Raw genomic sequence first — 57,671 nt, 5'->3', positions numbered from 1 at the left:
CTGACCCCTCCGAAAAGGAAAATACGTGCAGATTCCCATCATCGTCCTCAGCGTCATCCTGGCCACCGTCTTCGCCGCGCTGGCCTACCCCAAGCTCACCGGCCAGGCGCAGATGCGCGAGCGGATGGCCCACCTCGGCGTCTCCCCCGGGCTCACCAAGGTGATCGGCAACCTGGAGCTGGCCGCGGTCGTCGGCCTGATCTTCGGCCTGTACTGGTCGCCGGCCGGGATCGCGGCGGCGATCGGCCTCACCCTCCAGATGATCGGCGCGGTGATCTTCCACCTCCGCGCCCGGGACCCGATCTCGGTGGCGGCGATGCCGGCCGTGTTCGGGCTGGCGGCAGCCGCGGTCGCGGTGCTGCACGTGCTGCGGGGCTGACCGCCGGTGCCGGAGCGGACCGACACCGCCGTGCTCGGGGTCGACATCGGGGGCACCAAGGTCGCGCTGCGGGCCGAGCGGGGCGCGTCCGCGCCGGGCGACGGCCCGGGGGCGTACGAGCAGCTCGGAACCGCCGCATCGCGGGCGTACGAGCGGACGCTGACCTGGCCCGCCGACGGCGGCGCCGAGGCCGACATGGCGGCGCTGGCGGACGCGGTCGACGCGCTGCGCGCGGAGTCCGGCTGGCGGCTGGTGGCCGTCGGGGTGGCGATGCCCGGCACCACCGACCCGACCGGCCGGGTGACGGTCTGGCCGGGCCGGCCGAGCTGGGCCGGGCTGCGGCTCGACAAGGCGCTGCGCCGGCTCTTTCCCGGCAGCCGGACCGCCTGGGCCGACGACGGTGACCTCGCGGCGCTCGCCGAGGCCCGGCACGTCGGCGCGGACGACGTCGTCTACCTCGGGGTGGGCACCGGGGTGGGCGGGGGCGTGGTGCTCGGCGGACGCCCGCTGCCCGGGGCCGGCCGGGGCTCGCCCGAGGTCGGGCACATGGTCGTCGCAGTCGACGGCCCGCGCTGCGACTGCGGCCGGCACGGCTGCCTCCAGGCGATCGCCTCCGGGCCGGCCACCCTGCGCCGGGCCGCCGCCGGGCGGGGGGCCCCGGTGAGCTTCGCCGAGCTGCGCGACGGGCTGGCGCGGGACCGGCCGTGGGCCCACGACGCGGTCGGGCCGAGCGGTACGGCGCTCGCTGCGGCCGTGGTCAGCCTCGGCGAGCTGGTCGACCCGTCGGTGGCGGTGCTGGGCGGCGGGTTCGCCGCCGGGCTGCCGGGCTTCGTCGGGCTGGTCGAGCGGGAGGTGGCCCGGTTGGCCCGGCCAGGCCGAGCGGCGCCGGCCGTGCGGGCCGCCGCCCTGGGCGGGCTCTCCTCGCTGCACGGCGCCGTGGCGCTGGCCCGGAACCTGACCACGCCCTGCCGCTCCTGACCACCCCTGCCGCTCCCGACCACGCCGCTGCCGCCGTCGATGGCCCCGTAGATGGCCCCGTCGAACGGCCCGGCGCGATGCGCCCGTGGCGCGCTGCGCGCCCTGCGCAGGCACTGACCCGGCCCCGGCACCCCCTCCGCCGTTCACGAATCAACTTCGCAATCCCCGGGTGATTTGCCGGTCATTCATTCACGTCATCGCGGGAAGCGGGCGGGGGTGGCGGGCTCATACCGGGTGCGCTACGCTTCGTGCGCTCCGCGCCCGGCCATCCCGCGAGCGCGGCACCGAATCCGTCACCACCGCTCCACACACAACCGATACCGCACCGTCGGGCCGCGCATCGACGCACCCGCGCGGCACCGCGCCTGCGGCACAGACCGGCGGTGACCCGAGGTCAGGAGCCACGTCCGGCCGGCCGGGCCACGGCACGGCGCCGCCCCGAGGCCGTGCCGCGATGCCGCGCACTCCGAATACCAATTACCCGTACGCGTTTCTCGTTCGCGCCTGGGCGAACATCGCAGGAATTCCTTTCGCGCGATTCGGCAAGACCCCTTGTATCACACTTACGTAAATACCGGCGACAATGTTCCCCTCGATGAGCGAGAGGCGTATCGTCCCGCTTCGTGTCGTCGTCTGACCGATCATCCGAAGCCCCCGTGCCAGCCGATCCGGCGCCGCCGGGCCGGCCGGGCCGCCGCGCCGTCGCCACGGTGGCGGCACCGGAAGCCGCCCCGCCACCGGACGACACGCCGTCCCCCGACGGGGCGGCGACCCACCGGATCAGCGGCGACGGGGTCGCCCGGGCCGCCCGGGAGGCCCAGGAGCTGGCCGCCCAGTTCGAGGAGGAGAAGCCGGGCCGGCAGCTCACCGGAGCGGTCGCGGTGCTGCTCGGCACGGGCGCGCTGGCCGTTGCGCTGCTCAGCCTCTGGCAGGTCTTCCGGCCGCTGCCGCAGGGCAGCAAGTTCTACCTGATCATCTTCCTCGCCGGGGTGCTGCCGCTGGTCTTCCTGGCGTACCCCGCCGGGTTGCGGCTGCCGCGGGTGCTGCGCGGCGCGTCGGCCCGCCGCGCCGGCCGCCCCGACGACCCGGCCCTAAACGACCCGACGCGCGGTCCCGCCGACCCGGCGGCGCAGGGCCCCGGCGGGTCCCGGATGCCGGCGGCCGGGCGGCCCAGCGGGCTGGACTGGGTCCTCGCGGCGCTCGCCCTGCTGGTCTGCCTCTACCCGGTGCTGCCGGCGACGGTGGCCGGCGGGGGCGGCGGGTACGACGCGTTCCTCGACCGGCAGGGCCTGCTCGCGCCGCTGGACGTGGTGCTGGGCGCGCTGCTGCTGGTGCTGCTGCTGGAGGCGTGCCGGCGGGCGACCGGCTGGGTGCTGCCAGCGGTCTGCCTGGTCTTCCTCGGCTACGGCTACTACGGCGGGCTGCTCCCCCAGTCCTGGCCGGTGGCCCACGCCGGGCTGGACTTCGACCAGATCATCGACGCGTTCTACAACTCCGACAGCGGCTTCTACGGCACCCCGCTGGACGTCGCCGCCTCGTACATCGTGCTGTTCACCATCTACGGCGCGGTGCTGGACATCTCCGGCGCGGGCCGGTTCTTCGTCGAGCTGTCCGCCGCCGCGTTCCGCCGTTCCCGCACCGCCGCCGGGCGCACCGCGGTCGCCTCCGGGTTCCTGCTCGGCACCGTCTCCGGCTCGGGGGCGGCCACCACGGTCAGCATCGGCGCGGTGACCTGGCCGATCCTGCGCCGCGCCGGGTACCCGGCCGAGCGGGCCGGCGGGATGCTCGCCGCAGCGGGCGTCGGCGCGATCCTGTCCCCGCCGACGCTGGGGGCCGCCGCGTTCATCATCGCCGAGTACCTGGGCGTGTCGTACCTGCGGGTGCTGGCCTGGGCCACCATCCCGACGATCCTGTACTACCTGGGCATCCTGCTCTCCGTCGAGATCGACGCCCGGCGGTTCGGCACCCGGCCGATCACCATCGAGGTCACCTCGCCGTGGCGGCTGCTGGCCCGGTCCGGGTACCACTTCGCCTCGCTGTTCGTCATCGTCGGCTGCCTGGCGGTGGGCCTCTCGGCCATCCGCGCCGTGGTCTTCGCGACCCTGCTCGCGGCGGCGCTGTCCTTCCTGGACCGCGCACACCGGCTCACCCCGGCCCGGCTGGTCGCCGCCCTGGTGGCCGGGGTGCGCGGGGTGCTCGCGGTGGCCGCGGTCTGCGCGGCGGCCGGCATCATCACCGCCACCACCACCAAGACCGGCCTCGGGCCGCAGGCCGCCGCGCTGCTGGTCGGCGGCGCCAAGGCGGTCAGCACCGACCCGACCGTGGTCGTCCTGCTCACCGCCGTCCTCGCCGCGGTCGCGCTGACCCTGCTCGGCCTGGCCGTCCCGGTCACCGCCTCGTTCGTCATCGGCTGGGTGATCATCGGGCCGGCGCTGCTCGACCTCGGGGTGGCCGCGCCCGCCGCCGCGATGTTCGTCTTCTACTTCGCCGTGCTGTCGGAGGTGTCACCGCCGACCGCGCTCGCCGCGGTCGCCGCCGCCGCGGTCACCGGCGGCCGGCTGGTCCCCACCATGTGGCAGACCCTGCGGTACGCGCTGCCGGCGTACCTGGCGCCGATCGCGTTCGTGGTCACCCCGAACGGGCTGGGGCTGCTCGGCGCCGGCGGCCCGGGGCGGATCGCCTTCGCCACCGCCGCGTCCGCGCTCGGCGTGGCCGTCCTCGCCGTCGCCGCCGGCGGCTGGCTGCCCGGGGTCGGCCCGGCCGGCCCGGCGGAGCGCGTCCTCGGTGCGCTGGCCGGGCTGACGCTGCTCTGGCTCGAACCTGTCCCCGTCGCGATCGGTGCCGCGCTCGCCGCTGCCAGCGTGACGGGCTGTCTGATCCGACGCGGACTCACCGCCAGATCCGGCGGGCCGCGGGCCGGGAAACCGGCTGAGCTGAGGGAGGAACCCACGTGAGGCGCACCAGCGCACGACTCGCGGCCGTCGCGAGCACGCTCGCACTCGTCGCGGCCGGCACCGTCGGCTGTGGCGGCAAGCAGGACGGCGTGACCAAGGACGACGCGTCCAGCGAGATAACCTGCACCGTCGACAAGGACACCCGGATCGGCATCGCCACCGGCAACGCCACCGGCGTGTACTACGTGGTCGGCAACGCCCTGGCCAACCAGCTCCCCGGGGCCACCGGGGGCAAACTGAGCGGCACCGCCGCCGAGACCGGCGCATCGGTGCAGAACATCGAGCAACTCGTCGCCGGCAAGTACGACGTGGCGTTCTCGTTGTTCGACACCGCCGTCAACGCGGCGCAGGGCAAGGGCAGCTTCACCGCCCCGCAGCCGGTCGAGGCACTGGCCCGGATCTACGACAACTACACACAGGTCGTGGTGCGGGCCGACTCCGGGATCAAGTCGGTCGCCGACATGAAGGGCAAGCGGATCTCCACCGGCTCCCCCAAGTCCGGCACGGAGGTCATCGCCAACCGACTGCTCACCGCCGCCGGCCTCGACCCGGCCAAGGACGTCCAGGCGCAGCGGCTGGATCTGACCAAGACCGTGGACGGGATCAAGGACGGCAGCATCGACGGGCTGTTCTGGTCCGGTGGGCTGCCCACGGGCGGGCTAACCGACCTGTTCACGACCTCGGGAGACAAGGTACGGTTCATCGACATCAGCCCGCTGTTGCCGCAGCTGGCGGAGCTGAATCCGGCTTACCAGGCGGGGGCGATCGGCAAGGACACCTACCGGACGGGGACCGACACCCCGACCATCGTGGTGCCGAACGTGCTGCTGGTCCGCAAGGACCTCGACGCGAACGTCGCCTGCGCGGTGACGAAGGTGCTGTTCGAGAAGAAGGACGCCCTCGCCCAGGCCAGCCCCGCCGCCGCCGGGATCAGCCTGGACACCGCCCGCCGCACCGCCCCGGTGCCGCTGCACCGGGGCGCCTCCGGCGCGCTGACCGCCCTCGGCGCGAGCTGACCCCCGCCGCCGGGTCCGGCCACCGCGCCGGGCCCGGCGCGGTGGCCGGACCACCATCCCACCATCGCTGCCCCACCGCTGTCCCACCACCGCCCCGGAGGCCCGCGTGCCCCAGCCCGGCACCGCTGACGTACGCCGGCACAACCGCTCCACGGACCGGACCAGTCGGTTGTGGTCGGTGCGGACCCAACTGGTCGCGCCGATCCTCATCGCCACGGTCGGCCTGCTCGTGCTCGGCACCCTGCAGACCCGTACGGCACTGGCCGCCACGGCCGACGCCGAGCGCGCCCGGGTGCTCGCCGGCACCGCCACCGCGACCGTGCGGCTGGTGCACGAGCTGGAACGGGAACTGGCCGAGACGGTCGCGCTGCGCCAGCGCGGCGGCGACTCCGGCCGGCAGCTGGTCAACGCCCAGCGCCAGCGCGTCGACTCGGCGGCCGGGCGGTACCGGACGGCCCGGGACGACGCCCGGCGGGCCGCCCCGGCGCTGGCCGGCGCGCTGGACGGCGCGGACGGCCAGCTCGCCCAGCTCGACGACGCCCGGACGCTCGCGCTGGGCGTGCGCCCCGCCGACCAGCTCTACGTGAGCCTGGTCGACACGCTGCTCGGGGTCGCCGACGCGCTCCCCGCCCAGCTACGCGACACGGACCTGGCGAACTCGGCCCGCGAGGTGGCCGCCGTCGCCGCCCAGGAACACTTCGCCGCGCTGGAGCGGGACCTGCTCCGGGTGATCTTCTCCCGGGGCGCGCTGGAACCGGGCGAGTTGGCCCGGGTTGCCCAGTTGCGCGGGGCGCAGGAACAGCGGCAGGCCGAGTTCTCCCGGATCGCCAGCCCCGCCTCGTCGGCGACGTACAACCGGTTGCTGGACGGCCAGGACGTCGCGACCGCCCGCCGGATGCGCGACGGCGCACTGGGCGCGGACGCCGTGCCGGAGGCACTGAGGACCGACGGCGACGCCTGGTACGTGGCGCAGAGCGGGGTGATCCGCCGGTACAACCTGATCGGTCGGGACCTGTCCGAGCAGCTCGACCGGCAGGCGGCCGGGCTGGCCGCCGGGGCCCGGCGGGACGCCCTGGTCAGCGCCGGGATCACCCTGAGCGTGGCGGTGCTGTCCTTCGTCGCCGCCGGGCTGCTCGCGATGCACACCAGCCGCCGGCTGCGCCGGCTGCGGGTGGCCGCGCTGACCATGGCCCACCGGGAGCTGCCCGACCGGATCACCGCCATCGCGGCCGGCGGCCCGGCTGACGGGCGAGCCGGCGGGCCGGCCGACGGGGCGGGTTCCGCGCTGGACCGGACCGCCGGCATCGCCCGGGGGCGCGACGAGATCGCCCAGGTGGCGGACGCGTTCGACACGGTCAACCGGTCGGCGTTGCGGCTGGCCGGGCAGCAGGCGGAGCTGCGGGTCGACGTGACCCGGATGGCGGAGGCGTTGGCCCGGCGGATCCGTACGCTGATCACCCGGCAGTTGCGCCTGCTCGACGAGTTCGAGCGGGAGGAGACCGACCCGGACGCGCTGGCCCGGCTCTTCGCCCTCGACCACCTGGCGGCCCGGATGCGCCGCAACGGCGAGAACCTGCTGGTGCTGGCCGGCGGCGAGCCGGGGCGCGGCCAGCACGGCGCGCACCTGATCACCGACGTGGTGACGGCCGCCGCCGCCGAGATCGAGGAGTACACCCGGGTCGAGGCGGACCTGCCGTCGGTGGCCATCGACGCCTCGGTGGTCGGCAACCTGGTGCACCTGCTGGCCGAGCTGCTGGAGAACGCCACGGCCTACTCCCCGCCGCACGCGATGGTGCGGGTCGACGCGCGGCGCACCGTCGACGGCCTGGTCCTGCGGGTCCACGACCGGGGGATCGGGATCAGCGGCGGCCGGCTCGCCGAGATCAACGAACGGCTCGACAGGCCGGGCACCCTGTCCAGCGCCGCGGCGGGCAGCATGGGGCTGCACGTGGTCGCCCACCTGGCCGCCCGGCACCACATCCGGGTGTCGCTGCACAGCGCCGGCGGGGGCGCCACGGCCACCGTCGAGATCCCGGAGAGCGCCCTCACCCTGGTGGAGAAGGCGGTGGCCCGGTCGGGTCCGGCGCCGGCCGCCCGGCCGCCGGGGGCGCCGTCCTCGCCGGCCACCTGGTTCTCCAACGGCCGCACCCCCGCCGCGCCGCCGGCCTGGTCGCCGGCCCCGGCCGCCGCGCAGCTCACGGCGGTCTCGCTGCCGACGCGCTCCCAGCAGGCCCCGGCCGTCACGCTGCCGGTGCTCGGGGCGGGGCGCCAGCCCGGAACGGCGGCACCGGCCTGGCCCGCCGGGCCTCCGGTCGCCGGCACCGGGTCGGCCTGGGGAGGTACGACCGGCCACAGCGGGACCACGGGCCATGGCGGGACCACGGGCCATGGCGGGACGACCGGCCACAGCGGGACGACGGGCTACGGCGGGACCGTCACGCCTGGCGGCAAGCCGCTGCCCCGGCGCGCCCGTGGCGGCCGGCTCGCGCCCCCACTGCCCGACCCACCGCCCGCCCAACGCCGGCCGGACGACCTGCTGGACCCGGAACTGGTCCGGGCCCGGCTCTCCGCACTGGCCGAGGGCGTCGCGACCGCGATGCGCCACAGCCAACAGAACGACGCCACCAGGAGAACCACATGACACCGCAGCCGAGCACCGGCCTCGACTGGCTGTTGGCCAGCTTCGCCACACAGGTGCCGGACGTCGCCCACGCCCTCGCGGTCTCCGGCGACGGCCTCAAGCTGGCCGCCTCCCCCGGCCTCTCCACCGACCAGGTCGACCACCTGTCCGCCGTGATCAGCGGCCTGGCGAGCCTCACCGTGGGCGCCGCCCGGTTCATGAACGCCGGCCGGGTACGCCAGCAGATCGTCGACATGGACGGCGGGGTGCTGCTGGTGATGGCGGTCGGCGACCGGGCACTGATCGGCGTGCTGGCCGCGCCCGGCTGCGACCTCGGCCAGATCGGCTACGAGACGGCCATGCTGGTGCAGCGGGTGGCCGAGGCCCTCGAACCGGCGGCCCGGTCGTGACCGCCCGCCCGACCCCGCCGCGTCGCGGGCGGGCGGCGACGGCACGGGTCGGACGCGCCGAGACCATCGCGACCGTCCCGCCCGGCCCCGCGCCGGTGGTGCCGGCACGCCGCCCCCGCGGCCTCGGCGGACCCGGCCGGGTGGCAGCCGCCCTGGTCGCGCTGCTGTCCGTCCTGCTGGCGGCCGGCTGCGGTGACGACGCGGCGCCGGAGCCGGCGCCCTGGCACGGCGGGCGGATCTTCCTCGCCACCGGCAACACCACCGGCGTCTACTACCAGCTCGGCGGCGGGTACGCCGACCTGATCAGCCGGTATCTGCCCGGCTACGAGGCGCGCGCCGAGCCGACCGGCGCCTCGGGCGAGAACATCACCCGGGTCATCGGCGGCGACATGGAGATCGCGTTCAGCCTGGCGGACACCGCGGCCGACGCGAACGCCGGGCGGGGCGCGTTCCAGGGCCGGCCGCAGCAGGTGCGCGCGCTGGCCCGGGTCTACCGCAACTACACCCACGTGCTGGTGCGCGCCGACGCGAAGATCACCACCCTGTCCGACCTGCGGGGCAAACGGGTCTCCACGGGCTCCCCCCGGTCGGGCACCGACGTCATCGCCGGCCGGCTGCTCACCGCGGCCGGGCTCGACCCGGAGCGGGACGTCCGCCGGGCCCGGCTCTCCCTGCCGGACACCGCCGCCCGGATGCGGGCCGGCACCCTCGACGCGATGTTCTTCTCCGGCGGGCTGCCCACGCCCGGCATCGCCGACCTGCTGGCCGCCGCGCCCGGCAGGTTCCGGTTCCTGCCGATCGCCGACCTGATCGAGCCGCTGACCGCCACGTACGGGGCGGTCTACACCATCACCGACCTGCCGAAGGAGGCGTACGGGACGCCGGCGGCGGTGCCGACGGTGACGGTGGCGAACATGATCCTGGTAAGCGCCGACATGCCGGACAAACTGGCGTACGACCTGACCGCGCTGCTCTTCGCGCACCAGACCGAGCTGGGGATGGTGCACCCGGAGGGGCGCAACTTCGACCGGAGCAGCGCGGCCGACACCGACCCGGTCCCGCTGCACCCCGGGGCGTCCCGGTTCTACCAGGGCGGCTGACCGGAACAGCCGGGACCAGGGCTGCCTGCCGGCGCGGCACAGGCCGGGCGGCATGGGGCCGGGCGGCTGCACGTCGCGGCTGACCGGGGGCAACCCGCACCTCGCCGCAGGCGACCGCCCGGCCCGCCGGCTCACGGGATCGTCACCCCGTACGCGGCCAGGATCTCGTTGATCGGCTGGTAGTAGGTGGTGCCGCCGCTGGTGCAGTTGCCGCTGCCGCCCGAGAGGATGCCGAGGATCCGGCCGGTGGCGGCGACGTAGAGCGGGCCGCCGCTGTCGCCGGGCTCGGCGCAGATGTTGGTGCGGATCAGCCCGGAGACCGAGCCCTCGGAGTAGTTGACCGTAACGTTGAGGGCGGTGATCGTGCCGCACCGCACGCCCGTGGTGGAGCCACTGCGGCAGACAGCCATGCCGATGACCGGGGTGGCGGTGCCGGTGATGGTCAGCGTCCCGGGGTACGTGTAGACGGCGCTCGGGTGCGGGATCGTCGACGAGGTGTAGCGGACGATCCCGTAGTCGTTGCCGGGGAAGCTGGTGCCGGTGCGGGAGCCGAGGACCGTCGAGCTGCCGCTGTCGGCGTACCAGGTGGTGGCGGTCGACGTGCAGTGGCCGGCGGTGAGGAAGTAGTACGTGCTGCCGCTGCGGACGTTGGCGCCCAGCGAGCAGCGGCCCCCGCCGCCAGCGGCGTAGATGGCCTGCCCGCCGGCGATCAGGGTGCTGAGCCGGCCGGGCTCCCGGCGGACCACGGCGTCGGTGCCGGCCAGCCGGGTACGCAGCGCGGCCAGTTGGCGCTCGCTCACCGTGTCGTCCACGGCGACGGTGGTCCGGCCGGTGGCCGGGTCCACGGCCCACGCGGTGCCGGCCGGGGCGGTGGCGGCCATGGCGATCGACGCGGCGGCGACCGGCGCGGCGGCTGGCGCGGCGGCCTGGGCGACCGCCGGTGGTGCCGCCAGGGGGACGACGAGCAGGAGGGCGAGCAGGGGGAAGCGACGCATTCGGGCCTCCATACATCGGTGAGAATGGATGCCATACAGCATCCGCGCTCCGCCCGCCCGGTTCAATACCTCGAGCGATGTCGATGCTTCGGGTGGCTGGCGGCCGATGGCGGCGTACCGGGCCCCGTGCCGTGCCGTGACGCTAGTGTGCCGCGCCGGAAATTCGCCTTATAAGTCGGTGTAGGGTGGGGCGATGGCACGAACAGGGCGCCCCACTGCACCGCTGGTGTTGACCGACGAGGAACGCACGACATTGACCCACTGGGCGCGGCGGGCGAAGTCCGCGCAGATCCTCGCGATGCGGTCGAGGATTATCCTGGCGTGCGCCGAAGGCGCCTCGAACACTGATGTGGCAACAGATCTGCGTGTTCACTTGTCTACAGTGGGCAAATGGCGGCGGCGGTTCCTGGCCGATCGTCTCGACGGCCTGATCGACGAGCAACGTCCCGGCCGGCCACCCTCGATCGCCTTGGACAAGGTCGAAGAAGTCGTCGTGGCGACCCTCGAGCAGACCCCGCGCAACGCCACCCACTGGTCACGGACGTCGATGGCCGAGAAGTCGGGGCTGTCGAAGTCGACGATCGGCCGGATCTGGCGCGACTTCGGCCTCAAGCCACACCGGGCCGACACGTTCAAGCTGTCCACCGATCCGCAGTTCATCGAAAAGGTCGTCGATGTCGTCGGTCTGTACCACCACCCGCCGGAACGGGCTGTGGTGCTGTGCGTGGACGAGAAATCCCAGATCCAGGCCCTGGAACGCTCCCAGCCGGTCCTGCCGATGATGCCCGGCATGCCCGAGCGCCGCACCCACGACTACCACCGCAACGGCATCACCAGCCTGTTCGCCGCATTCGACATCGCCGACGGCTCGGTCATCAGCGAGCTGCACCGTCAGCACCGGGCGACCGAGTTCAAGAAATTCCTGATCACCATCGACAAGAGCGTCCCGGCCGAGCTCGACGTGCACCTGATCTGCGACAACTACGGCACCCACAAAACGCCGGCAGTACGTGCCTGGCTGGCGAAGCACCCACGGTTCCACATGCACTTCACCCCGACCGGATCATCATGGATCAACCAGGTCGAACGCTGGTTCGGCTTCCTCACCGACCAGAAAATCCGCCGAGGCACCCACAAAAGCGTCCAGGCCCTCGAAGCCGACATCCGATCCTGGATCGCCGACTGGAACAGCAACCCCCGACCGTTCATCTGGACCAAGACCGCCGAAGAGATCCTCGAATCACTCGCCCGATTTTGTAGGCGAATTTCCGGCGCGGCACACTAGTGCTCTGACCATGAACGTTCACGGTGTTGATGACACGCCGTCTGGCCTGTCGGCTGGGCGGCGTCGTGACGGTCAGGCTGTGGCGGTGGCAGAACCTGTTCGCGTTCGGCGGCTCAGTGACCAGGAGGGTCAGCAGCTGCTGAGGATCACTCGTAGAGGTACCGGCTCGCCGATCCGGTTACGGCGGGCGATGGTCGTGCTCGCCTCGGCCGGCGGGAACACGGTGCCGGCGATCGCTCGCCTCGTCCAAGCCGACGAGGACACGATCCGGCAGGTCATCCACCGCTTCAACGAGATGGGGATGGCCAGCCTGGACCCTCAGTGGGCGGGTGGCCGTCCCCGCCAGATCAGTCCTGACGAAGAACAGCTCATCGTCGAGACGGCCAACACCCGCCCCGAGAAACTGGGGCGGCCGTTCACCCGCTGGAGCATCCGCAAGCTCGTCGACCACCTGCGCGTTCACTCCACTCGACGGGTCGGGGTGGGCCGGGAACGGCTGCGGCAGATCCTGCACCGACACCGGATCACCTTCCAGCGGACCAAGACGTGGAAGGAGTCCACCGACCCTGACCGGGACGCCAAGCTCGCCCGGATCGAGCACGTGAGCAACCACCTCCCGCAGCGGGTGTTCGCCTTCGACGAGTTCGGGCCCTTGGTGATCCGTCCGCAGGCTGGCACGGGCTGGGCGCCGGCCGGGCACCCACACCGGTTGCCCGCGAACTACCACAAGCTGCACGGCGTCCGACAGTTCCACGGCTGCTACTCCGTCGGTGACGACCAACTCTGGGGCGTCGTCCGTCGCCGCAAGAGCGCCGGGAACACCCTCGCCGCCTTGAAGTCAATCCGGGCCGCGCGTCCGGACGGGGCACCGATCTACGTCATTCTCGACAACCTGTCCGCGCACAAGGGCCGAAAGATCCGGGCGTGGGCGGCCCGGAACAAGGTCGAACTCTGTTTCACCCCGACCTACGCCTCCTGGGCCAACCCGATCGAGGCCCAGTTCGGGCCGCTACGCACCTTCGTCATCGCCGGCTCGAACCACCCCAACCACCCCACGCTGACCCGGCGGCTGCATGCCTACCTGCGCTGGCGCAACGCCAACGCCCGCCACCCCGACGTCCTAGCCGCCCAACGCCGCGAACGCGCCCGCATCCGCAGCGAACGCCAACGACGCTGGGGCCAACCCGCCACCCGCGCAGCCTGACCCCAACACCGTGAACGTTCATGGTCAGAGCACTAGTGTGCCGCGCCGGAAATTCGCCTACAAAATCGGGCGAGTGATTCGAGGATCTCTTCGGCGGTCTTGGTCCAGATGAACGGTCGGGGGTTGCTGTTCCAGTCGGCGATCCAGGATCGGATGTCGGCTTCGAGGGCCTGGACGCTTTTGTGGGTGCCTCGGCGGATTTTCTGGTCGGTGAGGAAGCCGAACCAGCGTTCGACCTGGTTGATCCATGATGATCCGGTCGGGGTGAAGTGCATGTGGAACCGTGGGTGCTTCGCCAGCCAGGCACGTACTGCCGGCGTTTTGTGGGTGCCGTAGTTGTCGCAGATCAGGTGCACGTCGAGCTCGGCCGGGACGCTCTTGTCGATGGTGATCAGGAATTTCTTGAACTCGGTCGCCCGGTGCTGACGGTGCAGCTCGCTGATGACCGAGCCGTCGGCGATGTCGAATGCGGCGAACAGGCTGGTGATGCCGTTGCGGTGGTAGTCGTGGGTGCGGCGCTCGGGCATGCCGGGCATCATCGGCAGGACCGGCTGGGAGCGTTCCAGGGCCTGGATCTGGGATTTCTCGTCCACGCACAGCACCACAGCCCGTTCCGGCGGGTGGTGGTACAGACCGACGACATCGACGACCTTTTCGATGAACTGCGGATCGGTGGACAGCTTGAACGTGTCGGCCCGGTGTGGCTTGAGGCCGAAGTCGCGCCAGATCCGGCCGATCGTCGACTTCGACAGCCCCGACTTCTCGGCCATCGACGTCCGTGACCAGTGGGTGGCGTTGCGCGGGGTCTGCTCGAGGGTCGCCACGACGACTTCTTCGACCTTGTCCAAGGCGATCGAGGGTGGCCGGCCGGGACGTTGCTCGTCGATCAGGCCGTCGAGACGATCGGCCAGGAACCGCCGCCGCCATTTGCCCACTGTAGACAAGTGAACACGCAGATCTGTTGCCACATCAGTGTTCGAGGCGCCTTCGGCGCACGCCAGGATAATCCTCGACCGCATCGCGAGGATCTGCGCGGACTTCGCCCGCCGCGCCCAGTGGGTCAATGTCGTGCGTTCCTCGTCGGTCAACACCAGCGGTGCAGTGGGGCGCCCTGTTCGTGCCATCGCCCCACCCTACACCGACTTATAAGGCGAATTTCCGGCGCGGCACACTAGCCCACGCCCCGCCCCGACGGCGGCGGTCACCGACCTGGGCCGACACGAACCACCGGCGCCGGCTCACGCGGCGCTGGCCGGCTGCTGACGCCGGGTGGCGAAGAAGAGCGCGGCGGCCCGCCGGACGACGGTGGGCCGGCGCGGGTCGACGGCGACCTCGCGGAGCAGTTCCCGATTCACCGTGGCGGCGGTCAGCGTGGTGAGCAGCGCGAAGCACTCCTGCCGCACGTCACGCGCCGGCGGCGGGCCGGCGACGTCGACCGCCGGGCCCGGGCGGGGCGACCAGTGGGCCAGCAGCGCCGCCAGCACGTCCGAGCGGACCACCGGGTCCGCGGCGCCGCCCGCGGCCAGGTAGTGCCCGGCGGCGACCGCCCCGGCCGGGTCCCGAGCCACGTCCCGGAGGAACCCCGGCGCGACCGTGGCCCGGCTCATCGCCCACAGCCCGACGCCCCGCTGGGGGGTGCTGGTCATCGCCGTGATCCAGCGCTGCGCGCTCCAGTCCCGGGCGAGCGGGCCCGCCGCCAGGTGCTCGACCAGGCCGGGCCAGGTCGCGGCCAGCGCGCCGGGAGCCGGGGCCGACCCGCCCGCCGCGCCTGACCGGGCGGTCGGAGCGCGGCCAGCCCCGGCGTCGGAGAACAGGCCGGTGGCGAGCAGGACCAGCCGCACGTGCCGGTCCCAGTCCGGCAGCACCCGGTCCGGCCGGTAGGGCGCCTGCCCCGCCGACCAGTCGACCACCGCCACGACCGGGTCGGCGCCGGTCACCGCGGCGGCTGCCGCCACCTCGACCAGCTCGGTGTGGCGCTCGGTCAGCCAGTCGGCGACCGGCCCGCCGCGCACCGCCCGGCGCAGCGCGTCGCACGTCGCGTCGAAGCTGGCCCGCCCGCCGCCGAGCAGGGCGCCGACGAACCGGTCCAGCAGCACCGCCGGGTCGGCCACCGGGTCCGGGCCGGCCAGCCCGGCCTGCCAGACCGCGGCGGCGATGGTGGCGGTGAGCGGGTTGCGCAGCGCGGGGCGGGCCCGCTGGTGGTCGGCCCAGCTCAGGAAACGCCGCGCGGCCACCGCGTTCGGGAACCAACGGTGCGCGAACCGCCCGACGTCCGGGTCGGTGAACGGTGCCAGGTGGTACGCGGCGTACCCGGGGCCCAGGACCGCCAGCTCGTTCTCCGCGAGCTGACGGGTCGTCACCAGGACCCGCCACGGCCCGGCCCCCGGCGCGGCGCGGGCCAGGGCGGCGAGGCGGTTGAGCACCTCCGCCCGGTCGTCCGGGTCCGCCACCGCGTCGACCCCGTCGACGCAGACCAGCCACGTCCGGCCCGGCGCGGGCTCCCGCGCGAAGTCCAGGCCGGGCACCAGGTCGCGGTACGCCTCGGCGAGCGCGGCGGGCAGCGGCTGGTGCACCAGCGCGGTCGCCGGCAGGCCCACCACCACCGGCCCGGGAGGGGTTTGGCGCAACCGCCCCCGCCCGGCGAGCCACCACCGCGCCGAGCTCGCGCACGCCTGCCGGACCAGCGCCGACTTCCCGCTGCCCGGCTCGCCGATCAGCAGCACGTGCCCGGGGCCGGTGAGCAGCGACTCGACGGCGACGGGGCCGGCGGCGGGGTCGAGCCGGGAGACGACCCGGCGGGCGACGTACACCTCCGACAGGGGGCGGACGTACCCGCCGGCGATCCGGTGCGGGTGGACGATCGCCTCCTCCGACTGGGCCCTCCACAGCGGGTTCAGGGCGGCCCACCAGCCGCGCCCGCGCCGGCCGCTCAGGTGGCGGCGGACCGTCAGGATCGCGGCGGCCAGCGCCAGCGAACCGCTGACCACGCTGGCCACCTTGTCGAAGTAGTCCCAGGTCACGCGCCCACCCGGGCCGGCCCGCCCGGCGACTCGTGGTGGGCGCCGCACCCACCGCAGTACGGGCGGGTGTGCAGTTCGCCGCAGTGCTCCCACGGCGGCACCCGCTGCTCGGGGGCCGGGTACGGCTGCGGGTCCGACCGGCCCGGGCCGCCCGCCGGCTCACCGGACACCCAGGAGGACGTCTGCGGCGCGACCGCCGCGGAGTACTGCCAGCGCCGCAGGTCGACGTGGGGCTTGAGGCGTACGTCGCCGACCGCTGCGTCCCGCACGTCCACGATCCGGTCGAGCTGCCGCAGCTTGTCCTCGTGGCCGCCGGCGTGGGCGAGCGCCACGGCCCGCCCGAGGTGCTGCTCCGCGTCGGTGAGCCGACCGACGCCGGCCGCCGCCAGCGCCAGCCGCACCTGTTCGGCGTACCCCTGCTGGTGGGTGTAGTGGGCGACGGTCTCGTGCACCCGGGAGAACAGCTCGATCTCGTCGGTCCACTCCACGTCGACGGGCACCTCGGCGGCGTCCGGGGCCGCGTCGACCCGTACGGCCAGCCAGCCGATCCGCCGCCGCGCCTGCGGGGTCATCGGGTCCACCTCCAGGGCGACGTGGTAGTCGCGCCGGTCGGCCGGGCTCCACGCCCCGACGGGGAAGTCGGTGGTGAGGTCGCCGGCGGCCACGCCCCGGCCGGTGAGGTCGGCGATGGTCGGGTACACCTGCTTGACGAAGCGGATCCGGGCCAGCGCGCTGGTGCGCACCCGCAGCCGGGCGTCGGCGGTCCGGCGGTTCAGCGCGCGGTCCAGCACCGCCGCGAACTCGGCGGCGAGGCCGTCGAGGTCCTCCACCGGCACGACGGGGTTGGCGCCCAGCGCGTCCGCGATGCCGAGCAGCTCCGGGCCGTCCCAGTCGTGCATCCCGTCCGCCGAGCCGATGGCCCGGCAGTCCACGGTGAACCGGCCCGCGCAGGCGTCCACCGCCGCCTTCAGCTCTGCGGGCCGCTGGGACTCGTTGCGGCCGTCGGTCAGCAGGATGGCGTGCCCGATCGCGTCGGGCCGGGTTCCGAGCAGGTCCCGGGCCAGCAGCAGCCACTTGCCGATGGCGGTGCCGCCGTGCGGCGACGCCCTGCGTACCGCGCGCCGGGCCGCAGCCCGGGTGCCCTCGTCAGCGACCGCGAGCCGCCGCTCGCCGGGGTAGATCATCGCGGCCCCGCTGGTGCCCTCCACCACGGCGAACGCCACCCCGTCGGGCAGCGCGTCGACGGCCGCGAGGGTGGCCGCGCGGGCGGCCCGCATCTTGGCCTGCGGCGCACCCATCGAGCCGGAGCAGTCGAGCAGGATCACCTCGGCGAGCTCGTCGTGACGCGTGTCGCCCCCGGCCGGTCCGGCCCGCACCGCGGCGACGATGTCGACGGTCCCGCCGTCGGTCGGCAGGTACTCGCTGTGGTGGGCGGTCAGGTCGAGCCGCAGCCCGTCCGGTGCCGTCACGCGGGGCTCCTTTCGTCAGGTCCGCCGGCCGAGGGCTGACCGGCCCCCGGCTCGGCGCGCCTGCCGGGGATCACCACCAGGTCACCGGCCGGTGCGCGTTGGCGAGGTCCACCAGCGCGATCCGCTCCCGCCGGTCGCCGGTGTGTCCGGCCAGGGACCGGCAGGTGCGTTCGAAGACGCGGCGCAGGGTGTCCGGGTCGATCCGGTGGCCGAACAGGCGCCGGTCGGCGTACCGCCCGTCGGCCAGGTCGCTGCCGAGAGCGATCCGCAGGATGTGCGCCTCGACCAGGTCGCGTTCGGCGAACGGGGGCAGCTTCTCCACGACGGCCGCGGCGTCGATCGCGGCGTCGAGCCGGTGGCCGTCCTCCGGCGCCTCCAGCAGCATCCGCACCGCGCAGGTCGCCGCCACCGTCGAGGCGCGGGAGGACTCCGGCACGGTGAGCAGGACTGCGGCGGCGGCGCGCGGGCCCTCGATGACGAACAGGCAGCGGGCCAGCCCGAAGACGGCGGCGACCACGCCCTGGTCGGTCTCCCACACCCCCCGGTAGTGCGCGGCGGCCGTCGGGTGGTCGCCGGCGACCTCGCAGGCCACCGCGTACGCCAGTCGCGCGGACACCTCGCCGGGCAGCCACCCGTACACCCGCCCGAACAGGTCCCGGGCGGCGGCGCCGTCGGTGCCCACCAGGGCGACCAGGCCCTGGTGCCACCACAGTGACCAGTCCCGCCGGTCGTCGGGGATGCCGGCGAGCAGCGGCCCCGCCTCGTCCGCCCGGCCGGCCGCGAGGTACGCCCGCACCATCCGGTACGTGACCTCGGCGGTGTGCTCGGGCGCGGTGCCGAGCAGGGCGATCAGCTCGGCGGGCTCGGCCGGGCCGAGCGAGGCGAGGAAACCCGCCGCCGGGTCGTTGCCGTCGACCAGCGGCATCGGCAGGCCGAGCACGATCTCCACCACGTCGATCGCGTCGACGTCGGCGTGCAGGGCGAACGCGCACGCCGCCGGGCTGAACAGGGTGGACCGGGTGGGCCGAGGGATGCCGTCGGCGGCCGAGCGCACCTGCCGGCGCACCCCCCTGACCTGCTCGCGCATCTCGGCGGCGGAACCGAACCGCTCCTCGGGTTCGACGGCGGTGGCCCGGGCCAGCAGCCGCGCGAACGGGTCGAGCGGGGCGGGCAGCGGCAGCCGCAGCAGGTCCTGCCCCACCGGCAGGGGACGCAGGTCGGCCGAGCTGACCGCCAGGGTCAGCGCGGCGAGGGTACGACCGACCGTGTAGACGTCGGAGCGCACGCTCGGCCCCGCCGGGCCGAGCCGCTGCACCTCGGGGGCCTCGAAGCCGGCCGTGCCCCAGGGCGGGCTGACGGTGTTGTCGATCCGCCGGGCCGCGCCGAAGTCGACGAGCTTGAGCGGGCCGTCCGGGCCGTACCCGCCGATCAGCATGACGTTCTCGGGCTTCAGGTCGCAGTACAACCAGCCCTGGTCGTGCAGGTACTCGAAGGCGTCGAGGATCTGCACCCCGTACCCCAGCGCCTGCGGCACGTCGACGGCGGACGGGCCGCCGTCCGGGCCGATGGTGCGGCGGGCGTCCTCCAGGGTGCCGCCGTTGACGTACTCCATCACCAGGTACCCGACGTCGGAGTCGGACTCGGGACGCAGCGCGTGGGTGATCGTCACGATCCGGGGGTGGTTGAGGGCTATCAGCGCCTGCCGTTCCCCGACGAACGCCGCCGCGGCCTCCCGGTCCTCGGGGTTGCGCTGCCCCTTCAGCACCCGCCAACTGCCGTCCATGTCCTCGTCGCGGGCGAGGAACACCCAGCCCACGCCGCCGTGCCCCAGGCAGCCCTCGATCCGGTACCGGCCGGCCCGCACGTCGCCCTTGGCCAGCGGCGGGGTGAACGAGTAGCGGGAGCCGCAGTTCGGGCAGTACCCGCTGACCCGGGGCACCCTGCGCCGGCACGTCGTCTGCGGGCAGTAGCGGGAGTGCTCGGGCACCACGGCCTGGGACAGCACCGCCTCCAGCGGGTCCCGGGCCCGGGTCGGCGGGATGAGCGCCGGGCTCTCCCACGGCCGGGCCCGGGGACGCCACGGCTCGCGGGACTGCACCGGGACGGGCCGTGGGACGCGGGACGACGGCGGCGGGACCGCCGAGGACGACGACGGCCGGACCACCGACGACGGCGGCCGGACCACCGACGACGGCGGTTGCGGGTCCGCGCCCGGCGGGCCGCCGTCGCACGGGTGGCCCCACAGCCGGCAGAAGCCGTCCTGGTCCACCGCCCCGGGGCAATTGCGTTCCGCGCACGGGCGGCTCGTCGGCGTCATCGGGTCACCTCGTTCACGGCCTGCTGGTAGGCGCGGACCGCCCGGCTCGCGGCGGTCACGGCGAAGCGGTCGGGGCGCAGCCTGTCCCGCGCCTCGCGGTAGCTCTGCTCCAGGTCCGGGTGCTCGGCCCGGCCCTCGTCGGCGGCGCGCTGCCGGTACGCCTCCAGCCGCCCGCCGAGTTCCAGGTGGCAGCGGCCACGCAGCCGCCGCCGGGCGGCGTCGACCTGGTCGGCGGCCCCGTCGAGGGCGGCCTCCAGCTCGCCGGCCGAGCCCGCCGAGCCCGCCGAGCCGACGGGGCCGGCCGAGCCCGCCGGGTCGCCGGGCGACGCGCCGCGGGCCACGGCGGCGCGGGCGAGCAGCCCGTCGACGTCGAGGGCGGCCACCGGATCGCCGCCGTCGCCCAGCCCCTCTCGGGCCGCCTCGGCCGCGAGCCCCCGCAGGCGCTCCACCGACGAGCGCAGCCGCCGCTCCCCGGACGTCCACCGGTCCGGGTCGTCGGTGGCCGGAGCGAGCGCCCCGCGTACGGCGGCGAGGTCGTCCGCGAGGCCGGCCAGCGCGTCGCGCCAGGGGCCGGGACGGGCGCAGCCCACCGGGTCCGCCGCGGCCTCCCGCTCCAGGCCGGCGAGCCGCTCGGCGGGTACGTCCGGCGGTGCCGTGCCCCGGCCGGCCACCCCGGCCCCGTGCCGCAGGTCCGCGACCTCCTTGCGCAGCCGGTCGAGATCGGCCTCCACGAACCGCACGGCCGCCCGGTACGCGTCGACGAGCCGGCGGATCGTGGCCCGGCGTTCCCGGGCCGCCGCGACGATCTCGTCAAGGCACAACCGCTCGATCCGGGGCGCCTCCCCCGTGGCGGAGGTGAACGTGACCTCGATCGGGTCGGTGAGCAGCCGGGCGAGGCGGTCGTTCCGTCGCGCCGCTGGGTCGGGGCCGTCGTCCATCGGGTCGAGGGCCAGCGACAGGCAGCCGAGGACGTGCAGCTCGTCCCAGGCCGCGTTCTCCGTCCCGGCGGTGACGCCGGTGACCGGGGCACGGAACTCCCCGGTGATCAGCGCCTGCGCCTCCAGCAGCCACTCGGCGGCCAGGCCGTGCGCGGCCCGCACCGCGTCGAGCCGTTCGCCATCCGGCATCACGCCCCGCCCCTCACCCGGGCGGCCACGACGTGACCGGCGGGCCCGGTGTCGGCTGCCCCCGGTCGGGGTGGTCGGCGAGCCACTGCCGGTGCGCCGCCGACCACGCCCCGGAGGCGCGGGTGGACTCCAGGACGTGGTTGACGAACCGGGCCAGCTCGATGCTGTCCGGGTTGTCCCGGGCGAACGCGAAGGCGTGCGGCTCGTCGGTGAACCAGGTGCACGGCCACCTGGCGTCGTGGTAGCGGCAGAACTGGGCATTGTCCCGGGGCGGCTCGGTGACCAGGACGGTGTCGGGCGCCATCCGGGTGAAGCCGAGCAGGATGTTCTCGTCCGTGCTGACCGCGTCGACCTGCCCCTGGCGCAGCATGACCAGGCAGTCGATCGGGTGGGCGGCCTGCACCGGCACCGGGAGTGTGCCGTCGGCCGTCCGGTAGGCGGCGATCGCCGCGAGCGAGGTGGTCCGCGCCGCCGCGCAGACCCGGCGGCCGCCGAGCTGCTCGATGCCCGCGTACTCCGGGGGCCCGTCCGGCCGGCCGCCGACTCGTCGGACCAGCGCGGTCTGCCCGGAGTCGAGGTAGTCGTTGGAGAAGATGACCTGCTTCGCCCGCTCACAGCTCGCCGTCAGCGAGGTGGCGATGAGGTCGACCCGGTCCGGATGGTCCGACGCCAGCATCTCGAAGGCGCCCTGCCCGGGCGGCACCACCTTGAAGGTGATCCGCTTGCGCGGCTCCTCCCCCGGCCAGACGGCCCGGGCCACCGCCAGCAACAGGTCGATGTTGAAGCCCTCGAACTGCTGCGTCTCGGCGTTCCAGTGGCTCATCGTGGCGTCCGACGGGTCGACGCCCGCGACCAGGCCCTGCCCGGGCGCCCGGCCGCGGATCACCCGTGGCGGGGTGCCGCTCGGGGCGAAGCTGCTGCGCACCGTGCAGAAGGCGTTGGCCGGCTCACCGCCGGCGGCGATCCGCTGCACGGCCGAGGGTGCCGCGGTGGGTACGGCGGCGGAGTCCGGCGGGACCGTCGTGCACGCCGCCACCGCCAGCAGCAGGACCCCGGCCAGCGCGGCCCGGACGGCCACCGGCCCGCCGCCGGGGCGGGCCGCCGAGCGCCTCGCCACCTGTGTCGTCATCGATCCCCCCGTCCGTCTCACCGGTACTCGGCCAGGCGTTGCCGCAACCCGACGACGACCGCGGCGCCGGCGAGCAACGTGACCCACGCGGCGAGCCCACCGAACTGGCGCGGCGTCGCCGGCAGGCGGTCGACGTGCCCGGCGACCACCTTGTCGCCCTCGTCGAGCCGGTTGGTGAGGGCGGCGGTCGCCGCGTCGAAGGACTCCCCGGCGGGCCCGGCGTCCAGCACCGCGTCCATGGCCCGGCGGAACGCGTCCGGCTCCTGGCTCTGCCGGGCGGTCCACACGGCGGTCAGGGTGGTGCAGTCCACCCCGTCCGGGACGTCGCAGAGCCGCCGGCCGTCGAAGTCCTCGTGGTGGCCCACCGGGTCGACGCTGGCGCCGAGCCCCAGGTAGACGTCCGCGCGCCCGGCCAGCAACGTGCCGAGCCGCTGCTGGGTGACGCTCTGCTCGTCCACGGCCCGCGCCAGCTCGGGGAACCGGCTGTCGGCCGCCGGCCAGTGCGACCACGAGGCGACGGCCAGGGCCAGTACGGCCACGACGCCCGCCGAGGCGACGAGCAGGCCGGCGTTGAGCCGGCGGCGGGTGCGCCGCCACAGCCACCACTGCACGGCCCCGAGCGCCGCCAGGGTCAGCAGCGGCATCAGCAGGGAGGCCGCCACCCACCACCGGGCGTCGACCCGGGCCTCCCGCAGCAGCCTGGTGTCGTAGTCCCACAGGGTCTGGGCGGCGGTCAGCAACTGGGTGGACAGGTAGTAGGACGCCTCCCGCGCGTACGCGGAGGCGAGCACCCCCTGGTTGGCTGCCGTTCCCGGCCCCTCGGCCACCGCCAGCGCGTCGGAGATGATGCGCTGGTAGACCTGCAACCGGGCGGCGATCGCGGCCAGCTTCGCCAGCCGGTCCGGGTCGTCGACCGCCGCGCCCATCGAGGCGTTCAGCGCGTGCTCGACCTCGTGGATCCTCCGCTGGTAGTCGGCCTTCAGGCCGGCCGCCCGGTCCGCGCCGGGCGGCAGCAGGAAGACGGCGCTGGCGGCGACGTCGGCGTCAGCCAGGCCGACGTAGATCTGGCGGGCGCTCGTGCCGGTCCGCGCGGCGGTCGCGGCGGACCGTTCGCCCAGCGTGGTCGCCGGCCCGCCCGCGCGCAGGGCGACCACGGCCGTGGCGACGAGCAGGGCCGCGAGGAGGAGCCCGTGGACGACGATCCGCGCGGGGGTCGTGCGGAGCGGATCCCGCCAGCGCGACGGGCCGCCCCGGCCCGGCTGGGCCGCGCCCCGGGTCAGCGTCGTGGTCGACGTCTCGGCCCTGCGGCCGGCTTCCACACGTACGGTCATCCGCGCCCCCGTCCGCCCCGCCGCGCGCCGCCCCCGGCTCGCCGGCCGGGTCTGGCCGGCGCGGATGGACACCAGCGGGGAAGATCCAGGATGGCAGAGCAGCCGGGCGGCCGGCCGCACCATGTCCGGTATCCGACCGGACCGACAAAGTGGACGTCAGCCGGCGCCGCTATCCGGCGTCGGCCGCGCCCGAGCGGTCCGGTTCGGCCTCGGCCGAACGCTTGGCGACGATCACCGCGACGCCGTCGAGCACCCGCTGGAGGCCGAACTCGAACGCGTACTCCGGCCCGTACGCCGCGCCGTGCGCCTCCCCGGCGGCAGAGCCCACCCGGGAGGCCGTCGGGTAGCTGCCCGACTTCACGAACGTCTTCAGCCAGGGGGCGTGCGACTGCCACCACTGGCCGTCCGTCATGCCGGTCTCGCGCTCCAGGTCGACCACGTCCAGCGCGGCCCGCGCCGCGCTCTTGACGTGCCCGAGGACCAGGGTGAGCACGGAGTCCATCTCCACGTCGTCGAGGCCGATGCCGGCCACGGCGCCCAGCTCGTAGTCGTACTTGGCGAGCAGGTTCGGGCCGAGCACGGGCCGGCTGGTCTCGGCGCGCAGCAGCCACGGGTGGGCGCGGTAGAGCTCCAGGTTCTCCCGGGCGACCTGTTCGAGCCGGGCCCGCCAGCCGCCGGGGACGTCCGCCGGGCGCCTCATCTCGCCGTAGAGCGTGTCGACCATGACGTCGATCAGCTCGGCCTTGCCCGGCACGTACGTGTAGACCGACATCGTCCCGACGCCCAGCGCCTCGCTGACCCGGCGCATGGTGAGCGCGTCGATCCCCTCGGCGTCGGCGATCTCGATCGCCGCCCGGACGATCCGGTCGACGCTGAGCCCCGGCCCGGCGCTGCGGCTGGTCGGCTCCCGGGTGCGCCAGAGGATGGCCAGGCTGCGGGCGGGGTCGATCTTGCCCTTACGCTCGTTCGACATAGTGCCGCCATCCTAACGAGTAGATACCGTACCGCGTACGGGCCGATCGATATACAAGTCACCTGTATATAGAGGCGGTCTACGGTTAAGGCCATGACGATGCAGGAGCCGACGTTCTTCATCCTGACCGCGCTGGTGCGCGCCACCCCGCTACACGGCTACGGGATCATTCAGGCCGTCGAGCAGTTGTCCGGCGGGCGGGTCAAGCTCAAGGCCGGGACGCTGTACGCGGCGCTGGACCGACTCAGCACGGAGGGCCTGATTGTCCTCGACCGGGAAGAGGCCGTGGGCGGCCGACTGCGCCGCTACTACACCCTGTCCGACGACGGCCGCGCGGCGCTCGAAGCCGCAGTGGAGCGGCTCCAGTCGAACGCAAAGGTGGCTGCCTCCCGGCTGCGCGAGGCGTTCGGTTTCATCGGGGGAGTTCAGCATGCCTGACCTGGAGCGCTCCTACCGCCGTCTACTCTGGGCGTACCCCGGCTTCTACCGGCGTGAACGCGGGCTGGAAATCCTCACCACCCTGCTCGACGCCGCCGAGCCGGGGCAGGTCCGGCCATCGCGCGGCGAGGCGGTCCACCTGTTGGTGAACGGTCTCCGGTACCGGTTCGTGCCGCCCACCTGGGTCGGTAGGCTCGCGGCCGGCCTCGTAGCGATCTGGGCGGCCGTGGTGCTCAGCGGGGCCGGTGCCCTGGCAGTCTGGGGACTCGCCAACCCCGAAGACCCCAATCTTGCCGCCTTCAGCGACGATCTGGTCGGCCGTCCGGCCTCGCTCGTCTACGAACTCCCGGACGACAACCCGCTCAACATGGCCTACGCCTACCGGACGTACGGCGAGTTCCAGGATTTCGCTGAGGAGGGCTGGGACGGTGGGCCGCCGGCGCCGATGGGCCAGAGCCGGGTCTACGAGCAGGTCGCCGAGACACCGACCGTCCTGGCCGATGCCTACCAGCACCTGACGAGCGCGGGCTGGCGGACCGGCGCCCGGAGCCCGGGTGGCGTCAACAGTCGGGCCGGCGGAAACAGCCCGAACGAGGTGTTCTGGGCGTACCAGGACGGGGTGCTGTTACGCGTCTCCGAATACGACAACCAGACCGGCATGACGATCAGCGCCTATCCGATCGAGCCGCACGGCGTGCTCGCCGGCGCGGTCGCCGGGTTCGTCATCGGGCTGATCGTGGTGTTGCAGGGGATGACCTGGACGGCTCACCGGGTCGCCCGGACCCCACGGCCGATCCGGTGGCTGATCCTGCTGCTCGGCCTGCCGGCCCTCATCGCCTGCGGGGTGAACACCCTGGACAATGTGCTGAGCATGATCCCGGACCCGGGCAGCGCCAACGTGCTGTTCGCCGCCGACTACATGTACCCGCTGGCCAACCAGATCGCCAACCCGCTGGCGGCCAGCGTCATCGCGCTCGCGCTTACCGGCAGCCTAGGCCTGATCGCCGGGGCAGCCCGAATGAGCCGGCTTCAACCCGCGAACGCGGCAGCGTCGACCGGTGGAGTCGCCGAGCACTGAGCCGGAATTCCCGCTGACAGGGTCAGTAGCCTTCGGATTCGCTCACGGCGTCGGGGTGGGCGAAGAAGGCGCCGGGATAGCGCGGCGGGTACCGCAGGGCGACGTCGCGGTCATCGGGCGGAAAGGCCCGATTGATGCCGAGTGCCACCTCGTAGCCGCCGTGGATAAGTAGCTCTTTCGCTCCCGGAATGTACTCGTTCTCGACCAGGTACCGCAGCTCGGTGAACTTGGCCCGCACCGCGTCGCCGAGCGCCACCAGATTCAGGGCCTCGGGACCGCCGTCGACCCCTGCCTGAAGCGCTTTGGTGAGGGTGCTCGTGAACGGGTCGATCTCGCTCCCGAACAGCATCACCCGGCCAGCGCCCAGCAGCGACAACTGTGCGCCGTGCCGGTGACCGGCCGGTGGGTCCGGCCGGGTGAAGTGCCGCGCGGCGATCTGCGCGGAACCGCAGTCCAGCAGGACGACGAGTCGGGTGGCCGCGCTGTCCCGCATCAGGTCGGCGACCCTCCCGAGCACGGACCGCCTGCTGGCCGGATCCTCGGTCCACCGCTCCGCGCCCTCGGGGGTCTCCCAGTGTTCCGGGCCGGTCGCGGCGTAGGAGAACAGCAACGTGTCCGACGCCGCTGCGGCGGCCCGGCGCACGGCGTCGATCACCGCCTCGGGGGACTCCCCGCGCACGAGCTGTTCGGTGTGCGCTTCGAGGAGGGGCGTACCGATGTTCGGGGAGACGAGGGTACGGGCCAACGCCCTGGTCGCCTCCACCGCCGACTCGTAGCCGTGGCCGAAGCCGTAGTCGGCGTCGGGGTCGGGGGTGTCCCGGCCGACGAGGACGGCTCGGGAACCGGCGAGGACGGGCAGGAGCGGATGTCGCCGGGGAGTCGCGTCGACTGTCATCACTCCATTCTGGAGATCGAGGGCCGGCCAGTCGATGTCCCGGCCGCGTCACCGCCGTCGAGAGTGAGCGCGGCCTGCGTGACGGCGCCGAAATCTGCGAACTCACCGGCCTGGCCGACACCAGCGGCTTCCCGGCCGGAACCCGCCTGATCGAGCCCAGCACCTACAACAGCTCCGAGGAACCCGGCCACACGTCGGGCCCAGACCGTACCTACCAGCAGAAACACCGCCAGCCGCACCCACAACACCAAGATCAATCACTCATGAAAGACCGAGGTTGGAGCCGCTACGCGACCACCAGCGGGAACAGTGCTCGGGGCGGCGCCCACGTACCGGATCAGCGACGGTGCCCCTTGGCCGGATTCGAGGCCCCACTATCGCCACTGGCGGCGACATCGCCCTCGGCCACGCCGCCCGCGCCGCGATCGCCCACCAGGCGCGCCTGGCGACCACCGAGCCCAAGCCCGCCGCCGCCGTCCTGCCTGCCCGATGGAGCATCCTCGACCTCAGTCAAGCGTAGATCGCCCCGTACTATCGATGATCTCCTGAAGGCAACCGTCTCTCTGTCTTCGGGTCCATCGATCGCCTGGTCGAGCTGCCGGTGTCCCGGGGCAGGTCGAGCAGGGCGTCCGCCGGGTCGGGGCTGGGCGACCCCGCCGGCCATCAGTCCCCCGACCGCTTCCGGAAGGGGTACCAGCGGTCGTCCCGGCCGTACCGCACCTGGACGTCGCGGCCGATGGTCCACCGGTTGCGCCAGTTCTTCACCCGGGGCGGAACGCCGTCAGCCTCGCCCGACTCGCGCAGCGCGTCGATGACCCGGGCGACCAGCTCCTTCGGCGGGCTGAACGCCGCGTCGACGGCGTCCACGCCGGCCGCGCCCGCGTACTCCCAGGCCTTGATCGCCCGGGGCAGCTCGGCCGACCGGCCGGGGTGGCTCGGGCAGCGGGACCCGCGGCGCGGCGTACGCCTCGGCGGCGGGCGTGCCGGCCAGGTGGTCGTCGTCCGCGGCGGCGATGGACCGGCGGGCGTTGCGCCGGTGCAGCTCCCCGATGAGCTCCGCCTCGCCCCGCCGCACGGACGAGCTGCGTCAACACCGCCTGATGGGGTGTCCGGCGCGGGCCGGTGAAACGGGAGCGCGGAGCCGCCGCCCACGCCGAGCCGGTCGACGGCCGCCCTCGGTCAGCGCACTGGAACCCCGCCGGAGTCGTGCCCGGCCGGGAACCCACCGGCCTCGGCCGGGTGGCCACCGCTCCCCGGCGGCCACCCGGCCGGTGTCGTCAGGCCGCCGGGGTGCTCACGCTGCGGGTGTAGCCATTGAGCAGGGCGTAGTCGCGGCACTGGCCGCCACCGCCACCGGCGCCGTCGAGCGTGGTGCCCGCCTTCCGGCAGGTGGCCCGCAGGCTGATCACCCGGCCGGCGCGGACCTCGATCGGCGAGACCATGTGGTAGTCGAGGTCCCGGAAGTTGTTCAACGCCACGGTGAGCACCGTCGTCCCGTCCACCACCAACTCCAGCCGCCCCCCGTCGCCCTGCGGGTTCTGCAGGAAGATGTCGGTCAGCACGAACACCCGCCGGGACGCCACCGTGTACTGGTCGGTGCGGGTGGCGCCGCCCGCGGCGGTGACCGCGAGCCGACGGCTGAAGGACTGCCCGCCCGCCGGGATGCCCGGCACGGGCGCGCTGGGCGTCGCCGACGGCGGCAGCGGCGGATTGCTCGGAGTCGGCCCCGACGGGCGGGGGCTGGCGGACCCGCCGCCGAGCGCCCGCTGGGCCTTGTCGTCGGCCTGCTGGGCCCGGCTGTCGGCGGCGCTGGCCTGCTGCGCCACCGGGGCCACCTGCTCCTGGGCGACCTCCTCGGCCAGGGACTTCACCGACGGCCGGAGCAGCGCATACCACAGGCCGGCGCCGAGCAGCGCAAGGATCACCAGCGCGGCGACGATCCGACCCACCCCCTGCGGCAGCAACGGCTCCTGCACGGTCGCCGCGTCCAGGGTGGCCGGGGGCGTCTCCTCCGAGGAGACCGCGACCTGGAAGGGCAGCGTCACCGGATGGCCACGCCAGCGCAGCCGCCGCGCGCGGACCCGCACCTGGACGAAGGCCGCCTCGCCGGGGGCCACCGCGAGCTGCGGCGGGCGGACCGCGACGCGGAGCCGGTTGTCCGGGTCGCTACCGGCCAACGCCAGCCCGAGCGGCGTGTTGCCCAGGTTGGACACCGACAGCTCGTGCCTGCCGCCCCAGCGCCCCCGCGAGGTGCGCGGCAGGATCTCGGGGGCGATCTCGGCGAACGGCAGCACCCGCACCGTGGCCTCCGGCACGACCTGGCCGTCCGGGTTCTCGGCCGGGGTGACCCGCACCGCGAAGGGCCGCTCGCCTGCCACCACCTGCGGCGACCGGGGCGGCTGGAAGCGGATCGCGACCGTCTCGGCCGAGCCGGGGTAGACCGAGACGGTGGGCGGCTCGGCGTGGGCCCAACCGGCGGCGTCGCCCAGCACCTCGAGCACGTACGACTCGACGATCGGGCCGGTGTTGCGGACCTCCAGCCGGCAGCTCGCCTCGCTGCCCGGGCTGACCTCGACGAGGTCGGTGTCCAGGTTCGCGTCGGTGGTCATGGCGCGACTCTAGGTGGATGCCCGCCCGTTCAATCCGCCGTGGAGGAAGACCTTGGGGCAACGCGGGAGGGCCGTTGAGCCCACGTTGACTGCACGATTGGTGCGGCGAGCGATACTCGGCGTCACCGATCGTCCGACCGAGCGCACTCGGGGGTGCTCATGCGACGCGTACCAGTCCACCTGTCCTCCACCGATGTCATCTCGCGCGCCGGGGTGGTCAGTCAGCTTCGGCCCCGGCCGGAGGTGCTGCTGCTCGACGACGCCGAGGCCGACCGGGCCGAGGTGGCGGTGATCATCACCGACGGCATCGACGAGTCGTCCCTGCGGACCCTGCGCGCGACGCGCAGCCGGGGCACGCCCGCGCTGGTGCTGGTGGTGACCCAGGTCGACGACGCCGGGCTGGTCGCCGCCGTGGAGCACGGCGTCGCGGGGATCGTCCGCCGGTCGGAGGCCAGCGCGGACCGCCTCGTCTCGGTGGTCCGGGCCGCCGCGGCGGGCGAGGGCGCCGTCCCGCCGGACCTGCTCGGCCGGCTGCTCCAGCAGGTCGGGGCGCTGCAACGGGAGGTGCTCGGGCCGCGCGGGCTGACCTTCTCCGGGCTGGCCGACCGGGAGGTGGAGGTGCTGCGCCTGGTCGCCGACGGCTTCGACACCGCCGAGATCGCCGCGAAGCTCTCCTACTCGCAGCGGACCATCAAGAACATCCTGCACGACGTGACGAACCGGCTGCACCTGCGCAACCGCTGCCACGCGGTGGCGTACGCGCTGCGTAACGGCCTGATCTGAGCCGCGCTGCCCCATCGGGCAGGCCGCACTGCCCGCAGGCCGGCACCGACCGCCGCTACCCGCCCCGCCGGGGGTCGCCACGGTGGGGACAAGGGTGACCACGGGGAGGTGTCGTGCGCTGGGGCAACCGCCGCTGGGGAGTCATGGTGCTCGGGCTGGTGGCCGGGCCGGCGCTCGTCGCGCCCGCGCCACCCGCGCCACCCGCCCCCACACCGCCCGCCCCGGCGCCGGCCCCGCCGACCGCCGAGGTGGGCTACCGGCTGGGCTACCGCAGCGAGGAGCGCCCGACCCCGGTGGTGAGCGCGGGCGCCACCGCCGGGCCCCGGCCGCTGCTGTCCGAGGGCGAGCGCGGCGACGCCGAGCGGGACGTCGACGCGCGTGCCGGCCGGCTGGTCTGGGTCGGGCGGCGGGCCGACCCCGGCGGCGCCGACCGGGGCGGGGGGCTCTACCTGCGCCGCCCGGGCGAGTCGCCGGTGCGGCTGGTCGGCGGCCCCGGCACGGTCGCCCACCCCGCCCTGTCCCCCGACGGCCGGCAGGTCGCGTTCACCAGCGACCGGGCCGGCAACGCCGACATCTGGGTGGTCCGGGTCGACGGATCCGGGCTGCGCCGGCTCACCGACCACCCGGCCGAGGACAGCTGGCCGACCTGGTCGCCGGACGGGGCCCGGATCGCCTTCGGCAGCACCCGGGGCGACCCCGCCGGGGACGTCTGGGTGCTGCCGGCCGGGGGCGGCGCCGCGGTCCGGGTGACCGACGGCCCGGCCGCCGAGGGGCAGCCCGCGTGGTCCCCGGACGGCGCGCGGATCGCCTTCACCACCACCCGGTTCGCGCCGGCGGGCGACCCGGCCTTCCGTACGGTGGCCACCGTGGCCCCCGGCGGCGGCCCGGTGACCCGCGCGGTGCCGGGCCCCCGGGACGCCGCGGAGCCGGCCTGGTCCCCCGACGGCGCCCGGATCGCCTTCACCTCCGTCCGCGACGACCCCGCCGGGGACGTGTACGTCGCCCGGGCCGGGCGGGTGACCCCGGTCGCCGCCGGCCCGCTGCCCGAGCACGAGCCCGCCTGGCGGGGCGGTGACCTGCTCTGGACGGCCACCGAGCTGGCCGACACGAGCGACGTGTGGACCGCCGACGCCACCGGCGGTGACCGCCGCGACCACACCGGCCGGCCCGGCCTGTCGGAGACCGGGCCGGTGTTCAGCCCCGACGGCACCCGGCTCGTCTACAGCGCCGACCAGCCCGGCGGCGGGGCCCGGATCGTCGTCGCCGACGCCTCGGGCGCTGACCCGCGCACCCTCGCCCCGCCGGGCACCGCCGAGCGGGACCGGGACACCGACCCGAGCTGGTCCCCGACCGGCGAGGCGGTCGCGTTCAGCCGGCAGCCGTCGGACAACGACGACCCCTCGCGGATCCTGGTCGTCGCGGTCGCCGACGGGCGGCTGCTCGCCGAGGTGCCAATGCCCCCGCACCTGATCGGCCGCGACGCCGAGCCGTCCTGGTCGCCGGACGGCCTGCGGCTCGCGTTCTCCCGGCTGGCCACCCCCCGGCGCAGCGACCTGGCGGTGCCGAGGGTGGACCGGCCGGCGCTGCCGGGCACCTCGTTTACCGTGGAGCAGTCGCTGCCCACCCCGCCGATCCCGCCCCGCCCGGACATCGTCTTCCTCGTCGACGACACCGCCTCGATGTCCCAGCCCGGGGAGGGCGGGGCGAGCGTGATCAGCCAGCTGAGGGACCGGCTGCCCGATGTGATCGAGAACGTGCGGGCGAGCCAGCCGGACGCCTGGTTCGGCCTGGCCACGTTCAGCGGGCGCGGCGGCGAGGGGGAGTACGACCCGGACATGTACCTGCCCCGCCAGCCACTGACCATCGACGACGCGGCCGTGGACGCCGCCGTGCAGCGGCTCGCCGCGCAGAGCCCGTACGGCACGGAGAACTGGTTCTACGCGCTGCGGCAGCTCGCCGGCAACGACCGGATCGGGTTCCGGCCGGACAGCAGCCGGATCGTCGTGCTGATCAGCGACACCGACAGCGTGGACAAGACCCTCCCACCGCCGGAGGAGGGCGCGATCGACGAGGGGGACCTCACCAGCGCGCTCCAGGCCGCCGGGATCGCGCTGATCGGTGTGCCCATCGCCGGCGCGGACTTCGAGCGCGGGCTGAACTACGACGGCGCGGCCGGCCGGCTGGCCGAGGCCACCGGCGGCCTGCTCACGGCCAACAGCGACCCGGGGCAGATGATCACGGCCATCATCGAGGCCATCGGGAAGCTGAAGGTCACCGTCAGGCCGAGCGCCATCTGCGACGACGGCCTCTCCGTCGCCTTCGACCCGGACCCGGCGAGGGTGGACGCCGGCACGCCGGCCAGGTTCACCGAGACGGTCTCCGTCGCGCCCGGGGCGGTCCCCGGGTCCGTGCTGCGCTGCACGCTGCGCTTCGACCTCGACCCGCCGGAGGCCGGGTCGGACGCCGTGCAGGAGCTGATCGTCCGGGTCGCCCAGCCCGGCCTGCCGCTGGTCCGGGTCGACGACGTGCAGGTCGCCCCGACCGGGCCGACCGGCGCCCAGGTGACCTATCAGGCCACGGCCGTGGACGCGGCGGACCGGCCGCTGCCCGTGCGCTGCGAGCCGCCGTCGGGCTCGCGGTTCCCGATCGGGCAGACCGTGGTGACCTGCCGGGCCACCGACCAGGCCGGCCGCACCGGCGCCGACACGGCGCTGATCATCGTGTCCGACCCGCAGCTCACCGGCACCCGGATCTGGCTCGCCCGGCTCGACGGCGGTGGCACCGGCACCCTGACCGTCACCGACCAGACCGACCTCAGCGCCCGGATCGGTGACGGCTGCCCGGCCCGCGAGACGGACCGGTCGCCGGCGTGGTCCCCGGACGGGGCCGCGATCGCGTTCGCCGACAGCAGCCGCCTCGCCGACCTGTGTGTGGTCGCGCCCGACGGCTCCGCCGCCCGGCACCCGCTCGCCGCCGGCGACCGGGACGGCCGCTCGGCGGCGGACCCGGCGTGGTCCCCGGACGGCCGGCGGATCGCGGTGACCCTCCAGGCGTCCGAGGAGCCGCCGGACATCGTCGTCCTGCCCGGCGCGGGCGGCCCGCCGACGACGGTCGTGCGGCAGGTCGGGTCGGAGCCGGCGTTCCAACGCCTGCCGTCGCCGGACCTCGCCCTCACCGTCTCCGTCGGCAACCAGCCGGCCTACCTGGGCGGCGACCCGGTCCCCGTCACCTTCACCGTGCGCAACGCCGGTCGTCTGCCGGCAGACAACGTCTGGCTGGACGTCACCCCGCCCGCCCCGCTGCTGCCGCCGCTGAGCGCCGACCCGCGCTGCGGGGCCGGCCGCCAGCTCTGCCTGCTCGGCACGCTCGGCCCCGGCGGGCAGCAGGTGGTCAGGGTCGTGCTGCCCGCGCGGGCGGCGATCGTCGCGGCGGTCGCCGGGCGGCTCACCGCGACCGTACGGGAGGTGTCGGCGACCCGTACGGCGCAGGCGCCGGTGCAGGTGATCGCGCCGCAGCTGCGCGTCGACCCGGCGATCGGGCCGCCCGGGTTCGTGACCGCCGCCGTTGGCACCGGCTTCCCGCCCGGGGCGACGGTGCGGCTGCGCTGGCAGCCGGGAATCACCGCCACCCCGGACACGGTGACCGTCGATGCGGACGGCAGCTTCCGTACCCAGGTGTTGGTGCTGCGCAAGGACGAGCTGGGCCCGCGCGACCTCACCGCCGCGCGGGTCTCGGGAGGCCGCGCCTTCGGGTCGGTACGCGCTGCCGAGCAGTTCCTGGTGGTGCCGCGCGGGCTCGACCCGCCCTTCCGGGGCAGGTGGTGAGCGGGTGATCCACGAGATCGACGACGCGCTGCGCCGGCTGGTCCGCGACGAGGCCCTGCCCGGATCCGGCGTGGACATCGTCCTCGAGGCGCCGACGAAGGAGTGGGCCGCCCGGCGCAACGCCCCCACCGTCAACGTCTACCTCTACGACATCCGGGAGGACCTGCGCCGCCGGTCCCGGGGCCTGGTCAACGAGTACGACGAGCGCGGCCAGGTGGCCCGGCGGGTCGCCCCGCCCCGCTACATCAAGCTGTCCTACCTGGTCACCGCGTGGACCCAGCGCCCCGAGGACGAGCACCGGCTGCTCTCCTCGCTGCTGCTGTGCTTCCTGCGCCTCGACGCGCTGCCCCCGGCGGTGCTGACCGGCTCGGTGGCCGCGATCGGCATGCCGGTGCCGATGACCGTGGCGCTGCCGCCGCCGGAGGACCGGGCGTTCGCCGACGTGTGGACCGCGCTCGGCGGGGAGCTGAAGCCCTCCCTCGACGTGGTGATCAGCACGCCGGTGGACAGCGGCCGGGTGGTCGAGGCCGGCCCGCCGGCCCGCGAGGGGATGGCCGCCGAGGTCGGCGACCGCGCCCGCGACGCCGCCTCCGACCGGGTCCGGCACCGCTCGGCCCGGGCGGGAAGCTGAGCCGTGGCTGAGGGCTCGCCGGCGCTGCTGCGCCGCCTCCAGCGGGTGGAGCTGGCGGTACGCGCCGCGGTGGCGGCCCGCCGCGAGGCCGATCCGCAGCCCGACGACCCGTTCCGCGGGCTGTACCTGTCCGACGAGGCGGTCGACGCCGCCCTCGCCGCCGGCCGGGAGCCTTTCCGCCCGTGGCCGGGCGATCCGGCCGACGCCTCGGCAAGGGCGTCGGCCGGATCGGGGCCGGCCGCCGGGGCTGGGCCGACGCCGGCTGGGGCACCGGCTGGGGCACCGGCCGGGCCCGCGGGAACCGGGCGGGAGCCCGGGCCGGACCGGCTGGCGGCGCTGGCCCGGGCGGCGGGGCTGACCCCGCTGGACGAGGCGCTGCTGCTGGTGGCCCTCGCCCCCGACGTGGACAGCCGGTTCGAGCTGTTCTACGGGTACCTCAACGACGACGTGACCCGCCGCCGCCCCTCGGTCGGGCTGGCGCTGCGGCTGTGTGGGCTGCCCGAGGCCGCCGCCCCGGCCCGGCTCCGGCTCACCGCCGGGGCGCCGCTGATCGACCTGGCCCTGCTGCGCGTGGACTCCCCCGACCGGCCGGTGCTCAGCCGCGGGCTGTGGGTGCCCGACCGGGTAGCTGGCTGGCTGCTCGACGCCGACGCCCCGGAGCCGTCGCTGGTCGGGTTCGCCGAGCCGGTCGACGCGGCCGGGCCGCCGCCGCCCGGCGCCGAGCAGCTCGGCCGGTCCGGGGCACGGCTGGCGTACCTGCGGGAGAAGCCGGGCGGCAGCGCGCCGGCCCTCGCGGTGGCCGCCCTCGACCACACCCGGCGCGGCGCGCTCGCCGTCGACCTGCCCCGGCTCGCGGCCGACCCGCAGGCGGCTGAGCTGGCCACCGTGCTGGTCCGGGAGGCCCTGCTCACCGGGGCGGGACTGGTCGTCGGGCCGGTGCGGGGCGACGAGCCGTGGGCGGTCTGGTCCCGGCTCACCGCCGGCGAGGTTCCGGTGCTGGCGTACGGGACGCAGCCGTGGGACCCGGCGTGGACGGCCGGCGCACCGGTGCAGGTCGACGTGGTGCCGTTGAGCGCCGCCGACCGGGCCGCCGTGTGGCGGGCCGCCCTGCCCGACCGGTTGGCCGACGGGCTCGACCCGGCCGCCGCCACCGCGCACTTCGTCCTCGGCGCCCCGGCGATCCGGCGGGCCGCCTCGGTGGCCGTCCAGCTCGCCGCCGCCACGGGCGAGCCGGTCGGCGCGGCGCACCTGCGCGCGGGCGCGCGTACCCAGAACGCGGCCGGGCTGGAGCGGCTGGCCCGGCGGATCGTCCCGGAGGTCGGCTGGGACGACCTGGTGCTGCCGCCGGCGACGCTGTCGCTGCTGCACGAGCTGGCCGGCCGGGCCCGGCACCGGGACCAGGTGCTGCGCGAGTGGCGGATGCGCCCCGGCGGCGGGCGCGGGCACGGGGTGGCCGCGCTGTTCGCCGGGGACTCGGGCACCGGCAAGACGATGTCCGCCGAGGTGGTGGCGGGCAGCCTGGGACTGGACCTGTACACGGTCAACCTGGCCACGGTGGTGGACAAGTACGTCGGCGAGACCGAGAAGAACCTGGAGCGGATCTTCGGCGAGGCGGCCGGGGTCAACGGGGTGCTGCTCTTCGACGAGGCGGACGCCATCTTCGGCAAGCGTTCCGAGGTCCGCGACGCCCACGACCGGTACGCCAACATCGAGAGCGCGTACCTGCTGCAACGGATGGAGACCTTCGACGGGCTGGCGGTGCTGGCCACGAACCTGCGGGCCAACCTGGACGAGGCGTTCACCCGCCGCCTCGACGTGGTGGTCGACTTCCCGGTGCCCGACGAGGCGGCCCGGAGGGCGCTGTGGGACCGCTGCCTCGGCGACCGGGTGCCCCGCGCCCCCGACGTGGACCTGGACTTCCTGGCCGAGGCGTTCGAGCTGGCGGGCGGGCACATCCGCTCGGCGGCGGTGACCGCCGGGTACCTGGCCGCCGGGGCGGGCCGGCCGGTGGGGATGGCCGAGCTGATCGGGGCGGTGGGCCGGGAGTACCGCAAGCTCGGCCGGCTCACCCTGGAGAGCGAGTTCGGCCCCTACCTGGGGCTGGCCGTGTGAGACCGCCACCGGGCGACGGGAGATCGTTGCCGGTCGCGGGAACGTCACTCCCAGACGGTGACCCGGACGGTGAGCTGCTTCTCGACCGCCCTGCTCACCACCAGCAGCGCGTACCGCCCGGCCGAGGTGACCACGCAGATTCCCCGGCGCTCCAGCAGCCGATCCCCGACCGGGCGGGCGGACGGCTGCCCGTACCCCGCCCGGACGCAGTCGGCGCGCTGCCAAGGGCCGGTGCCCGACAGCGACGCCGCGTACCTCGGGTCCTCACGGCTGACGACGGCGTCGTTGCCGGCGTCGGGCCACCACGAGGCGTACCCGACGTCGCGGCTGGAGCCCCAGTCGTCCTTGGTCGGATTCCAGTCGGCGGCCGTCGAGTCCAGGTCGTACGCCGTGTAGTCGGCCATGACCAGCGTCCCGCTCCGCCGCACCCGGGCGGAGGTAACCGCCTCGTCGCTCGGCGGGGGCGGTTTCGGCTTCGACGTCGGGTCGGGCCTCGACGTGGGCCCGCCGGACGGAGGGCCGGTCGGGTCCCAGATCGGCTCGGGAGGCAGCGGCGGAGCGTCCGGCGGCGAGCCGTCCGGAGCCGGGCCGACCGGTGAGGAGCTGGCCGACGGCCCCGGGGCCTGACCACCGGCGGCGGCCACGGGCGTCACGGACCCGGAGACGCTCGGGGCGGGACTGACCCTGCGATCCACCAGTCCGGCGCCCTTCGCCCACAGGGCCGCGACGACGAGCGGGACGACCGCCGAGATGACGGCCGTTTTGAGCCCCCAGCCCTGCATCCAGGACCGGCGACCCGGTTCGCGGGTGCCCGAGCGCGGTAGCCGCGACGACATGCGACGCCCCGATCGGCGTAGGATCATGAAGCCCTCCCGTCCAACGTAGACAGTTGCCCGGACCGCCGATGTTAGGTCCGTCCGGCAAGGCGCGGCCGGCCCCGCGACCGCATCGGGACCGTCGGCCGCGATCGGTGTCCTTGAGTGCGCCGACGTGGGCCGCCAGGGCGCGGCGGACTGCCCGGGGGGGCAGTTCGGGCTGCCTCTACGGCTGGCCCGGCTCGCCCTGTGCCGGGGCGAGCCGACAGGGGACGGTCGAGACGGGAGACCCTGCCGTCATCGCGCCGGGTCGTTCCGGCGAGGAGGCCCGACATGCGCGGACATCGCGAGTTCGACTCGGACGCGGCGGCACGCCCCGCCGGTGACCGGCCGTCCGGCCCCGAGCGCGACACCGACCACCTCATGTACGCCGCCGCCAGCGCCGGGCGCCCCGACGTCCTCGGCGCGTCCGGGCTGCTCGGCCTGCAACGGGCGGTCGGCAACCAGGCCGTCGGGGAGCTGCTGGAGGCGGAACGTTCCCCGGTGCACTCGGTGGTGAACTCCGGCGGCGGGACGCCGCTCGCCCCCGACGTGCGGGCCGACATGGAGGCCCGGTTCGGCGGTCAGGACTTCGGCGACGTACGCGTGCACGCCGACGGGGCGGCGCACGAGTCGGCGAAGTCGGTCAACGCGCAGGCGTACACCGTCGGGTCGAACATCGTCTTCCAGCGCGACAGCTACGACCCGGCGTCGTCGGCCGGGCAGCACATGCTCGCCCACGAGCTGACCCACGTGGTGCAGCAGCGCAGCGGCCCCGTCGACGGCACCGACCACGGCGGCGGGGTGAAGGTGAGCGACCCGTCCGACCGGTTCGAGCGCGAGGCCGTCGCCAACGCCGACCGGCTGATGTCCGCCCCGGCCACCCCCGCCCCGGTCACTCCGGCCCCGGCTGCCGCCGCCCCCGTCCAGCGGGCCGTCGAGCACGAGGGGCACGACCACCCCGAGGTGCAGCGCGCCGAGGAGATGTCCGAAGAGGACGAGTCGGCACAGACGTACGTTCAGCGGCAGGAGACCGGCGAGGAGGAAGAAGAAGCGGAGGCCTCGACCTCCTGACCTCGCCGGCCGTCCCGGTCACGCCGATCGTGCCGCTCGTGCGCAGGCCCGTCAGGCGACCCGGAAGGGGTACGACTTCGCGACGTAGCTCTGCTTGCCGTCGGGGCGGACGGCGTACACACTCACGGTCTTGAACCCGCGTGACGGCGGGGTCCAGGTGACCGAGGCGGTGCCGTCCGGGCCCGCCGCCACCGTCTGGTACGCCGAGTCACCGGTGAACTTGTACCGGTACTCGCTCACCTCGTCCCAGTTGGACGGCGGCGAGAAGACGAACGTCCCCGGCACACCGATGCCACCGGAGGCCTGCCCGATGCCGGGATAGACCGTGGAGGAGACGCCCGGCGGCTGGTGGTTGAAGTGCAGCGACCACGACGCCTCCGAGGAGACCCAACCGTTCGTGCTGCGGCTGCGTACCGTGAGCTGGTAACCCGCCGGTTCGTCGGCGGTGAAGGTGACCGTGGCGCTGCCGTCCGGGCCGGCCGGGACGGTCTGCTTCGTGCCCCCGGTCAGCAGATACTCGTACTCGGTGACCGGAGCGACCCCGACATGCGGCGTGATCCGGACGGTCACCTCGTCACCCCAGTCGGGCTGGTCGCCCACCACCGTCACGGTCGGGTCGGTGTCCGGCACCCGGATCTCGTAGCGGGTGTCGGCTGACCGGTTGCCCGCCCGGTCGAGCGAACGCACGACGAGCGTGTTGAGGAAGTCCCGGGGCGGGCTCAGCGTCAGCGTCGCCGAACCGCCCGGAACGTCGGTCTGCACGGTGCCCGGCACGGTCAACGGATCCGGGCAGACCAGTTGGCCGAGGTCGCCGTAGGCGCACCCGGACACGAGGATCGACTCCCAGGCGTACGCGAAGCCGACCACGTCGGGGTCGCCGCCACCGGAGAGGGTGAACACCCCCGGCTCGCCGACCGGGGTCGATCCGGTGTCCGAGGTCGGATAGTTGGCCGAGGTGACCTGGGCAGCCGGCGGCGCCGTACGGTCGACCGTGAAGTAGCAGGTCCGGGACCAGGCGGAGGTGTCCAGGCCGTCGGAGGTCCGGCCCTGCCAGGCGTACGTCGTACCGTCGACCAGCGCGGTGTCCGGCACCTGGACCGTGGTGACCCGGCCGGACTGACCGTGCTCCTGGCTCAGTTCGACCCGTGCCGCCGGGTCGCCGACCGGCCAGACGCCGACGTCGAGCCGCACACTGTCCCACTCGTCGGCGTCGTTGCCGACGGCCTGGAGGGTCGCGCGCTGGGCCGGCAGCGTCGGGTAGGGGGCCTGCTCCCGGCACGGGAAGCCGCCGTTGTAGAGGTGGTCGCCGTCAACCGCCGGCAACGAGTTGTAGGTGACGCTCAGCTGCAACCGCTTGTACCAGTAGAGCTGGCGGCCGTAGCTGAGGTCGCTCTCGTGCTGCGCCGACACCCGCAGCTCGACGGTGATCCGCCCGTCGTCCTCGCGGGCGTCGTCGAGGGCCGCCGCCGAGACGTCGAACGCCAGATCGGCCGGGCAGTACGTCGAGTCGCCAGCCTCGTCAAGCTTCTCGATCCCCGCCGGTGCACCCGCCCAGGTCGGCGTCTGCGTCACCGCTGCGGTACGCCAGACCTCGACGGCCCGCTTCGGGCACTCGGCCGCGCTCTGCTCGCGGAGGTACAGCTTGCCGCCGATGATCTGCCGCGCGGCGAAGCCGGTCAGGTCGAAGGTGGCGTAGACCCGGGACGTGTGGAGCTGACTCGCCCCGTCCTGCCAGGTGCCCAGCGGGGCGTTGGTGTCGCCCTCCCACTCGTGGGCGACCTGCGCGTCGGTGGAGTCGGTGTAGCCGATGTGCATCGGTATCTGACTCTCGTGGTAGGGAGCCGCGGAGGCCGCCCCAGCGGCCGACACGACGGCGAGCCCGCCGGCACCGACCACCGCCACCAGGGCAGTGGCCAAGCTCCGGCCCGTTACTGACCATCTCAAAGTGACAACCTCTCCCCGTATGCCTGCGAACCCCGAAATGACGCAGCGCATCGACGATCGTATGGATCTTCAGTTACGTCGTCCACGCTTTTAGCCGTCGGCCGACACCTCGCGAATCTGCCTCCTCGGCCTCCTGCTGGAGCGAACAGCCGAAGGTCCGACCAACCGAGCGCTGCCCCATCGGGCAACTTTCGCGGCACTCCCAAGAGGCCGCACGGTCAGTGACCAGTGACTCCGAGTATCGGACGCTCGTGTCCACGGTGAACTGACGGTGACGTGCCCGGCCCGGGAGGTACAGCGTGAAGGCGCCGGCCGAGGAACGAGGTGCGGAACGCGCTCCGGTACGCCCGGCAGCGCCTGCGCCGACCCGGCCGGCTGATGACTCGGACGCGACGACCGCAGCACACCGGGGCCCCGGGGCACGCCCATTGAGCCCGGCCGTGGCTCAGCGGTTGCAGGCGGCAGCCGGCAACCGAGCGGTGTCCGCCCTGGTGGCGCAGCGCAGGGCGGCTGGATCAACCGCGCGTCGATCGCCGACCACCGCCCGATCGGCTTCCAGCGGCAGGGCACCGAAGACGGGTTCGGCATCGTCGTCCTCCTCGGCAACGGTCCAGCCGACGACGGCACCAGCGGCCGGTGGCACCGGTCCGGAGGTTGTCGACCCGTCGGTCCACGTACCGGTGCAGCGGCTGGCGACCGACGCCGGTCCCGTCCACCGCCCCGGGCCGCAGGCCGACCCGAAGTTCGCCGCGCTGAAAGCGGACGTGCGGGGCAAGCAGCAGGTGCTCGGCGCGCACCCGCCGGCAGCGTCGGAGGCGTCGAAGGCGCAGGGCGCGGCGAAGGCGCCACAGGACGACAAGGAGGCCCAGGGCAAGGCGGCGAACGCGGAGAAGATGAACGCCGCCAAGCCCGGCGAATTCGACAAGGCCGCGTTCGTGCGCGCGGTCAACGAGGCGATCGCGGCGCAGGCGCCGAAGAACCTCGACGAAGCCGACAAGTTCGGCGACTCGGGCAAGGCGGACGCGGTCAAGGGCCAGGTGCAGGGCCAGGTCACCGACGGCAAGAAGGCCTCGGCGAACGCGATCGAGACCACCACGAAGGCCCCGCCGGACACCTCGCAGGCGGTCGACAAACCGGTCACGCCGCTGGTGGCCGACAAGCCCCCGGCCGCGCCGGGCGCACCCGACCCGGCGAAGGCCGTGCCGGACAAGGCGCCTGCGGCGGCGACGGATCTCTCCGGGGGGCCGAAGCAGGTCGACCAGCAGATGGCCGACGCGCAGGTCACCGAGGAGCAGCTCGCGAAGTCCAACGAGCCCGAGTTCACCGGGGCGTTGAAGGAGAAGGACGCCGTCGAGCAGCACACGGCCACCGCCCCGGGCCAGGTGCGCGCCGCCGAGGCACAGACCCTGACCGGCGCGAAGGCGGCTGCGGGAGCCGCCGGGGCGACGGCGATGAACGCCCTCGCCGGGGACCGCAAGCAGGCGGGGCAGTCGGTCGGGGCGGGCAAGGAGCAGGCGAAGTCCGCCGACGAGGTCAAGCGGGCGCAGGTCACCGCGACGTTGCAGAAGGTCTTTGACGCCACGAAAAAGGACGTCGAGGAGATCCTGTCCGGCCTGGACAAGAAGGTCGACGAGAAGTTCGGCGCGGGCGAGAAGGCGGCTCGGGACGCGTTCACCGCCGAACACACCCGGCTGATGGACGCCTACAAGGACAAGCGGTACTCGGGGCTGCTCGGCAAGGGCCGGTGGATCAAGGACAAGTTCGCCGGGCTGCCCGAGGAGGCCAACCAGATCTTCGTCACCGCCCGCAAAGGCTACGTCGACCGGATGCAGCAGGTCATCTCCGCCGTCGCCGACGTGATCGGCGCGGAGCTGACCCGGGCCAAGCAGCGCATCGCCACCGGCCGGGACCAGTTGCAGGCCGAGGTGAAGAAGCTTCCGGCCGACCTTCAGGCCATCGGCAAGGAGGCGGCCGGCGAGTTCGCCGGGAAGTTCGACGAGCTGACCGAGTCGGTGAACAACAAGGGCACCGAGCTGGTGCAGACCTTGGCGACGAAGTACAACGAGGCGCTCAAGTCGGTCGACGAGGAGATCGCGGCTGAGAAGGAGAAAAACAAGGGCCTCGTCGCCAAGGCCGTCGACGCCGTCGCCGGTGTGATCAAGACGATCATGCAGCTCAAGGACATGTTGATGGGAGTCCTGGCCAAGGCCGCCCAGGCGGTCATGGCGATCATCAAGGACCCGATCGGCTTCCTCGGCAACCTGGTCAGCGCGGTCGGTGCGGGCCTGAAGCAGTTCATGGCCAACATCGGCGAACACCTGAAGAAGGGCCTCGTCGGCTGGCTCACCGGGGCGATGGCCGGGGCTGGGCTGGAGCTGCCGGCGAAGTTCGACCTGCGCGGCATCGTCATGATGATCGGCTCCCTGCTGGGGCTGACCTGGGCGTCGATCCGGGGCCTGATCATCAAGCGCGGGGTGCCCGAGCCGGCGATGGGCGCGGTCGAGAAGTCCGTGCCCATCGTCCAGAAGGTGCAGGCGCAGGGCCTCGGCGGGCTGTGGGAGGAGATCCAGGACAAGGTCGGCGACCTCAAGGCCAACCTGTTCGCCAAGATCAGCGAATATTTGATCCCGACCGTGCTGATGGCCGGCATCACCTGGATCATCTCGCTGCTCAACCCCGCGTCGGCGTTCGTCCGCGCCGTCAAGATGATCATCGACTTCGTCACGTTCATCGTGACCCAGGGCGCGCAGATCCTGGAGTTCGTCAACTCCGTCCTCGACGCGATCATCGCGATCGCGGGCGGCGGGACGGGCGGGGTTCCGGCGCTGATCGAGAAGGCCCTGGCGCGGTCGGTGCCGGTGCTGATCGGCGTGCTCGCGGCGGTGCTCGGCGTCGGCGGGATCGCGCAGCGGGTGCAGAAGTTCTTCAAGGGGCTCGCCGCACCCGTCATGAAGGCTGTGGGCTGGGTCGCCGACAAGATCGCCGCTGCCGGCCGGAAGCTCTGGTCGAAGCTCAAGGCGGGTGCGCGCAAAGCCAGGGCCAGCGCGAAAGGGCTCCGGGACAGGCTCCGTCCGGGCCGAAGACGCGATGGTACAGACCCCCGGCGTAGGGGCAGATCCGATCCCGACCAGCGCTCGTCACAGGCGAAGCAACAGCACCTCGAACAGGCAGTCAAAGCGCTCAAGCCAGCGCTGAAGCGGGCGCTCGCCGAGGGCATCAGCCCGAGCCGGCTCCAGAAGAAGCTTGCCGGCTGGAAGGCAAAACACCGTCTGTCGAGCCTCTCCGTCAGCCCGTCCGGAGAGTTTACGGCGACGGTCAATCCGTCCATCACCCTGGACGACCCGAAGGGGAAAAGACTCACCGACGCAGAACTGGCGGCACTTCTGCTGCCGATCTTTCACGAGGTGGAGGAAGCCTTCAGCCGGGAGACGTCGGCGACACTCCTGCCGGACGGGTCGTTTCAACTACGGTTGCCGTTCGCGGCCGGGCAGCGGCAAGCGTACGCGGCCGGCGAGCGCAACGCACTGGATGGGCTCACCCGTTCGGAGCAACGGGCGATCCTCGCCAGCACGCGACCCGGCAGCTCATCCCTGGAAGTCGAGCCGGACGTCGTACTGTGGTCCAACCGGTTCAGCTGGCAGGGATGGCAGGAGAATCCCACGGGTGTGCGGAGAATCCCGAAGGTCCAGGCACCCTGGACACCCGGGCTGTCGAAGGCGAAGCGTGAGCGCCGGGAACCAGGCGCATACCGCCCGGGCATGATGGCGGAGCTGATCGACAGAGGCGTCACGGAGTTCGGGCTCAGCAAAGCGGCCATAGAACGGGCCCTCACCACAGGGTCGAGGGTGGGGGTGCTTTCACTTCGACGCCAGATGACTCGCGGGAGCAGTGAGGACCAGGCCGAGTACCTGACACTCCTGAACACGCACAATATACTTCGACACGGCGTCGAGGCGGGTCGATACCCGGGAATGGGAACGACCACGGCCCTTTCCAGCGCACTGGTCGACACCGGCGTTGCCGATCACGACCGGGTCGTCGCGGGCGATCTGGCTCCGATGGCCCCCAAGGGCGCGGCCTTCACGGGCAAGAAGCCGGTCCGGCGACGAGACGACCAGGGGAGCCTGGTTCCACTCAACTCTCGCTATCCACACGAGCACGAGATGGCGGAGCGGATACGCATCCGACGGGTCGGCCGGATTATCAGAGAACTTCTGCAGGCCGCAACGACACGACCAATCATGGCGACGTCAAGCGGGTACCACTTGGATAAGCTGGCCGTAGCCATCCGGCAATGGCTGGCAGCACGGGTGGGTCACGGACGAGAGCCTGCCGAGATCATAGATGCAGGAACACGCCTACGGACAGAACTGATGCGGCTCATGGCACACTATGACGGACAAACCTAGGAGCGACATGGCCAGCCAGACAGCTCGGCGGTACCACGTCCTGACAGACGATCTCGATGATGGCTTCTTCATCTCACTCGAGGATCTTCTGGGGGAGATCGCTACTACGACGGGCATCGATCTCAGATTCGTCGAGTCACGAGACCTAGGGATAGACCAAGAGGCTCACCTCTACCGGCAGGAAGACGGTCCGGTCCGCCTGACGGTGACCGAGGACGGAAACCTCGGAATCGGCTACTTCATGATCGAAGGACCGAACGAAGGCGTCAGCAAGATCGATCACACCCTCGCCACGCGGCTTTCGGCGCGCCCCCTTGCCGAATGGCAGGAACTCGCCGAACAGGCGAAGGACCACGAGCCCGTACTGCTGATCAAAATGGCGATCGCCTCCGGCGAGGACGCTGACCCGAGGACACTGCGGATTCTCGCCGACGCCCTCGACAGTCCGTCGACGAGCGTCCGACTCAAGGCGGTCGAGGCCGCGAGCCTGACCCAGTGGCAGGAACTCGCCACGCCGCTGGCGAAGATGTACGAACAGGACGATGATCCTGGCGTCCGAGACCTCGCAGGCACGGCACTTCAACTCCTGCTTGCCGCCCGATCCGGGAGACGCTGAGGCACGGTGCATCGAGGCCGCTGACGCCGCTGCCCATACGGGCAGTGAAGGATTCCCGATCAAGCGGCCCGGCGGACGTGTGACCCGCCGCCCGTACGCGGGACGCTCGACTCGATCCCCGAGGGACGAGGAGGCGGGATGCCCAACTACCTGGCGCCGGGCGTGTACGTCGAGGAGGTGGCCGGCTCGCGCCCGATCGAGGGCGTCGGCACAGCGGTCGCCGCGTTCGTCGGCTTCGCCGCGCAGGGGCCGTTCAACACCCCGACCCTGGTGACGAACTGGAGCCAGTACTCGCAGACCTTCGGCGAGTTCGCCCCGGACTGCTACCTCGGCCACGCCGTGTACGGGTACTTCATGCAGGGCGGCGGAGCCGCGTACATCGTGCGGGTCGGCGGCGACCGGGCCAGCGACGAGGCCCTGCCTGCGGCGCCCGAGCCGACGGCGATCCTCGGCACGTACCGGGTGGTGGCCCGCGCCCTGCCCGAGGGCATGCCGGACGACGTGACGGTCGAGGTGGCCGACCCGCCGGAGGGCGCGGGCGAGGACCGCTTCAATCTCGTCGTCAAGCGCGGCGGCCAGGTGACCGAGACGTTCGAGTCGGTGACCACCAAGCGCGGCAAGGACAACGTGGTGACGGTGGTCCGCGAGCGGTCCAAGCTGATCACCATCGAGGAGGCGGCGCCGACCGGCCAACTGGCCCGCCCCCGCGGCGGCGAGGTGGCGCTGAGCGCCCCGCCCACGGTCAGCGCACCGGAGTCCGTGTCCGCCGACGAGTACGTGGGCGACGCGGCGGAGCGGACCGGATTCGGCGGCCTGGAGGCGGTCGACGAGGTGACCATGGTCGCGGTGCCCGACCTGATGGGGGCCTACCAGCGCGGCGCGATCGACCTGGAGTCGGTGAAGACCGTGCAGTCCGCGGTGATCGCCCACTGTGAGCTGATGGGCGACCGGATGGCCATCCTGGACCCGCCGCCGGGGCTGTCCCCGCAGCAGGTCAAGGAGTGGCGCACCGACCAGGCCGGCTACGACTCGAAGTACGCCACGCTCTACTACCCGTGGATCAAGGTGTTCGATCCGGTGACCGGCACCAACCGGTTCATGCCGCCGTCGGGTCACCTGGCCGGGGTGTGGGCCCGCAACGACGCCAACCGGGGCGTGCACAAGGCCCCCGCGAACGAGACGATCCGGGGTGCGGTCGCCCTGGAGACGCAGCTCACCCGCGCGGAGCAGGAACTGCTCAACCCGATCGGCGTCAACTGCATCCGCTCGTTCCCGGGCCGGGGCATCCTCGTGTGGGGCGCGCGGACCCTGTCGTCCGACCCGGCGTGGCGGTACCTGAACGTGCGGCGGCTCTTCAACTACCTGGAGGAGTCGATCCTCAACGGCACCCAGTGGGTGGTGTTCGAGCCCAACGACCACATGCTCTGGGCCCGCATCCGCCGCACCATCAGCGCGTTCCTGGTCAACGAGTGGCGACGGGGCGCGCTGTTCGGGCTCACCCCCGACGAGGCGTTCTACGTCAAGTGCAACGAGGAGACCAACTCCGCCGAGAGCATCGACGCCGGCCAGGTGATCTGCCAGATCGGCGTGGCCCCGGTGAAGCCCGCCGAGTTCGTCATCTTCCAGCTGGCGCAGATGTCCGGCGGCACCAGCCTGGTCAACGAGTAGTCCCCAAAGCGTCAGGAGGCAGTCGTGCCGCTCCCCGATTTCGACTCCGCCGTCGGCCACTCGTTCGGCCTTGAGGTGGACAGCATCATCATCCGCCAGATCACCGAGGTCTCCGGCCTCAAGATGGAGCAGGACGTCATCGAGTACAAGTCGAACACCGCCGACGGCAAGTTCGCCGTACGCAAGGCGCCCGGCGCGCCGAAGGCCGGCGAGGTCACGCTGACCCGGGGCCTGACGGCGGACAACAGCTTCGAGCGGTGGGTCAAGGACTGCCGCTTCGGGAAGATGGGCTCCGCCCGCAAGGGCGGCGCGATCATCGTCTTCGACTACGAGGGCATACCGATCAAGCGGTACAAGCTCACCAACGCGTGGGCGAAGAGCCTGGAGATCAGCTCGCTCAAGGCCGGCGACACCAGCGTGCTCACCGAGAAGCTCGTGGTGACGTACGAGTCGATGGAGGTCGAGTAGCCCCATGCGCCGCACGTCGTCCCTGGTCCCGCCGCCCGGCCCGGAGCCGGCCGAGCCGGCCGCCGTCGCCCCGCGCCGCGAGACGCTGCGCACGGAGTTCCCGTTCGAGCTGCCGCGCGGCTACGTCGACGGCTCGGGCACGGTGCACCGGGACGGGGTGATGCGGCTGGCGACCGCCCGCGACGAGCTGGTGCCGTTGCGCGACGACCGGGTGCGGGAAAACCCGCCGTACCTCACGGTGGTGCTGCTCAGCCGGGTGATCACCCGGATCGGCACGGTGTTGGACGTGCACCCGGGCGTGGTGGAGGACCTGTTCGCCTCGGACCTGGCGTTCCTCCAGGACATGTACCGGCGGATCAACAGCGAGGGGCACACCCGGGCGAGCGTGGTGTGCCCGGAGTGCCGGCACCGGTTCGCCGTCGACCTCGCCGGTGGGCGCCTGGGGGAATCGTGACGTACGCGGCCGACCGCATCCACACCGAGGTCGCGTACGTCGCTTACCACTTCCACTGGTCGCTGGACGAGATCCTCGACCTCGAACACGGCGAGCGCCTGCGCTACATGGCGGAGATCGCCAGCATCAACACCCGCATCAGCCAGGGACGGTGACCCGATGTGGCCGTGGCGCCGGCGTACGCAGGGGGCCGTGCAACGGTCCACCGCGAACGCCCCCGCCCCGCCCACCGACGGCTCCCCGACTCACACCCGGAGCGCACCGCCCGCGTGGCAGAGCCTCCCGCCGCTCCAGCGGGTCACCCCGGACGAGCCACGGCTGAACCTGCCCGACACGTTCACCGGGTCGCTGGCCGCGTGGCGCGACCCGTCGTACCTGGCGCCCCTCGGTCACCTCGTCGGTCCCGCCGAGCCGGCGGGGGTGCTGCACGAGACGGCCGTGCCGGTGAGCGAGCCGCCCCGGCCCGTCCCGGAGCCCGTCGGCCGGACGCACGGCGACGACACCGGGCCGCTGCCGCTCGCGACGCCGTCGGCGGACAGCCGCCCGCCGGCACCGTCCCTGCAACGGCAGGCCGCCGGCCCGCCGGGAACCACACCGGTGCCGGAACATCCGCTGGCCGTGCCGGCCCGGGGCCGGGCGGTGCCCGTGGAGCCGATGACGGTCAGCCGGCTGCTGACCGCGCCCCCGCCGCCGGAGGAGCTGCTCCTGCCCGCCGTCGAACGCCCGGCCGACCCGACGCCGGAGGCCGCCCGACCCGACGCCGCCTCGCCCGAGGCACCCACCCTCGGACGGGACGCCCCGGCGACGGGTGACACCGACGCGACGACCCCGGCCGACATGACGGGTCCCCTCGGCGGTGACGTCCCGGGTCCGGCGTCGGATGCGGGGTTCGCGGCGGCAGCCGCCGGGTCCCTCACACCAGGCAGCGCCGGGTCCCTCACACCGGGCAGCGCCGGGCCGTCCGCACCGGACCTGCCCGTGCAGCGACTCGTCGGGGACGGCCCGAGGCCACCCCGCCGGCTCGGGCTGGGCGAGCCGATCGTGTCCCCCGTGCTCTCCCCGGTGCCCGGCCCGACCGGCGACGCCGCTCCCCCGTCGGTGCAACGTTCCACGGCCGGGCAGGGTCCCGAGCAGGTGCGACGATCCGCCGCCGGAGAGGGCCAGGCGGGCAGCCCGCTCCCGCCGGCCGCCGCGCCGCTGGTCCAGCGGTCGCCGACCGGCGGGAGCGGGCCGGTCACCGAACCCGCGTCGGCCGGTCAACCGGCCGACGCGAGTGATGCGGGAGATGCAGGCGACGCGAGTGACGCGGGAAACGCGGGCGACGCGGCACCGGCGGGCGATTCGACCACGCTCGTGGGCTCCGGGACCGTCACCATCTCCCGGCTCGACACGGAGGCCTTTCCCACCGGTCTCGGTCCCTCCCCCGTGGGGCCGCAGGCCGAGGCGGGGGCCGCCGACAGGGGCGAGAACCCGGTCGGCGGTCCCCCGCCGCCCGTCGAGGGCCTGCCGCTCGCCGGTACGCCGCGCGGCGACGCCCCACCCACCCGTTGGGCCGGCGGGGTGGCAGACCCGGGCACGGGCGGGCCGGCACCCGTCCAGACGTTCGTGCCGCCCGCCGGAGAGACACCACCCGCCGGAGAGACGTCACCCGCCGGAGAGACGTCACCTGGCGGGGGGACGGTCGCCGGTGGGGAGACGACGGCCAGCTGGGAGACGACGGCCGGCGGGGACGTGCCGGCTGGGGCGGGCGTGGCCCCGCTGCTGGGCGAGCCACCCACGTCGACGCCCTCGGGCGGCGCCTCCTCAGCGGGCGGGCCGGCGGCGGGCGCTCAGGCGATGGATCCGGCCGGCGGCCCGGGTGCGGGACAGGAGGGCCCCGGCGGCACCGACCTGCCGGTGGTGGCGCGCCTGGCGACGTCGGCCACCCCGACCGGCCCCCGCGTCGAGGGGCCGTCGACCGGCACCGGGCCGGCCCCCCACGCCGAGGCGTCGACCGGCACCGACGGCCCGTACGACGGTGGAACAAGCCCGGTCGGTGGCGCCACGGCCGGCTGGGAGGCCGGCACCGACGGCGGACCGGGCGTCGCCGGCCTCGTCGGCGGGGACGGCGGCACGGCGGACCCCACCGGCGACGCGGCCGGGCCGGCCGGCCCCGTAGGGGTGGACGCGGGCGGGAGCCCGTCCCCTCCCCTGCCCCTGGTCGTGGCCCGGCTCGTCGGTGACCGCCCGCCCCCGCTGCTGACCAGGGCCGGGCCGGTCGCGCCGTTGCCCGACCGGCCGGCCGTGCAGCGGGTGACCTGGCAGCGGGACGAGCCACCGGCCGGCGGCGGGCGGGCCGGCACCACAGCCGACCCGGAGCGGGCCGTCCCCGTGGACCTGTACCCGCCCCCGGCCGCCCCGGACCCGAGCACCACGCCGGGCACGGCGGCGTCGACCAACGCAGCCAGCTCGACCAGCGCGGAGGCCGGCGGCGGGCTCCCGCCCGTCCAGCGGTGGGTGGGCGCGCTTCCTGGAACGCCGCCGGCCAGCCGGCCCCAGGGGCGGGACGCCGCGCCGCCCGGGCCGCCGCTGTCCGCGTATGCCATCGGTGAGCTGTCGGGTCCGGTCGTGCAGCGGGCCGAACCGGTCGACGACGCCGCCCCGCCGCCCCCGGTCGACGCGCCCGCGCCGCCTGCGGCGGCCCCGCCGCCCGATGGTGACGGGGCGGCGGCCGGTCGGCCGGCGGCGTCGGGTGCCGCGCCGGGCGGTGGGGCCGAACCGGAGGAGCTGCTGAAGAAGCTGTACGACCCGCTGCTGCGCCGACTCAAGACCGAGCTGCGCCTCGACCGGGAGCGACACGGGGCGCTCGGCGGGCCGGGCTGACCGGGACCGGGAGCCACGCCGCGGACCAGGGGAAGAACGCCAGGACCAGGAGGGACGAATGGCCAAGGACGAGGTCGCCGTCGCGATCGCCTTCGTCGTCAGGATCGACGACCAGGATCTCGGCGCGTTCAACACCTGCGACGGGCTGGGCTGCGAGGTCGTCGTCGAGCAGCGCGAGGAAGGCGGCAACAACGGGCACGTGTGGCAGCTACCGACCCGGATGAAGTTCTCCAACGTCAAGCTGTCCCGCCCGGTCACCGCCGACAGCACCAAGCTGATGCGCTGGTTCTCGGGCATGGCGAACGGGATCACCCGCAAGACCGCCACCATCGAGGCCCGCACCCTGGAGGGCACGGTGATCGCCCGCTGGGGGCTGCTCGACGTCATCCCCGTCAAGTGGACGGGGCCGCAGCTCAGCCCGGACAGCCCGAAGGTGGCCGTCGAGACCCTCGAACTGGCTCACCACGGCTTCTTCGGCCCCGGGACCGGGGGGTGACCCGTGAGCGCCTCCCCGGTCACCTTCACCGCCGCCGGCAGCCCCGCCGGGCGGGGTGGCGGCGCGCCGCCACAGCTCACCCACGCCTACCTGCAGCTGCACGAGCCGCCCCGCAACGGCGGCACCGCCGCGCCGGGCCCGAAGCTGGGCCAGATCCCGTTCCAGTTCAACCCGAAGGAGCTGGCGCTGACGAAGACCGCCAAGTGGAAGCGGGACGCGCAGCGCAACGCGAAGAAGAGCGGCGTGCCGGAGTTCACCGGCTCGGATCCGGCCAAGCTGACCCTGGAGATGTTCTTCGATGCCACCGCCACCATGGACAGCTCGGTGGTGAAGCGGGTGGAGGAGCTGTTCGCCTGCTGCGTGCCGACCGACGCGAGCCGGCAGCAGAAGAAGGGCTCCCCGCCCTGGGTGGTGTTCCACTGGGGCGGGATGGTCGGCTTTTCGGCGTTCGTGGCCAGCGTCAACGCGAAGTACACCCTGTTCACCCCGGGCGGCACGCCGGTGCGGGCGCTGTGCACGGTCACCCTGGAGGAGATCTCCGGGGAGCAGCCCGGCCAGAACCCGACGTCGGGGGCGCTCGCGGCCCGGGACGTCCACGTCGTGGTCGCCGGGGACACCCTGCACTCGGTGGCCCACCACGCGTACGGGCGGGCGGGGCTGTGGCGGCAGATCGCCGAGGCCAACGATATCGACGACCCGATGCGGCTGCGGCCCGGCACCGTCCTGCTGGTGCCCGCCCTCGAGGAGCTGACGGACGGTGCCCGTGGCCAATGAGCAGTTCGCCAACGCGCTCCTCGTCGAGGTGGGCGGCAGCCCGCTGCCCGCGGAGATCGCCGCGCTGCTGACGTACGCGGCGGTCGACGACAGCCGCAACCTGCCCGACCGGTTCGTGCTGCGGTACCGGGACCCGGGCCGGACGGTGCTGGCCAAGGGCGGCTTCACCATCGGCGCCCCGGTGAAGTTGACCGTGCAGACCTCCGACCCGGGCGGCCCCGCGCCGCTGCTCACCGGCGAGGTCACCGCCGTGGAGTGCGAGCTGGACGCCACCGGCACGTTCACCGAGGTCCGCGGCCTGGACCTGGCCCACCGGCTGCTGCGCGGCCGGCGGGTGGCCGCGTACCCGGGGATGAGCGTGCCGGACATCGTGCGGAAGGTGGCGCAGCGGGCCGGGCTGAAGGCGGGCCGGATCGACCCGGTGACCGGCATCGGCGGCGAGCCGGAGGCGCAGCTCAGCCAGGACAACGTCAGCGACTGGGCGTTCCTGCACCGGCTCGCGGCGCTGGTCGGCGCGCAGGTGATGGTGCTCGACGGCGCGCTGCACCTGCGGATGCCGGAGCCCCCGGCGGGCGCGCCCGACCCGTCCGCGCGGGCCACCCAGGACCCGCTGGTGCTGGAGGTCAACCGGAACCTGATCGCGTTGCGCGCCGGGGTGACCGCCACCGCGCAGGTGCCCGAGGTGGCCGCCCGGGGCTGGGACCCGGCGACGAAGCGGGCGGTCAGCGCGACCGCCACCCCGAAGGTGCCGGGAGCGGACGGCATCGGCGCCGACCCGGCCGAGCTGGGAAAGAAGGTGGGCAGCCCGCCGTACCTGGTCGCCGACCCCACCCTGGGCTCGGACGCGGCGGTGCGGGCGGTGGCCGGCGCGCTGGCCGGCGACCTCGGCGGCGGCTGCGCGGAGATCGAGGGGGTGGCGAAGGGCAACGCCCGGCTGCGGGCGGGCGCGGCGGTGGCGCTGGCGAACATCGGCGAGCCGTTCCAGGGAAAGTACGTGCTGACCAGCACCCGGCACGTGTTCAGCGAGCAGGCCGGCTACACCACGGCGTTCACCGTCTCCGGCCGCTCCGACCGCTCCCTGTACGGGCTGACCGCTGGTGCGGCCACGGCCGAGCGGGCGGGCGACGGCCTGGTCCCGGCGGTGGTCAGCGACGTGAAGGACCCGAAGAAGCTGGGCCGGGTCCGGCTCACCCTGCCGTGGCTGGACGAGAGGTACACCACCGGCTGGGCGCGGGTGGTGCAGCCCGGCGCGGGCGCGGACCGGGGGGCGGTGCTGCTGCCGGAGGTCGGCGACGAGGTGCTGGTCGGGTTCACCGGCGGCAACCTCGACGCCGCGTACGTCCTCGGCGGGCTGCACAACGGCACCGACGCGCCGCCGAAGCTGGACACCGATCCGGTGGACGGCAGCAGCGGCCGGATCGCGGCGCGGGCCCTGGTCTCCCGCACCGGCCACCGGTTGGAGCTGCTGGAGGCCGGCAGCGGGCCCGACGGGATCCTGCTGGCCACCGGGGACCGGAAGTTCACCCTGCGGCTCGACAGGACCGGCCGGCAGGTCGAGATCGTCAGCGACGGCAAGGTGAGCGTCCGCGCCAAGGACGGGATCAGCCTCGACGCCGGCTCCGGGCCGCTGGAGCTGGCCGGGCAGAAGGTCACGGTCACCTCGAAGGGCGACGTCGGCATCGAGGGCCAGGGGCAGGTGCGGGTGAAGGGCACGGCCGGCGCGTCCGTGGAGGGCGCGACGGTGAAGGTCACCGGGCAGGGCGGCGCGGAGCTGACCGCCAGCGGCGCGGTGACCGTCCGCGGCGGCGTCGTCCGGATCAACTGACGGTACGTGAGTGAAGGGAGAGCGCCATGCCACCAGCAGCTCGCGTCGGTGACCCCACCGCGCATCCGGGCATGGTCGGCGGCCCCGGGGCGCCCACCGTCCTCATCGGCGGGCAGCCCGCCGCCACCGTGGGCACGATGCACGCCTGTTCCTTCCCGGGCACCCCGCCGCATCCCCCGTCGCCGCTGCTGCCGCCCGGCTGCCCGACGGTGCTCATCGGCGGCCGGCCCGCCGCCCGGATGGGCGACCTGACCGGCTGCGGGGCGCCGATCCTCGCCGGCTGCCCGACCGTGCTGATCGGCGGGTGACTCCGATGGCCACGGACTTCGTCGGCGCCGGTTGGGCGTTCCCGCTGCGCACCGACCCCACCGGCGGGATCGCCCTGGTCCGGGGGGACCGGGAGGTGGTGGAGAGCATCCGGCTGATCCTCGGCACGGCCCCGGGCGAGCGGCCGGGCCGCCCCGAGTTCGGGTGCGCGATCCACGAGTTGGCGTTCGCTCCGGCCGACCCGTCCACGGCCGGCCAGGTGGCGTACCAGGTGCGCCTGGCGCTGGAGCGGTGGGAGCCGCGCGTCGAGCTGGACGACGTGCTGGTCGACTTCGCCGACGCGGCCCGGGGCACCCTCTACATCGACATCCGGTACCGGCTGCGCCAGGACAACGACCCGCGCAACCTGGTCTTTCCGTTCTACGTCATCCCCGCGCACGACCCGGGAGCCGAGTGATGGCCCTGCCCGCCCCCCACCTCGACGACCGCCGCTTCCAGGACCTGGTGGACGACGCGAAGCGCCTGGTGCAGCGGCGCTGCCCGGAGTGGACCGACCACAACGTGTCCGACCCGGGGGTGACCCTGATCGAGACGTTCGCGTACATGGTGGACCAGCTGCTGTACCGGCTCAACCGGGTGCCGGACCGGCACTACGTGAAGTTCCTGGACCTGCTCGGCATCGCCCCGTTCCCGCCGGCGGTGGCGTCGACGGACGTGACGTTCTGGCTGTCCGCGCCCAGGGACGCCCCGGTCGTCGTCCCGGCCGGCACGCACGTGGCGACCGTGCGCGCGGAGAGCGCGGAGCCGGTGACCTTCGAGACGCTGCACGAGCTGGCCGTGCCGCCGTGCCGGCTGGTCCGGGTGCTGACCGTGCCGGCCGGGGGGCGGGCGACGGACCGGACCGGGGACCTGGGCGGCGCGGACCGGATCCCGGCGTTCGCGGATCCGCCGGTGGCCGGCGACGCGGTGCTGTTCGGCCTGGACGGGGCGGTGCCGGGCTGCGCCGTGCTGCTCACCATGGACTGGGTGGTCGCCGGGCGCGGGGTGGACCCGACGAACCCGCCGCTGGTGTGGGAGGCGTGGACCGAGGGCGGCTGGGAGGAGTGCCCGGTGGAGCGGGACACGACGGGCGCCCTGAACCGGGCCGGCGAGGTGGTGCTGCACGTCCCGGCGCGGCACGCGGCGTCGGTGGAGGCCCGCCACCGCGCCGGTTGGCTGCGCTGCCGGCTGCGCGAGCCCGTCGCCGGGCAGCCGTTCTTCCACGCCCCGCCCCGGCTGGGCCGGGCGGAGGCGGTCACCATCGGCGGCACGGTGAGCGCCTGCCACGCCGAGCTGATCGGCGGGGAGACCCTGGGCGCGTCCGAGGGGGTGCCGGGGCAGCGGTTCACGGTGCAGCGGGCGCCGATCGTGGCCGCCGACGGCGCGATCGGCATCGAGGTGGGCGCCGCCGAGGGCTGGCAGAGCTGGCGGGAGGTGGCGAGCTTCGCCGACTCCGGGCCGGAGGACCGGCACGTGTGCGTCGACCGGTCCAGCGGGGAGATCAGCTTCGGCCCGGCCGTCCGGCAGGCCGACGGCACGGTACGCCGGTACGGGGCGGTGCCGCCGAAGGGCGCGGTGGTCCGGATCCCGGCCTACCGCACGGGCGGGGGGCGGCAGGGCAACGTGGCCGCCCGCACGCTGAGTGTGCTGCGGGACCCGGTGCCGTTCGTGTCCACGGTGACCAACCGGGCGGCGGCTACCGGCGGCGTCGACGGCGAGTCGCTGGCCGAGACGTCGGTGCGGGGGCCGTTGAGCCTGCGTACCCGGGAACGGGCGGTCACCGCCGAGGACTACGAGCAGTTGGCCCGGGAGTCGGCGCCGGAGGTGCTGCGGGTGAAGTGCGTGCCGGCGGGCGACGGCTCAGCGGCGGTGCGGGTGCTGGTGGTGCCGGCGCTGGGTGAGCACGGCGACACCGAGGACGACGCGGCCCGGTTCGCCGCGCTGCGCCCCCGCGACGAGGTCCTGGACCGGATCCGGGCCTTCCTCGACGCGCGCCGCTGCGTGGGCGCCCGGGTGCTGGTGGAGCCGCCGTTCTACCAGGGGGTGACGGTGGTCGCCCGGGTCCGCGCCCGGCCGCGGGTGAGCACGTCCGCCGCCGAGCTGCGCCGCCGGGCGCTGCGCGCCCTGTACGACTACCTCGACCCGGTGCGGGGCGGGCCCGACGGCGACGGGTGGCCGTTCGGCCGGCCGATCCAGTCGGGTGAGCTGCACGCGGTGTTGCAGCGGGTCGACGGGGTGGACCTGGTGGAGGAGGTCCGGTTGTTCGGGGCCGATCCGACCACCGGGGAACGCGGCGAGGCGGTGCAGCGTATCGATCTGGACGTCAACGCCATCGCGTTCTCGTACGCCCACCAGGTGCGGGTCACCGGGTGAGCGGGCGCGTCGCCGAGGTCAGGAGGGGATGATGCGGGGTGCGGTGCCGGGGCTGGCGAGCCCTCACCCGATCGGGCAGGAGCTGCCCGCGGTGTACCTGGAGGACGACTTCGCGCAGCGGTTCACCGACGGGCTGGACGAGGTGCTGGCGCCGGTCCTGCTGACACTCGACTGCCTGGACGCGTACTTCGACCTGGACCTGGCCCCGCCGGACTTCCTGGACTGGCTGGCCGGCTGGGTGGCCGCGCCGGTCGACGGGGACCGGGCGCCGGACGTGCGCCGGGAGGTGGTCCGACACGCGGTGGAGGCGCACCGGTGGCGCGGGACGGCCCGGGGCGTCGAGTTGGCGGTGCGGGTGGCCACCGGGGCGCGGGTGGAGGTCACCGACAACGGCGGGGTGACCTGGTCGGCGACGCCGACCGGCGGGCCGCCGCCGGACGAGGTGCCGCAGGTGCGGGTCCGGGTCGCCGCAGCGGCCGACGAGGCGCTGGTGCGGCGGGTCGTCGCGTCCGCCGTGCCGGCCCACGTCCGGCTGACGCTGGAGATCGAGTCATGATCACCTGTGCGAACTGCGGCGCCTCCAACCCCGACGGCAGGCAGTTCTGCGCCGCCTGCGGCGAGTACCTGTGGGACGAGGGCACCGCGCGGCCCACCTCCGGGCCCGCCGTCACCCGGGGCCGGCCGGAGACCGACCGGGCCACCGACGCGCCAGCGGATCCCGTCGTCCCGGCCCCGCCGGGCCCCGGCCCGTCCACCGCAGGCGGCCCGTCCACCGCAGGCACGCCGTCCACTGCAGGCGGCCCGTCTCCCGTCGTGCGGCCGCCCGGCCCGGTCGGGCCCGGCCCGGGCAGGGACGAGCCGGGCAGGGACG

General features: G+C 74.2%; 48 protein-coding genes (1 of these 48 running past the window's edge). 32 read left to right on the top strand and 16 right to left on the bottom strand.

Translation table 11 applies throughout. From position 1 onward, the window contains the following. Nucleotides 1–25: 25 nt before the first annotated feature. The 7 genes from OG617_RS23765 (at nt 26) to OG617_RS23735 (ending at nt 9,457) form a co-directional block, all read left to right on the top strand. Nucleotides 26–379: a DoxX family protein gene (locus OG617_RS23765; RefSeq protein WP_350888582.1), complete on the top strand. Its 354-nt coding sequence runs from the start codon at nt 26–28 to the stop codon at nt 377–379. A gap of 6 nt (nt 380–385) precedes the next feature. Beyond that, nucleotides 386–1,357, top strand: a complete 972-nt coding sequence (locus OG617_RS23760; RefSeq protein ID WP_405095189.1) for an ROK family protein — start codon at nt 386–388, stop codon at nt 1,355–1,357. Between the two features lie 656 nt (nt 1,358–2,013). After that, nucleotides 2,014–4,311 carry a TRAP transporter permease gene (locus tag OG617_RS23755; protein ID WP_405095188.1) on the top strand — a complete coding sequence of 766 codons (2,298 nt, stop codon included), beginning with the start codon at nt 2,014–2,016 and terminating at the stop codon, nt 4,309–4,311. Beyond that, nucleotides 4,308–5,327 carry a TAXI family TRAP transporter solute-binding subunit gene (locus OG617_RS23750; protein WP_405095187.1) on the top strand — a complete coding sequence of 340 codons (1,020 nt, stop codon included), beginning with the start codon at nt 4,308–4,310 and terminating at the stop codon, nt 5,325–5,327. Before OG617_RS23755 ends, OG617_RS23750 begins: the two co-directional genes overlap by 4 nt. A 106-nt stretch (nt 5,328–5,433) precedes the next feature. Continuing rightward, nucleotides 5,434–7,968, top strand: coding sequence for a nitrate- and nitrite sensing domain-containing protein (locus OG617_RS23745; protein ID WP_405095186.1), 2,535 nt, complete (start codon nt 5,434–5,436; stop codon nt 7,966–7,968). Continuing rightward, nucleotides 7,965–8,357 (top strand): roadblock/LC7 domain-containing protein, encoded by a 393-nt coding sequence (locus tag OG617_RS23740; RefSeq protein WP_350888587.1) that lies wholly within the window; start codon nt 7,965–7,967, stop codon nt 8,355–8,357. Before OG617_RS23745 ends, OG617_RS23740 begins: the two co-directional genes overlap by 4 nt. After that, the gene (locus OG617_RS23735; protein WP_405095185.1) at nt 8,354–9,457 is read left to right on the top strand and encodes a TAXI family TRAP transporter solute-binding subunit; all 1,104 of its coding nucleotides are present in this window, start codon (nt 8,354–8,356) and stop codon (nt 9,455–9,457) included. Before OG617_RS23740 ends, OG617_RS23735 begins: the two co-directional genes overlap by 4 nt. Nucleotides 9,458–9,588: 131 nt before the next feature. Here OG617_RS23735 and OG617_RS23730 read toward each other — a convergent pair whose 3' ends face one another. Continuing rightward, on the bottom strand, nt 9,589–10,452 hold the full coding sequence (locus tag OG617_RS23730) for a S1 family peptidase (RefSeq protein WP_405095184.1): 864 nt from the start codon (nt 10,450–10,452) through the stop codon (nt 9,589–9,591). Nucleotides 10,453–10,645: 193 nt separating this feature from the next. Between OG617_RS23730 and OG617_RS23725 the strand changes: the two genes are divergently transcribed. Beyond that, nucleotides 10,646–11,737, top strand: a complete 1,092-nt coding sequence (locus OG617_RS23725) for an IS630 family transposase (protein WP_405095182.1) — start codon at nt 10,646–10,648, stop codon at nt 11,735–11,737. A gap of 85 nt (nt 11,738–11,822) precedes the next feature. Continuing rightward, nucleotides 11,823–12,941: an IS630 family transposase gene (locus OG617_RS23720; RefSeq protein ID WP_405095183.1), complete on the top strand. Its 1,119-nt coding sequence runs from the start codon at nt 11,823–11,825 to the stop codon at nt 12,939–12,941. A 32-nt stretch (nt 12,942–12,973) separates the two neighbouring features. On the opposite strand, the gene OG617_RS23715 is transcribed toward OG617_RS23720, so the two are convergent. From OG617_RS23715 to OG617_RS23680, 8 genes are all read right to left on the bottom strand, one after another. Next, on the bottom strand, nt 12,974–14,065 hold the full coding sequence (locus tag OG617_RS23715) for an IS630 family transposase (protein WP_405095182.1): 1,092 nt from the start codon (nt 14,063–14,065) through the stop codon (nt 12,974–12,976). A 114-nt stretch (nt 14,066–14,179) separates the two neighbouring features. Further along, entirely contained in the window at nt 14,180–15,961 is a 1,782-nt protein-coding gene (locus OG617_RS23710; protein ID WP_405095181.1) for an NACHT domain-containing protein, read from the bottom strand. After that, nucleotides 15,958–17,430, bottom strand: a complete 1,473-nt coding sequence (locus tag OG617_RS23705; RefSeq protein WP_405095180.1) for a VWA domain-containing protein — start codon at nt 17,428–17,430, stop codon at nt 15,958–15,960. Before OG617_RS23705 ends, OG617_RS23710 begins: the two co-directional genes overlap by 4 nt. A gap of 70 nt (nt 17,431–17,500) precedes the next feature. Next, complete coding sequence (locus OG617_RS23700) at nt 17,501–19,747, bottom strand: tetratricopeptide repeat protein (RefSeq protein WP_405095179.1); 2,247 nt, start codon at nt 19,745–19,747, stop codon at nt 17,501–17,503. Then, on the bottom strand, nt 19,744–20,874 hold the full coding sequence (locus OG617_RS23695) for a hypothetical protein (protein WP_405095178.1): 1,131 nt from the start codon (nt 20,872–20,874) through the stop codon (nt 19,744–19,746). The genes OG617_RS23700 and OG617_RS23695 overlap by 4 nt, the downstream gene beginning before the upstream one ends. 13 nt (nt 20,875–20,887) lie before the next feature. Next, nucleotides 20,888–22,003 carry a transporter substrate-binding domain-containing protein gene (locus OG617_RS23690; protein WP_405095177.1) on the bottom strand — a complete coding sequence of 372 codons (1,116 nt, stop codon included), beginning with the start codon at nt 22,001–22,003 and terminating at the stop codon, nt 20,888–20,890. A gap of 17 nt (nt 22,004–22,020) precedes the next feature. Further along, on the bottom strand, nt 22,021–23,334 hold the full coding sequence (locus tag OG617_RS23685) for a hypothetical protein (RefSeq protein WP_405095176.1): 1,314 nt from the start codon (nt 23,332–23,334) through the stop codon (nt 22,021–22,023). Nucleotides 23,335–23,503: 169 nt separating this feature from the next. Then, complete coding sequence (locus OG617_RS23680; RefSeq protein ID WP_405095175.1) at nt 23,504–24,307, bottom strand: TetR/AcrR family transcriptional regulator; 804 nt, start codon at nt 24,305–24,307, stop codon at nt 23,504–23,506. Nucleotides 24,308–24,400: 93 nt separating this feature from the next. On the opposite strand from OG617_RS23680, the gene OG617_RS23675 reads away from it, so the two are divergent. Both OG617_RS23675 and OG617_RS23670 read left to right on the top strand, forming a co-directional pair. Continuing rightward, nucleotides 24,401–24,745 (top strand): PadR family transcriptional regulator, encoded by a 345-nt coding sequence (locus OG617_RS23675; RefSeq protein WP_328822636.1) that lies wholly within the window; start codon nt 24,401–24,403, stop codon nt 24,743–24,745. Beyond that, the gene (locus OG617_RS23670) at nt 24,738–25,823 is read left to right on the top strand and encodes a hypothetical protein (protein WP_405095174.1); all 1,086 of its coding nucleotides are present in this window, start codon (nt 24,738–24,740) and stop codon (nt 25,821–25,823) included. The genes OG617_RS23675 and OG617_RS23670 overlap by 8 nt, the downstream gene beginning before the upstream one ends. A 22-nt stretch (nt 25,824–25,845) precedes the next feature. On the opposite strand, the gene OG617_RS23665 is transcribed toward OG617_RS23670, so the two are convergent. The 4 genes from OG617_RS23665 to OG617_RS23650 form a co-directional block, all read right to left on the bottom strand. Continuing rightward, nucleotides 25,846–26,718, bottom strand: coding sequence for a hypothetical protein (locus tag OG617_RS23665; protein WP_405095173.1), 873 nt, complete (start codon nt 26,716–26,718; stop codon nt 25,846–25,848). Next, a complete protein-coding gene (locus OG617_RS23660) occupies nt 26,718–26,975 on the bottom strand; it encodes a hypothetical protein (protein WP_405095172.1) in 258 nt (85 codons plus the stop codon). Before OG617_RS23660 ends, OG617_RS23665 begins: the two co-directional genes overlap by 1 nt. Nucleotides 26,976–27,381: 406 nt before the next feature. Further along, nucleotides 27,382–27,585, bottom strand: a complete 204-nt coding sequence (locus OG617_RS23655) for a hypothetical protein (RefSeq protein WP_405095171.1) — start codon at nt 27,583–27,585, stop codon at nt 27,382–27,384. 410 nt (nt 27,586–27,995) lie between these two features. Continuing rightward, nucleotides 27,996–29,327 carry a hypothetical protein gene (locus OG617_RS23650; RefSeq protein ID WP_405095170.1) on the bottom strand — a complete coding sequence of 444 codons (1,332 nt, stop codon included), beginning with the start codon at nt 29,325–29,327 and terminating at the stop codon, nt 27,996–27,998. A 159-nt stretch (nt 29,328–29,486) separates the two neighbouring features. On the opposite strand from OG617_RS23650, the gene OG617_RS23645 reads away from it, so the two are divergent. The 4 genes from OG617_RS23645 to OG617_RS23630 all read left to right on the top strand — a co-directional run bounded on the left by OG617_RS23645 (nt 29,487) and on the right by OG617_RS23630 (nt 36,677). Next, nucleotides 29,487–30,110, top strand: a complete 624-nt coding sequence (locus OG617_RS23645) for a LuxR C-terminal-related transcriptional regulator (protein WP_405095169.1) — start codon at nt 29,487–29,489, stop codon at nt 30,108–30,110. Between the two features lie 113 nt (nt 30,111–30,223). Next, complete coding sequence (locus OG617_RS23640; protein WP_405095168.1) at nt 30,224–33,934, top strand: VWA domain-containing protein; 3,711 nt, start codon at nt 30,224–30,226, stop codon at nt 33,932–33,934. Nucleotides 33,935–33,938: 4 nt separating this feature from the next. Then, nucleotides 33,939–34,565 carry a DUF4255 domain-containing protein gene (locus OG617_RS23635; RefSeq protein WP_405095167.1) on the top strand — a complete coding sequence of 209 codons (627 nt, stop codon included), beginning with the start codon at nt 33,939–33,941 and terminating at the stop codon, nt 34,563–34,565. Nucleotides 34,566–34,568: 3 nt separating this feature from the next. After that, entirely contained in the window at nt 34,569–36,677 is a 2,109-nt protein-coding gene (locus OG617_RS23630) for an ATP-binding protein (RefSeq protein WP_405095166.1), read from the top strand. Between the two features lie 44 nt (nt 36,678–36,721). Here the strand turns inward: OG617_RS23630 and OG617_RS23625 are convergent, their stop codons facing one another. Continuing rightward, entirely contained in the window at nt 36,722–37,081 is a 360-nt protein-coding gene (locus OG617_RS23625; protein WP_405095165.1) for a hypothetical protein, read from the bottom strand. On the opposite strand from OG617_RS23625, the gene OG617_RS23620 reads away from it, so the two are divergent. After that, nucleotides 37,080–37,304: a hypothetical protein gene (locus OG617_RS23620; protein WP_405095164.1), complete on the top strand. Its 225-nt coding sequence runs from the start codon at nt 37,080–37,082 to the stop codon at nt 37,302–37,304. The genes OG617_RS23625 and OG617_RS23620 overlap by 2 nt on opposite strands. A 521-nt stretch (nt 37,305–37,825) precedes the next feature. Then, on the top strand, nt 37,826–38,605 hold the full coding sequence (locus OG617_RS23615; RefSeq protein ID WP_405095163.1) for a DUF4157 domain-containing protein: 780 nt from the start codon (nt 37,826–37,828) through the stop codon (nt 38,603–38,605). A 51-nt stretch (nt 38,606–38,656) separates the two neighbouring features. Here OG617_RS23615 and OG617_RS23610 read toward each other — a convergent pair whose 3' ends face one another. Continuing rightward, the gene (locus tag OG617_RS23610; RefSeq protein ID WP_405095162.1) at nt 38,657–40,522 is read right to left on the bottom strand and encodes a hypothetical protein; all 1,866 of its coding nucleotides are present in this window, start codon (nt 40,520–40,522) and stop codon (nt 38,657–38,659) included. 472 nt (nt 40,523–40,994) lie between these two features. After that, nucleotides 40,995–41,192: a hypothetical protein gene (locus OG617_RS23605; RefSeq protein ID WP_405095161.1), complete on the bottom strand. Its 198-nt coding sequence runs from the start codon at nt 41,190–41,192 to the stop codon at nt 40,995–40,997. A 37-nt stretch (nt 41,193–41,229) separates the two neighbouring features. On the opposite strand from OG617_RS23605, the gene OG617_RS23600 reads away from it, so the two are divergent. The 15 genes from OG617_RS23600 to OG617_RS23530 form a co-directional block, all read left to right on the top strand. Further along, on the top strand, nt 41,230–44,958 hold the full coding sequence (locus tag OG617_RS23600) for a hypothetical protein (RefSeq protein ID WP_405095160.1): 3,729 nt from the start codon (nt 41,230–41,232) through the stop codon (nt 44,956–44,958). 7 nt (nt 44,959–44,965) lie between these two features. Further along, nucleotides 44,966–45,574 carry a HEAT repeat domain-containing protein gene (locus OG617_RS23595; protein ID WP_405095159.1) on the top strand — a complete coding sequence of 203 codons (609 nt, stop codon included), beginning with the start codon at nt 44,966–44,968 and terminating at the stop codon, nt 45,572–45,574. A gap of 138 nt (nt 45,575–45,712) precedes the next feature. Beyond that, nucleotides 45,713–47,242 (top strand): phage tail sheath family protein, encoded by a 1,530-nt coding sequence (locus OG617_RS23590; protein WP_405095158.1) that lies wholly within the window; start codon nt 45,713–45,715, stop codon nt 47,240–47,242. A 24-nt stretch (nt 47,243–47,266) separates the two neighbouring features. Beyond that, entirely contained in the window at nt 47,267–47,710 is a 444-nt protein-coding gene (locus OG617_RS23585; RefSeq protein WP_350888608.1) for a phage tail protein, read from the top strand. A gap of 4 nt (nt 47,711–47,714) precedes the next feature. Beyond that, complete coding sequence (locus OG617_RS23580) at nt 47,715–48,164, top strand: hypothetical protein (protein ID WP_405095157.1); 450 nt, start codon at nt 47,715–47,717, stop codon at nt 48,162–48,164. After that, complete coding sequence (locus OG617_RS23575) at nt 48,161–48,319, top strand: DUF6760 family protein (RefSeq protein WP_405095156.1); 159 nt, start codon at nt 48,161–48,163, stop codon at nt 48,317–48,319. Before OG617_RS23580 ends, OG617_RS23575 begins: the two co-directional genes overlap by 4 nt. A 37-nt stretch (nt 48,320–48,356) precedes the next feature. Beyond that, nucleotides 48,357–51,026: a hypothetical protein gene (locus tag OG617_RS23570; RefSeq protein WP_405095155.1), complete on the top strand. Its 2,670-nt coding sequence runs from the start codon at nt 48,357–48,359 to the stop codon at nt 51,024–51,026. Between the two features lie 58 nt (nt 51,027–51,084). Continuing rightward, nucleotides 51,085–51,522: a phage tail protein gene (locus OG617_RS23565; protein WP_117672064.1), complete on the top strand. Its 438-nt coding sequence runs from the start codon at nt 51,085–51,087 to the stop codon at nt 51,520–51,522. A gap of 3 nt (nt 51,523–51,525) precedes the next feature. Further along, nucleotides 51,526–52,296 carry a LysM peptidoglycan-binding domain-containing protein gene (locus OG617_RS23560; RefSeq protein ID WP_396679927.1) on the top strand — a complete coding sequence of 257 codons (771 nt, stop codon included), beginning with the start codon at nt 51,526–51,528 and terminating at the stop codon, nt 52,294–52,296. After that, on the top strand, nt 52,280–54,121 hold the full coding sequence (locus OG617_RS23555) for a VgrG-related protein (protein WP_405095154.1): 1,842 nt from the start codon (nt 52,280–52,282) through the stop codon (nt 54,119–54,121). The genes OG617_RS23560 and OG617_RS23555 overlap by 17 nt, the downstream gene beginning before the upstream one ends. Nucleotides 54,122–54,147: 26 nt before the next feature. After that, nucleotides 54,148–54,429 carry a PAAR domain-containing protein gene (locus tag OG617_RS23550; RefSeq protein ID WP_405095153.1) on the top strand — a complete coding sequence of 94 codons (282 nt, stop codon included), beginning with the start codon at nt 54,148–54,150 and terminating at the stop codon, nt 54,427–54,429. Between the two features lie 5 nt (nt 54,430–54,434). Then, nucleotides 54,435–54,845 carry a GPW/gp25 family protein gene (locus OG617_RS23545; RefSeq protein ID WP_161692193.1) on the top strand — a complete coding sequence of 137 codons (411 nt, stop codon included), beginning with the start codon at nt 54,435–54,437 and terminating at the stop codon, nt 54,843–54,845. Then, entirely contained in the window at nt 54,845–56,800 is a 1,956-nt protein-coding gene (locus OG617_RS23540; protein WP_405095152.1) for a putative baseplate assembly protein, read from the top strand. Before OG617_RS23545 ends, OG617_RS23540 begins: the two co-directional genes overlap by 1 nt. A 31-nt stretch (nt 56,801–56,831) precedes the next feature. Further along, complete coding sequence (locus OG617_RS23535; RefSeq protein WP_405095151.1) at nt 56,832–57,356, top strand: phage tail protein; 525 nt, start codon at nt 56,832–56,834, stop codon at nt 57,354–57,356. Continuing rightward, nucleotides 57,353–57,671 carry the beginning of an NADase-type glycan-binding domain-containing protein gene (locus OG617_RS23530; protein WP_405095150.1) on the top strand. The gene runs 890 nt beyond the window's last position, so only the first 319 of its 1,209 coding nucleotides appear in the window; its start codon is at nt 57,353–57,355; the stop codon falls past the right edge of the window. The genes OG617_RS23535 and OG617_RS23530 overlap by 4 nt, the downstream gene beginning before the upstream one ends.

The sequence above is a fragment of the Micromonospora sp. NBC_01412 genome (assembly GCF_045040215.1).
GTDB lineage: Bacteria > Actinomycetota > Actinomycetes > Mycobacteriales > Micromonosporaceae > Micromonospora > Micromonospora rubida.
This window is presented reverse-complemented; position numbering and strand designations above follow the sequence as displayed.

Excerpts from the sequence above, each read along its gene's own strand:
- OG617_RS23615 (WP_405095163.1), top strand. The coding sequence starts at position 37,826 with ATGCGCGGACATCGCGAGTTCGACTCGGACGCGGCGGCACGCCCCGCC.
- OG617_RS23590 (WP_405095158.1), top strand. The coding sequence starts at position 45,713 with ATGCCCAACTACCTGGCGCCGGGCGTGTACGTCGAGGAGGTGGCCGGC.
- OG617_RS23550 (WP_405095153.1), top strand. The coding sequence starts at position 54,148 with ATGCCACCAGCAGCTCGCGTCGGTGACCCCACCGCGCATCCGGGCATG.
- OG617_RS23685 (WP_405095176.1), bottom strand. The coding sequence starts at position 23,334 with ATGACCGTACGTGTGGAAGCCGGCCGCAGGGCCGAGACGTCGACCACG.
- OG617_RS23730 (WP_405095184.1), bottom strand. The coding sequence starts at position 10,452 with ATGCGTCGCTTCCCCCTGCTCGCCCTCCTGCTCGTCGTCCCCCTGGCG.
- OG617_RS23670 (WP_405095174.1), top strand. The coding sequence starts at position 24,738 with ATGCCTGACCTGGAGCGCTCCTACCGCCGTCTACTCTGGGCGTACCCC.
- OG617_RS23620 (WP_405095164.1), top strand. The coding sequence starts at position 37,080 with ATGACCAGCGTCCCGCTCCGCCGCACCCGGGCGGAGGTAACCGCCTCG.
- OG617_RS23715 (WP_405095182.1), bottom strand. The coding sequence starts at position 14,065 with ATGGCACGAACAGGGCGCCCCACTGCACCGCTGGTGTTGACCGACGAG.
- OG617_RS23580 (WP_405095157.1), top strand. The coding sequence starts at position 47,715 with ATGCGCCGCACGTCGTCCCTGGTCCCGCCGCCCGGCCCGGAGCCGGCC.
- OG617_RS23695 (WP_405095178.1), bottom strand. The coding sequence starts at position 20,874 with ATGCCGGATGGCGAACGGCTCGACGCGGTGCGGGCCGCGCACGGCCTG.
- OG617_RS23650 (WP_405095170.1), bottom strand. The coding sequence starts at position 29,327 with ATGACCACCGACGCGAACCTGGACACCGACCTCGTCGAGGTCAGCCCG.
- OG617_RS23740 (WP_350888587.1), top strand. The coding sequence starts at position 7,965 with ATGACACCGCAGCCGAGCACCGGCCTCGACTGGCTGTTGGCCAGCTTC.
- OG617_RS23565 (WP_117672064.1), top strand. The coding sequence starts at position 51,085 with ATGGCCAAGGACGAGGTCGCCGTCGCGATCGCCTTCGTCGTCAGGATC.
- OG617_RS23625 (WP_405095165.1), bottom strand. The coding sequence starts at position 37,081 with ATGGCCGACTACACGGCGTACGACCTGGACTCGACGGCCGCCGACTGG.
- OG617_RS23645 (WP_405095169.1), top strand. The coding sequence starts at position 29,487 with ATGCGACGCGTACCAGTCCACCTGTCCTCCACCGATGTCATCTCGCGC.
- OG617_RS23700 (WP_405095179.1), bottom strand. The coding sequence starts at position 19,747 with ATGACGCCGACGAGCCGCCCGTGCGCGGAACGCAATTGCCCCGGGGCG.
- OG617_RS23675 (WP_328822636.1), top strand. The coding sequence starts at position 24,401 with ATGACGATGCAGGAGCCGACGTTCTTCATCCTGACCGCGCTGGTGCGC.
- OG617_RS23545 (WP_161692193.1), top strand. The coding sequence starts at position 54,435 with ATGGCCACGGACTTCGTCGGCGCCGGTTGGGCGTTCCCGCTGCGCACC.
- OG617_RS23540 (WP_405095152.1), top strand. The coding sequence starts at position 54,845 with ATGGCCCTGCCCGCCCCCCACCTCGACGACCGCCGCTTCCAGGACCTG.
- OG617_RS23665 (WP_405095173.1), bottom strand. The coding sequence starts at position 26,718 with ATGACAGTCGACGCGACTCCCCGGCGACATCCGCTCCTGCCCGTCCTC.
- OG617_RS23595 (WP_405095159.1), top strand. The coding sequence starts at position 44,966 with ATGGCCAGCCAGACAGCTCGGCGGTACCACGTCCTGACAGACGATCTC.
- OG617_RS23725 (WP_405095182.1), top strand. The coding sequence starts at position 10,646 with ATGGCACGAACAGGGCGCCCCACTGCACCGCTGGTGTTGACCGACGAG.
- OG617_RS23680 (WP_405095175.1), bottom strand. The coding sequence starts at position 24,307 with ATGTCGAACGAGCGTAAGGGCAAGATCGACCCCGCCCGCAGCCTGGCC.
- OG617_RS23690 (WP_405095177.1), bottom strand. The coding sequence starts at position 22,003 with ATGACGACACAGGTGGCGAGGCGCTCGGCGGCCCGCCCCGGCGGCGGG.
- OG617_RS23535 (WP_405095151.1), top strand. The coding sequence starts at position 56,832 with ATGCGGGGTGCGGTGCCGGGGCTGGCGAGCCCTCACCCGATCGGGCAG.